Origin of the sequence: uncultured Exiguobacterium sp., assembly GCF_964277885.1 — a bacterium.
Lineage (GTDB): Bacteria > Bacillota > Bacilli > Exiguobacteriales > Exiguobacteriaceae > Exiguobacterium_A.
The window spans coordinates 170,708-228,378 of sequence record NZ_CAXYJR010000007.1 but is presented as its reverse complement, the minus strand read 5'-3'; the positions used below and the strand labels follow the sequence as shown (position 1 = coordinate 228,378).

The window sequence follows — 57,671 nt, the reverse complement described above, 5'->3', positions numbered from 1 at the left end:
GGTAAACGCTCAACATCTGCTGATTGAATTCCAGCAATTTTCATCGAACTGACTGTTTTCCCTGGCTTTAACTTAACGATGAATCGCGTAGTTTCTTTTGACTGAATGTTCATCCCTAATGTTCCGAACGTATCGTCTAACGTACTGCCGCTCATCTCAGATATCTTCATTTTTTTTGCATATCCATCGATTTCTTCTGCAATCACAGCAGGCGATGCATCGCGTGATAATGTATAAAGACGGTCAACGGCTTGTTGATCTGTCTTTGTCAGCGTGTACGATGTTCCACGTACGAGTGCCTCCATTGCAGGTTTCAATGTTTTTAAATCTTCGTACGCTTGTTGACGCTTATCTTTATTGAAAAGAAGCGTTTTGACAACGTAAGGCGATGTTTTGTAATAAAGCGACGTCAAGGCACGACCTGCGTCCGATTGACTCAATACCTGTTTTTGGATCGAGTGCATAAGAGCAAGCATTGGTTTTTCTTCTTTTGTTTGTTTTAATGCTTCTTCTGCCATACAGCTAATATCACTGATTGGCTCATATTCGACAGCTAATTTGACGTTATTATATGTCAGCTTAACGTTTGCTGCTTTTGTCGTTTTCCCCTCTTCAATGTTCGGGTAATATTCGACTTTGACATAATACGGTCCATCCCATGCATATGGAACGGCTAATTTTGTCGTTGCTTTTTCATTCGGTTCTGCTTCTGTCCGGTAACGATCAAATGTATCATCTTCAGCTGCCATCGCTTCGCTCGGGTAAGCTGTCACTTGAACAGGTTGATCCGTATCGATTGATAACTCAAAGTGTGACGCTGTTTTTTCTACACCCGCTTCATGATTGACACGGTACCAATATGTATTTTTTTCTTCCATTCCGGTCTTAAGTGTCGTTTCTTGTCCTGCTTGTAAAAGTGTTGCGGTTGCAAGAGCGGTCTCCGCTTTTGCAGTAGTTGGTCCTACGCCGAGCGTTAAAACTAAACAGCTCAGCATGACCCAAATCATCAGTTTTTTCACACATGCTCCTCCTTCAAAATGGATATACTTTAATTTGATTATAAACAGTATATGGATAAAATGGATAATTAATTTATAGTGAAATCTTACAATTTTGAAAGAAAGACGCATCATGTTCTAAAGAACACGATGCGTCTGACTCCATTCATTTAAAATCTGCTACATATTCGCCGTATCCTTCTTGTTTCAATTCCTCTTTCGGAATAAAACGTAAGGCAGCTGAGTTCATACAATAGCGCAACCCGGTCGGTTTTGGTCCATCTGAGAAGACATGCCCGAGGTGCGCATTACCATGTCGACTTCGGACTTCCATCCGTTTCATGCCGATTGAAAAGTCACTTTTCTCAATGATATTACCTGGCTCAAGTGGTTTCGTGAAACTCGGCCATCCTGTCTTCGAATCATATTTATCGTTTGATGAAAACAATGGTTCTCCAGAAATCAGATCGACATAGATACCGTCTGCTTTCAAATCGTGATACGGATTATCAAACGCTGGCTCCGTTCCATCCTCTTGTGTCACTTTATACTGGATGGCGGTTAATTTCTTTTTGATTTCTGCGTCTGATAATTTTGGATAGGTTGGAAGATCGAGTTTGGGTTGATCATTCCAGTAGCGATTGATAAAGTCGTCGCGTCCAGAAGCTGCCCGGTAAAACTTATATTTTTTCTCGTTCGTTAAATAATAATCCTGATGATATGCTTCCGCTTCGTAAAAAGGACCTGCTGCAATCAACGGTGTGACGATTTTATCGTCGAAGACTTGTTGTTTCTCTAAATCCTGTTTCGATTGTGCTGCGATTTCTTTTTGTTTATCATTCGTGTAGAAAATCGCTGTCGTGTACGATTCCCCTTGGTCGACAAATTGACCGTTCGCATCCGTCGGATCGATCTGACGCCAGTAGACATCGAGTAATTGTTTATATGAGATGACACTCGGATCAAAAGTGATCAACACTGCTTCCCGATGCCCTGTCGTCTCCGCTGATACTTGATTATACGTTGGATTTTCAATATCACCGCCCGTGTAACCGGAAATGACCGATTTGACTCCTTTTAACTCTTCGAACGGTGGCTCCATACACCAAAAGCATCCTCCAGCTAAAATCGCTGTTTCTTCCGGTTGATAACTTAATTTCTTACTTCCACTTGATTTTGCCTGCTGTTGCTGGAACACGAAGTATCCCCCGACCATGATGACGATGAGACCGATGACTGATACAATCGTCCACATTCGTTTCTTCATCTCCCTTCGCCTCCTCTATTTAGCTTACGTCGCGTGACGTCGATTGGATGTTCTCTTACTTAAACTTTACAACGCTAATGCTAGCTTGTCGTAGCATGTGCTCAAACGGAGCACATTGGACCTTACGGATTAAAGAAGTTCAATCAGGGAATAGACTATATATTAAAAACACCAGGAGGGGTATTTATGTTTGATTACACTGTAACGTCACATCACGATTTGGATCACGTCATGTCTCAACTGAAGCAAGCTCTTTCAGAGGCATCGTTCGGTGTCTTATGGGAGTTTGATTTAGCAAACAAATTCGAAGAAAAAGAGCTCTCTTTTAATGAAAGTTATTATATTTTAGAGGTATGCCAACCCAAAGAGGCGCACCGCGTCGTTTCCCATGATTTACGGGCCGGTTACTTTCTTCCATGTAAAATCGTCGTCTATACCGAAAAAGGACAAACGAAAGTCGGAATGCCAAAACCAACTGCCTTGATGGACTTAGCAGACGAGGCAGCACTTCAAACTGTCGCCAAAGAAGTCGAACATACGTTACGACACGTAATCGATCAAGCTGCACAATAACAAAGCGCTCTACCTGTACATTGTTTCGTAAAGGAAACATCATACAAGTAGAGCGTTCTTTTGTTCACAGGATGTCGATCCAAATCTTCACGGCTGTTGCTAAAATCAGGACAGCAAGAATAACTTGGAGAATCTTCGTGTTCATCTTCTTCCCGGCGATTGCACCAAGTGGTGCTGCAATTAAACTAGCAACGACCATGATTGCCGCAGGACCCCAGTCGACTTGCCCGGTCGTGATTTTACCAACCGTTGCGCCGATCGATGAAATGAACGTGATCGCTAATGACGAAGCAATCGTCATCCGTGTCGGGATTTTCAAGAGGACGAGCATGATCGGGACGAGTAAAAAGGCACCAGCTGCCCCGACGATTCCGGCTCCGACACCCACGATGAATGCCGATACCGCCGCAATGGTTTTGTTGAACTGGACCTGATCAAGTGGAATGTCGTCGATTCCCTTTTTCGGAACGAACATCATGACCGCTGCCGTTAACGCAAGAACACCATAGACGATGTTGATCGTGTCTTCAGCCAAGATATTTGAAGCATACGCACCGATGAAGCTACCGATTAAAATCGATCCCCCCATGTAGACGATCAATGATTTATTCAAATAACCGCCTTTTCGGTAAGCCCAGACGCCACCAATCGTCGCAAAAAAGACTTGAATCGCACTGATTCCCGCAACCTCATGGGCAGAAAATGCTGCAAAGCCTAGTAGCGGCGGGATATACAATAACATTGGGTATTTAATAATTGAACCGCCAATTCCTAACATTCCTGAAATGTAGGATCCGACAAATCCGATTAAGAAAATCGTCACGATAAAACCGAATTCCATCGTTTATCACTCCTTAAAAAAAGAGAGCCGTAAATCAGCTCTCTTTTCGAAATTAACCTTTTTGAATCCAGAATTTTAGGACGCTTGCTTCTTCTTCATGTTTGACGAGTTCATGACCACCTGATGTCGCCCACGCCTGAAGATCGTTTTTTGCCCCTTTATCCGTTGCATGGACTTCAAGGATTTGACCTGATTCGAGTCCGGCGATGGCTTTTTTTGTTTTTACGATTGGCATCGGACAAGCAAGTCCTTTTGCGTCGAGTACGAGTTCTGATTTCATGTTGTATTCCTCCTGAATGATTTAATGTTCGTTATGAATCGTTTTAGCGTACCGCACAGCGGTTCGGTCCGACTTCCATTTCCTGTTGTGTTTCAAGATCGGGTGTCTGTTTCCCCATGTTTGTTTCACGGATATCTTGATATGCGTTCGGTTGTGGCGGCAGGTTCTCTGTGACCATCTTCCGGAATGTTGCTTCATCGTCGATGTTGAGACCATGATTGTTCGCAAGCAAGATGCTTAATTTTTCTGCTACACTACCATCCGTGTTCAATTCTTCAATGATCATGAAATGTGCCGGTAAGACGATGAGTTCTGGTGAAAGATCACGATACGTGTTGTAGAGCGAATCGCGTAAGTCACCGACCCAGTCTTCCGCGAGACCGGCTAAATCCGGACGACCAATCGAGTCGATGAACAAGATATCACCCGTCAATAAATAACGCTGATCGACGATGAATGAAGTCGATCCAATCGTATGTCCTGGGGAATAAAGAGCGCGTACTTCAATCGCTGTATCCCCCACTTGAACCGTACTACCGTCTTCAAGTGGTGCATAATCGAATGTGACATCCGTCGCATCTTTTGGCGGCAACCAGTATGTCGCGCCTGTTTTTTCGGCGATGTCGCGTCCTCCAGAAATATGATCCGCGTGAAGATGTGTATCAAACACATGCTTAATCGTGACGTTGCGTGATGCGGCATAATCCAAATACACATCCGTCATTCGTGTCGCGTCGATGAGTACAGCCTCTCCTTCTGAGATGACCATATACGAGAGACACCCTTTACCGATTCGAACGAACTGAACGACTTCGCCTTGATCAGTTCCTGTTTCGTTCAGCGTTCCGAGTGAAATCGGTTCTAAATGTTCACTCCATGCTTTCATACCGCCTGACAGATACGATACGTCTCGTCCTGCTTCTTCTAGCATATCGGCGACGAAAATCGATGAACCTTCTTTTGCGCAAACGACGAGAACATCCTGATCCGTCGGAAGCTGATCGAGAATCTCCTCGACACCATCCAACAATTCAAAATACGGAATGTTGAGGTACTTAAAGTTCTCTCCTTCGATTTTCCAATCTTGAAACGCATCCTCATTCCGTACATCTAAGATGAACAGAGACTCACGTCCAATTATTTTTTTCGTAACTTGTGCGGCTGTCATTGCTTGTGCCATATCTATTCGTTCCTCCTCTGCTTTACGTCGTTGAATTATTTCGCTGAAACAAGTGTCGTCGTCTCAGACGCCCATTCCTGCATACCCGGTACGACATTGTGAACCGTATACCCCTTGTCACTGAGCTGTCGGCATGCCATGTCACTTCGGCTACCTGTTCGGCAGATGACGTAAATCGTCTGATTTGAATCCAGTTCTGCATGGCGTGTCTCCAGTTCGCCTAACGGAATATTGATGGCTCCCGGTACATGGGCGAAGGCATATTCTGCTTGTTCACGAACATCAAGCACCGTGATCGAGTCGTCTTGGCGTGCTGCTTCGACTGTTGCGTTATCGACGGTTTGAGCGATTGCTGCTGGTTCCGTGACATCACCTGTTGATTTCCGAACGTAATGACGGAGTACTTCGCCTTCTTCAATAGTGCCTAAATAATGATTGCCGGTGCTGTTTGCCCAGGCACGGAGATCTGCAGTTGATCCTTTATCCGTCGCCTGGACTTCGATGACTTGTCCTGGTTCTAACGTCTTAATCGTTTTTTTCGTCCGAACGATCGGCATCGGACAAGCGAGACCTTTGGCGTCCAATACAATATCTGATTTAATCATAGTCATACAATTCGCTCCTTTACGGTATGGGGTATTATTTCGTTTCGCCTTCGTACGACATCATGCCGCCATCCATGTTCGTCACGTCATATCCTTGTCCTTCGAGATATGTCGTTGCGCGACCACTGCGCGCACCAGAACGGCATACCATGACATACTCTTTTTTCTTGTCGAGTTCGTTCATCTTGAATTCAATCAATCCGAGTGGAATATGGATCGCTCCCGGAATCATTCCTTCTTTGACTTCATCGACTTCCCGGACATCAATGACGTTCAGTTGTTCACCACGTTCAATTTTTTCCTGTACTTCTGTTGCTGTCATGCGTTTCATGTTCAATTCCTCCTCTTGATTCGATTCAGCGCCAGGCATTCACTCCGCCACGGACTTCCGTGACATTTGAATAACCGGCTTTTTTTAGTACTTTAACGGCTTGTTTGCTTCGCATCCCGCTTTGACAGATGACGAGCACTTCTTTGTCTTTCGGGATTTGATTCAGTTGACTGTTTAGCGTTTGTAACGGAATGTTCTTAAATCCTTTGATGTGATTGCCTTTGAATTCTGCCGGTGTCCGAACATCGAGATAAAATCGTTTGCGGTCGTTTAGTAACGGCTTCAGTTCCGTGGTCGACACTTGTTTGACGCCTTTTGTTGGAGCGAACATCTTATAAGCGAGATAGCCGACGATGAGCAACAAGATGATCGATAGTACATCCATGCGTCATTCCTCCTTCAGATCATTAGATGAATAGATTGACGTTTCCGTTCTCCGCATCGGCGAGGTAGGCGGCAACACCTGCATACTCAATCCCGTCGTGTAATTCTTCCTGTTTCAAACCGAGTAAATCCATCGTCATCGTACAGGCGACGAGTTTGACATCCTGTTCTTTCGCTAATTCGATTAAGTCTGGAAGTGGCATCGCATTGTGCTTCTTCATGACGTTTTTAATCATTTTTTGACCTGCACCACCGAAGTTCATTTTCGAGAGTGGCATCTTATCAGCACCGCGTGGCATGAACTTACCGAACATCTTCTCAAGGAATGTTTTATCCGGCTGGATCGGTTCATCCTTACGCATCGCATTCAAACCCCAGAAGGTATGGAAAATCGTAACTTCGTGATCGTATGCGGCTGCACCGTTGGCAATGATATAAGCTGCCATGACTTTGTCGTACTCTCCACTAAATAAAACGATGGTTGTTTTTTTCGTATCTGACATGAACGTAATTCCTCCAAGTTTTTACCCTAAGGGGTATATTAATTCGTAAAAAATTTTATCTGCTTTTCATTAAGAGTTGAACAGCCTCTGCAACGGCTTGTTCATGATTTTCCGTCGCATCATCCTGACGGACACAGTCGATCAAGTTCTCACTGACGACGAGACCGATGACGCGATCGATTGCACTACGTGTCGCGCTCAGTTGTGTAACGACATCCTTACAAGACGCCTCTTCTTTCATCATTCGAACGATTCCGTGGATTTGTCCTTCAATCCGATTCATCCGATGAATGATGCGATCTTCATAACCGTTTTCCATATGAAGTCCATCTCCTTTTTTAAATGTGACATACGTCATACCTCGTTGGTACATTTCATACAATAATACCTACAGGGGTATAAGTCAACGAAAAAGATTTCCGATTTTTTCGCCATTGTAGAACGCCCGGAAATCTTTTTGCATTTAACCTTTCCAATTCGCCTGTAAGAAAGTGATCCAATGTTCTGCAAGGCGAGTCGGCATCTTCTCTGGTAACAGATAACGAAACGTTCGTTTAGAGATCCCTTTCGCATGAAGCGTAAAGGACTCGGACGGGAAAGACGTGACGAGTCGTTCCGACAATGCTGCAATGCCACTCCCATTAAAAACAAGTTGACGCACTAAATAGTTGGCATCGACTGTAATCGTTCGTGCGGGAACGATCGACGAAGTATCTAGCCAACGATCGAGCGCATAGCGGGATGCAGATCCTTCTTCGCGAACGATCCACGTTGCATCGTTTAACGAAAGGTGGGACGCACCCATGATGTGCAGTTGATCTTTCGCAAAGACGATTTGTTTGACCCCATCAAGTGTCAGTTCTCCTTCGATCATCCCGAGATCAATCTCACGATGTCGTAAGGCTGCTGCTACTTGATCGTGATTCATTAATTGGATATCTAGTGATACCTCGGGATGAGCGCTTGAAAACAGATGAATCATGTCATCGAGCAACATTTCGTGAATCGTATGCGTTACTCCTATCCGTAATGTTCCGCGGAAGACACCTTCCGATTCATCCAGCTGGGACTGCATCTGTTCGAGCTGGAAAAGAATTTCTTTTGCGTGACGATAGACAATCCAGCCCATTTCCGATACCTCGACCCCTATTGTGAATGAATCACGTATTAATAATGAATGTCCGATCTCTTCTTCTAGTCGTTTAATGTGAACACTGATCGTCGGTTGCGATAGAAATAACTGTTCCGCTGTTTTCGTAAAATGACGTGTCTCGACGAGTGTGACGAACGTTCTCAGTTCAGTTAATTTCAACAATACCCCTCCCCATTACATTTCATAATCATTTATATATAATTAATTCATTTTTATAATCTTGTATTCCTCTTTCATACTCAAGGTATCACATATTAGAAAGAAGGACTGTTTCATGATGTATATCTCATTTATTTTGTTAGGAGCAACCATCGGCATACTCTCCGGCTTTTTCGGAATCGGCGGCGGCATCATCCTGACCCCACTGTTATTGATTCTCGGCTATGAAGCCAGCACCGCGATCGTCCTCAGTCTGTTACTGACACTCGGATCGACTGTGACCGGCACGCTTTCACATCTTCGATTAAAAACATTCCGTTTTCGTGATGCCGGGATTATTGGTCTGTCCGGCATCATCGGTTCTGCGTTGATTACACCAGTCGTCTTTTGGCTCGAGCGTCATGCTGGTGCTGATGTCGTCTTATCGAGTCTCTACATCGTTTTACTGATTGGTTTTTCGATTCAGTTCCTTCGTCCCCGTTCAAAGGAACGTCCGTCTTTTCCGGTCCATCATGCTTCGATTGTAAAGCTCGCCGTCATCGGACTTGCTGCCGGAATCCTCTCGTCATTGATGGGTGTCAGCGGTGGATTCTTGTTGACGCCTCTCTTGCTCGGATGGGTTCGTTTTCCGCTCAAACAAGCAATCGGAACGAGTATCGCCTCTGCGACATTGATCGTTCTCGGAGGAGTGACGAGTTATGTTGCTTCCGGAACCAGCGCTCCGTTATCAGTCGGGATTGCTTTAATCATCGGTGTGTTCATCGGCTCACCACTCGGCGCGTCACTCTTGCATCGCTTCAATGAACCGTTCGTTCAAAAGACGTTAGGAATCTTTTATGGTGTCGTCGCCTTAAGCGTCATCGTCAAAGTGTTCGGACTTCCCTATCTGTCACTCGTCTTACTCGCTTTGTTCACACTCAGCCTGTTGAGCGTCTTCGGTTACCGGATTCTTAAAACGACCTAAATGAAAAAGCAGCTGACAATATGTGTCAGCTGCTTTTATACGTGCTCAATGATTAACGCACGCTTTCTTCTTTGATTTTTTGCGGTTTCATGATTTTTGCTTCTTTTTTCTGACGCATGCGTTCTGCGTTCATCAAGCCCCCTAACATCAGGACGACAGCGGACAAATAGAACCACGTCATCAAAACGATGATTCCGGCAAGCTGACCGTAAAGACGATCGTAACTCCCGAACTCAGCATAGTAAGAGAAGAATTCCGAAACGACTTGCCAAGCGATCGTCGCAAAAATGGCTCCAGGGAGTACTTGACGAACCGTTAATCGGACACTCGGTAAAATCCGATACAATAAGATGAAAAAGACAAGTAAGAACAACGTCCCGAGTCCCCAGCGGAATAAGAACCAGATCCACGAATAGTTCGTCACGAAATCAGCGACGATTGCAAAGTGATTAATGAAACGCCGCGTTAACTTTTCTGAAATCGGAACAATCAATGAAATCGGTAAGATGATCATCATCCCGATCGTAAAGGCGAAGTCTTGCAACAGTCCGCGCCAGAATGGCGCTTTTCGTGTCACTTCGAGCGCATCGTTTAGCGAGCGGACAAGTGACTGGACTGACATCGAAGCGAGCCAAAAGGCGGCAAGGAAACTGATCGAGGCAAGTTTAAAGCCGCCTTGATCAAAGATTCCAACGACGTTCCGCTGAATCAAATCGTACGTTTCTGCCGGAGCAAACGGTCGAATTAAATCCAGCACGTTATCGGACGTAAATGGTAAGAACGAGACAATCCCAACTACGAATAATAAGAACGGGAATAAGGACAACATCAGATAATAGGCGAGCTGAGCCGATTTATCAAAAAAGGCTTCACCAAAAAAACGAGCAAATACAGGTTTGATTAAAGACATACAAATTTCCTCACTTTCAACTAATTCTCTACACTATCCCCCATTTCATACCTCCTTTAAACTTTTGGAAGTCTTTTGAACTTATAACAACCTTATACATCATTCAAGTTTGGCGCTTCGGTTCTGCGCGGGGTACACTAGGAACAGAGATTGTATCGTGCTTGTTTTTCAGAAAGGATTTCGATTCGTGTACTCACTCATTCAAACCGAAGCAGAACGCTTCTTTACTTCTTATATAGAGCAATACCCCGAAATGGCCGGACGTCAGCAAGAAGTCATCCGTTCGATTGAAACGACAGGAACGTACGAACAGACGGCTTCCGAGCTAGCGTTTGGCGCTAAGCTCGCTTGGCGAAACAGTAACCGATGTGTCGGACGTCTCTTTTGGGAACAACTTCATGTCTTTGACGCGCGGGATGCGTTGACCGTTGAAGCGGTCCGCGACGCGTTATTTGAGCATATCCGGTTCGCGACGAACGAGGGACGAATTCGCTCGACGATCACGATTTTCCATCCGACACGTGTCCGGCTGCATAATCACCAACTGATCCGTTACGCTGGTTATGAAACCGCAACAGGAATCATCGGTGATCCGGCTTCGATCCAACTGACGCGACAATGTGAAGCACTTGGCTGGACCGGAGCGCGTACACCCTTTGATATCCTGCCTCTGCTGATCGAACTCGATGGACAAGTCAGCCTGCATTCGATTCCAGATGAGCTCGTGCTTGAAGTCAGCATCACACATCCTGACTATGATCTGTTCGGTGGTCGCGAAGTCCGCTGGTATGCTGTACCGATGATTGCCGACATGCAGCTTGAAATCGGTGGCATCGTCTATCCGTGTGCCCCGTTCAACGGGTGGTACATGGGAACAGAAATCGGTGCCCGTAACCTCGCTGATACGGATCGTTACGATCTGTTACCGCTCGTCGCGACACAACTCGGTCTGAATACTTCGCGTGAACGTTCGCTTTGGAAAGACCGAGCGCTCGTCGAACTAAACGTTGCCGTACTCGAATCGTTCGAACGTGCCGGTGTTACGATTGTCGATCACCATACGGCTGCCAAACAGTTCGCTCGTTTTGAAAAAAACGAAGCGGCATGCGGTCGTGATGTCACCGGGGAATGGTCCTGGCTCGTGCCACCGATGAGTGGGGCAACGACGCATATGTTCCATAAGGATTACGATCCGGAAATCAAACGACCGAACTTCTTTCCGAAATCAACACAGACAGCACCTGTGATCGGCTGTCCATTTCACCAAGGAGCATTGAAATGAATTATGTCGAACAGTTACGTCAAAAAATTGGTCATGACCCAATCATTCTCGTCGGTTCCGTCGTCCTTGTCGTACAAAATGAACACATTCTGCTCGAACAACGCAATGAAGCACAAGCCCGCTTCGGTTTACCAGGAGGATTGATGGAATGGGCGGAATCACCGGAAGAGACCGCGTGTCGAGAGCTTAAAGAAGAGACCGGCTTAGAGGTGGAACGATTAACGTTACTCGATGTCTACTCCGGTCCGCAATACGTGACGACGTTAGCGAATGGAGACGTCTTTCAAAGCGTCACCCTCGCCTATATCGGTGAACATCCGATTGGAATGTTAAAACAAAGTGATGAGAGTATCAAGCTCCAGTTCGTCCCGCTCGACGACTTACCGGATCACTTAGTCGGCTCTCACGCTCGAATGATTGAAGACTACAAAAAACGCCGCTGAAGTATAGCGGCGTTTTTTCATTTGTTATAAAATGGAATTAATTCATTATTAATAAAGGAGCTTTCTAATGAAACCACTTGTAATCGCAGGCATGTCTACTCTCCTTAGTCTTTCATTGATTTCTTCGACAGAAGCTGCTGCTAAATCTGTCAAACAGACGTATACGATTGTCGATGCAAAAAACAAAAAGTACACCGTGTCTGTTCAATCTAAAGCAGCAACTTGCCGCAAAGCGACGGCAGACGACTTTTGGTGGGTGAAGGGAAAAGATACGTTGTGTACTGGGAAGTTCTCTCTATACTTAAACAATAAATCAACATCGTATCACTATACATTCTCTAAGGATAATCCGTATGTGATAGCTACTCACGATTTTCGTACAAGCGGGAAATTAAAAAATGTATCAGGTAATCCGACTGTCTTTTCCCTCTCTTCCCGCGAAACATCATCTTACATGAGTTTAACTACATTCTCGATTCAGAACGGAAAATTAATTCGTCATCCAGGAACATTCATGTCTTACGGTATGCGACCGAAGATGAAAAGTGACTTGTTACAAGTTCCAATCTACTCTAACGCTGGAGACGAAGTCGGCTTTTTGTTCCAAGATAAAAAATTATCTAAAGGAAAATGGATAAAAGGCAAAGAACATTCATTCTTATCCTCCAGTTTTAATAGCAAAACGTATAAAAAAGGAGTCCAAGAGTGGAACGCCTACAGTTCTAAGACGAGCTATTTCGTAAAGTAACGCTAGCCTATGTAAAAGGAAGCCCTTATATTTTTATGCATCCTATTGGCGCACATAAAATATAAGGGCTTTTGTAGTCAAAATCAGTCACTTTCTATTTAGCGATTGACGCATGATGTATTGTTTCAAATCCCGCTGAGTCCACCCTTCAGAACGTAACGCCTCCCAAATCTGCACATCTGTTGATTGATAATGGTAGGTCGTGCCCGGTAAACGACGGACGACTTCTGTCGCATGTTTTGCTTTTTGTTCTGCTGGACCGACGACTGACAAGAGCGATGATTCGGCTACTGCCACTACACTTTCTTCTAATTGATAATAATCCGTTTGTAATTGCTGCATGACATGAGGATCTTGCTGCCATATGTATTCCCCTTGTCCATGGTACTGTTTGAAAAATTCCGTTTCTTCGATCGTCGGCAGAGCGGCTTCTTGGCGTTCATCTGTTAAATGAAAATATCCGATTTCTCCAACGATCGTGTAATGAAGCGATTCATACAATCGAATCGCTGGGTCGTTCCCTTGAATGACTTCAAGCATCAGACCATCCATTCCGATTTCTTTGGCATGGCTCAGTTGTGCTTGATATAAGGCTTTCGCAATCCCAAGACGACGATACTGTGGTGAGATCCCCAGTCCCCCACACCTCATGATGCGTTGACCCTCGATCTCCTTCCAACCGTTCAGCCAGAGACCGACCGGCTTTTCTCCATGATAGGCAACGAATGAATGCTCCAGTTGATTTCCGTCTCGTTCGAGAATCCGCTTCTGAAACTCTTCTTCTGATAAGTGCAGTGGAATCAGATAATCTTGAAATCCATCCTGCATCGCTTGATACGCCGTTTTTACGTCAGGTTCGCGTTGAATGTGAATCATCGAAAGACCTCCTTTTCCACTGAGCTGTTTCGCTTTTGTTTACCTAATATCCTGCATATAAAAACACCCTTGTCGCCAAGGGTGTCCCTACTTATTGAATTTTAGAGCGGCTACGTCCATAACCAAAGTAAACAAGTAGTCCGATTGCTGTCCAAACGAAGAAGGCAATCCATGTGAATTTCTGTAAGTTGACCATCAACATGATACAAGCGAGGACTGACAGAATCGGTAATACTGGAACAAACGGTACTTTAAAGGCACGCTTCAAATCAGGACGCGTCCGGCGTAGGATGATGACTGCGATTGAGATAAGCGCGAATGCTGCCAGTGTTCCGATGTTGATCAATTCAGCGAGTGTACCGAGTGGAACGAATCCAGCGATCAAACCAGCTGTTGTTCCGAGAATCCATGTCGCTTTGACCGGTGTGTGTGATTTTTCATTAACATCCGAGAAGACTTTCGGTAAAAGTCCATCACGGCTCATTGCGAACAAGAGACGGACAAGACCAAATGTCATGACGAGGATGACCGTCGTCATACCGACGATGGCACCTAAGTCGACGAATCCAGCGACCCAGTCTTGACCTGCCACTTTCAACGCAAGTGATACAGGACTATCCACACCTTCGAACTGTTTGAATGGAACGATTCCGACCATGATAGCAGAAACGACGACGTACAGGACAGTAACAATCGCAAGCGATCCTAAGATTCCGATTGGTAAGTTACGTCCCGGATTTTTGACTTCTTCTGCCGCCGATGTAACGGCATCGAATCCAAGGTACGCAAAGAAGGCAATCGCCGACGCTTGTAAAATACCACTCATACCAAACGGAGCGAATGGTTTATAGTTGCCTGGTTCGACATACCAAATCCCGACGACGATGAAAAGAACAACGACGGCAACTTTAACGAGTACCATGACATTGTTGACGCGTTTTGTTTCTTTGATACCAAGCGAAAGTAAGAACGTGATGATCATTAAAATCAAGAACGCTGGTAAGTTAAAGAACGTCTCACTTCCCGGTACAGCACCAGGAGCAGCTGTTAAAGCCGTCGGCAAATGAACACCGAAGCCTGCTAACAGCGACTGGAAGTATCCTGACCATCCGGTAGCAACGGCACTTGAAGCGAGGCCATATTCTAAAATCAAACACCAGCCGATGATCCAGGCGACGAGTTCCCCGATCGTTGCGTACGTATACGTATATACACTTCCTGAGACGGGAATCATCGACGAGAATTCAGCATAACAAAGGGCTGCGAGCGCACAGACGATAGCGGAAATAATAAATGAGATCGGTAAAGCTGGTCCTGCGTAAAGAGCCCCTGTTCCTGTCAGAACAAAAATTCCGGTCCCGATAATAGCACCGATTCCAAGTAAAATAAGGTCAAACCCTGATAAATGACGTGCCAGCTTGGAATGTTGTTTCATGTCCATCATGACGCTGACATCTTTCTTACGAAGCAAACTCATGTTTCTTCCTCCGAACTTTTCTTTTTTTTCTGAATATTCAAATCATTGAGGTGATTGACTTTCTAATCATAACAAACGATGTCAGGTTCGATAAGTCTTTTTTTCTGTGTTTTTTCACAAAGTGGTCAAACCACTTTTGTTTAAATACGACAACGCTTTGATGCGTCAACGCAAAACACCCTTTCCTCTATATTGAGAGAAAAGGGTGTGCTCGTATTACGGACGATCGTTTGGATGATCAAGGTTAGGACCTTTATGATCATTCGGGTCGATCGGGTAATCATCTTGTTGTGCTAAATCATTTTCTGGCAATGCACCTTTTGGTGTACCATGTGTTGTCTCATCCGTTGAAGAAGAACGCGATGAACGTGGTGCACGATCTGGTGTGACATCATCCGCTGCTTGTGAAGCTGCACCTTTTGCTGCATCTTTTAAGCTCGGTGCTGATGAAGTCGATGCTGACTTACTTGGAAGGTTCGATGTGTCAACTTCCGTATTCTCCGCTTTCTTTTGGAGACGATCGAGGTAACGCGATGCATTATCACGTCCACCAAGACCAAACGCAAGACCGAATGCAAGTGCAAGTGCCCCAAGGATCAAGATGAAGGCTGAGTTGACGATCGTATCCGCAACACCTAGCTGATCAAGTGCCATGAAGACAGCAAGTGCAAGAATCGCATACTTCGCAACGCTTGAAAGGACTTTTAGTTCAGAGTTGCCGAACAAGCTGTCCATCGTACGTTTGACGAGGTTGCTGACGATGATCCCGATTGCGAGAATGATGATCGCTGTCAAGACGCTCGGTAAGAACGCAAGGACGGCACGACCGAGGTCGACCATAAAGTCAAGACCAATCAAGTTGAAGGCTTCGACGACGAAGAGAACGACGATGACGATCTCAACGAGTGCACCCACGATCGAGGCTGGTGATGTAGAAGCTTGGTTTGCATCCCACGTACCGATTTTCAAGTGACGTGTCAGGTTATTGAAACCAAGACGTGATAAGAGATCCGTCACGAATTTCTTAACGAAACGTCCGACATAAAGACCGACAAGGATCAGTACGACACCAACGATGATGTTCGGAATCATACCGAGGACATCGTTCAACATGTTGATCGCTGGTCCTGTGATTCCTTTAATGTTCAATTGATCAAGTGCTGAAATCGTGATTGGAATCAGAATCAAGATGAAGACGACTGTTCCGAGAATCGACGAAAGTGATTTCGCATCTTTTTGATCCGTTGATCCAAGGTTGAAGCGAGCTGCAAATTTATCCGTTCCAACAGCATGAAGGAAATTCGTCACGATATCGCGGACGATTTTCGCTACGAGGAAACCAACGAAGAAGATGGCTGCCGCAGCAATCAAGCGTGGAATGAATCCAAGGAATGACGATAACAATTGGCTGAACGGTTGTGAGACACTCTCAATGTTCAAGGCACCGAGTACACCCGGTAGGAACAGAAGCAAGACGAGGTAGAAGACGATCTCCCCTGCTACTTTTGGATAAGCTGAAAGATCCGTCTGACCTTGAAGCATTTTATTTGAACGTACTTTGTCGTTCGCCATCAGCTTCGTTCCTGCTTTGACGATGATCATGCGAAGAACGACCGCAATGACGTATGCCAAGAGAAGGATAAGGGCTGCTTTCAAGATGTTCGGGATTGCCGCGAGTAATGTACTCATCGTATCCGCAAGTGGTCCAGCAATGATGTTCAGATCAAGGATGTTGAAGACCAAGATCAGAACGAACACCATGAGAACCCAAAAGACGACGGTTCCAATGATTTTTTCAGGTGTCCACTTTTTCTTCTTTGGTGGCGTACCTTCTTTTTGAGGTGACAACTTGTTGACAACCCCAGACTTCTCTAACGCTTTTTGAATCCCGTTCGCGATCAGCTTAGCAATGAGCCATCCAATCAAGAAAATGATGATCGCTCCAAGCAAGTTGCCGAGTGATCCGAGAATGCCGTTCAAATTCAACGACGTTCCATTCCAAATGTTATTCATCCTGCCACACTCCTTCACCTAAATAAAATTATATATTTCTGACACTTCTTTAATTTCCCCAGCTAAAGGATTTATTAAACCCTTGTCCGTACCAGAATGTGGCGTTTCTTGTTTTCAATACAAGAAATGGGATGATTACTATATGTGAGGATACACCGTTGCAGTCAACACAAAAAGGCAGCATCGTCAAAATGACGACACTACCTTATATCAAACGACTTCTTTTTCAGAGAATTGACTGTTGTACAGATCCGCATAAAAACCATTTGCTTCGAGCAACTCTTCATGTGTGCCCTGTTCGATGACACTTCCTTGATTCATGACGAGAATCAAATCGGCATCCTTGATCGTCGAGAGACGATGGGCAATGACGAAGCTTGTCCGTCCCTCCATCAAGCGACGCATCGCTTGCTGGATGAAGACCTCTGTTCGTGTATCCACACTAGAGGTCGCTTCATCGAGAATCATGATCGGAGGATCGGCAAGAACGGCCCGAGCAATCGTCAACAACTGTTTCTGACCTTGCGAGATGTTCGAAGCTTCCTCGTTCAAGACGGTATCATACCCGTCCGGCAACGTTCGAATGAAGTGATCAGCGTGCGCCGTTTTGGCTGCCGCTATGATTTCCTCCTCGGTCGCCCCACTTTTACCGTAAGCAAGATTATCTCGGATCGTACCGTTGAAAAGCCACGTATCTTGTAAGACCATCCCGAACGTCGTCCGTAAGTCTTCGCGTGACATCTCGCGGGTATCGATGCCGTCAATTCGGATCGTCCCCCCGTTCAACTCATAAAAGCGCATCAATAGATTGATCATTGTCGTCTTACCGGCACCCGTCGGTCCAACGATTGCGACCGTTTGTCCCGGTGCGACATCGATGTTCATGTCCTCGATCAAGAGATCGGTTCCATAGCCAAAATCAACGTGTTCGAACACGACCGCTCCTTCAGCCTGCGTGAGACGATGTGTCGTCACTTCCTTGATTTCTTCATCTTCGTCCAGTAATTCGAAGACACGTTCTGCTGCTGCGACCGTCGATTGAACGATGTTCGCGATGTTCGCCGTCTGTGTGATCGGTTGCGTGAACTGGCGTGTATAGGTGATGAACGCTTGGATATCCCCGATCGAGATCGCCCGTTGCGTGACGAGAATCCCGCCGACGATACTGATCAGGACGTAACTGATATTTCCGATGAACATCATCATCGGCATGATGATCCCGGAGATGAACTGTGCTTTACGTCCTGCTTCATACAACTCTTCGTTGACAGAATCAAACTGCTCGACCGCTTTGCGTTCATGTCCGAACGCCTTGACGACTGAGTGTCCGGTATACATCTCTTCGACGTGTCCGTTCAATTGGCCAAGTGTCCGTTGTTGGTCAGCAAAATACTTTTGAGAACGTTTCAAAATCGGTCGGATCGCAAAGATCGAAACCGGCAACGAAACGAGCGAAATCAGTGTTAACAGCGGGCTGATCGTCAACATCATGATCAGAATCCCAACGATTGTCACGATTGAGGTGATGAACGATGTCACACTTTGTTGTAACGTACTGCCGATCGTATCGATATCGTTCGTCACGCGGCTGAGTGTCTCCCCGTTCGGACGACCATCGTAGTATTTCAACGGCAGGCGTTCGAGTTTATGATTGACGTCTTCGCGTAAATCGTAGACTGTTTTTTGAGCGATACCTGACATCAAATACTGTTGCAAGTAATTAAACAGACTACTGATGATATACAGTCCAGCGAGCCAGAGCAGGATCTGTCCGATTTTCGTGAAATCGATTGCCGCTCCCGGTACACCTTGGAACTTCGCATATGCCCCTTCAAACAATTCCGTGATTGCCGTCCCCATGATTTTCGGACCGGCAATCATGAAGACCGTACTGAGGATGGCTGCGAGGAAAACACCAACGAGTGCCGTTCGACGCGGACGCAGATACCGAAGCAGACGACGGAACGTTGCTTTGAAATCCTTTGGTTTTTCTCCGAGCATCATCATATTTCCGCCACCGGGACCACCAGGCGGAGGACCGCCGGCAGGTCGTTTTTTCTCACTCATGCGATTTCCTCCTCTGATAGTTGTGACTTAACGATTTCCTGATAGACGGCATTGTCAGCAAACAATTCATCATGCGTTCCGATTCCAGCGACTTTCCCTTCATCCAGGACGATGATTTGATCGGCATCGATGACCGTGCTGACACGCTGAGCGACGATCAAGACGGTTGCTTCTCGTGTTTCTTCCCGTAAGGCTTTCCGAAGTGCGGCATCAGTTTTAAAGTCGAGCGCTGAAAAACTGTCATCAAAGACATATAAATCTGGTCGACGAACGAGTGCTCGCGCAATCGACAACCGTTGTTTTTGCCCACCAGAGACGTTCGATCCACCTTGTTCGATCCGTGCTTCGTAACCGTCCGGCATCCGTTCGATGAAATCGGTCGCTTGTGCGATGTGCGCCGCATGCGCGACTTCTTCGTCTGTCGCGTCCTCTTTCCCGAAGCGAATATTTTCAGCGATTGTACCCGTGAACAGTAACGCCTTTTGGGGAACGAAGCCGATTTTCGACCGCAGTTCCTCTTGTGGTACCTCTTGACAATTGACGCCGTTGACGCGGATGCTGCCTTCCGTCACGTCATAAAAACGAGGAATCAAATTGACGAGCGTTGATTTACCGGAACCCGTTCCACCGATTACAGCCGTCACTTCACCTGGTCGTGCCGCAAAGCTGATGTCGGATAAGACGGGTGTTTCTGCTCCCGGATAACGGAACGTGACACGATCAAAGACGAGCGTTCCTTTTTCACGATCAGCGGTTTGTGTTCCCTCATCAATCATCGTCGGAGTCATCTCGAGGACTTCATTGATCCGTTTCGCTGAGACGGCTGCCCGCGGAATCATGACGAACATGACCGACGCCATGACGAGCGCGAACATGATTTGCATGACGTACTGGATGAATGCCATCAAGTCACCGATTTGCATACCACCATTATCGATCCGGATACCTCCGAACCAAATGACACCGACGACCGTCAAGTTCATGACGAGCATCATCACTGGCATTAAGAACGCCATGATTTTATTGACCTTGATCGAGACTTCTGTCAAATCCGCGTTCGCTTTTGTCAATCGTACTTGTTCATCACGTTCCCGGTTAAAGGCACGGATGACACGGATCCCGGTCAAGTTCTCTCGCAAAACGAGGTTCAGACGGTCGAGTCGCTTTTGAACTTTCCCGAACAACGGAACCCCTTTCCACAAAATCAACAGGATTGAAATCACAAGGACCGGCATCGCCGCGACGATGACGAGTGAGAGTTTGGCATCTTTTGAGACGGCCATGATCAATCCACCGATGAACATGATCGGTGCACTGACGACCATCCGTAACATCATGATGACGACTTGTTGGACTTGTGTGATATCGTTCGTCGTCCGCGTGATCAATGACGCCGTTCCGACTTGGTCGAACTCTTGCAGGGAGAACCGTTCAACATGGTTGAAGACTTGGCGACGGATATCCCGTCCGAGTCCCATCGACGCCTTCGATGAATAATAACTGGCGGCAACGGCAGCTAACGCCCCGACACCGGTTATCCCGAGCATGACGGCACCAATTTTCCAGATATACGCGGTATCGCCGGTGACGACCCCTTTATCGATGATGTCCGCCATTAGTGTCGGTAAATACAAATCGGACATCGACTGCGCGAAAACCAAGATGAGCACAGCAAGGACTGCCCATTTATAGACCGTCAACCGTTTGAGTAACTTAATCATCCGAACATCCTCCTTTCAGATCTGGACGTAAAATCTGACCGATTCCTTCAGCAATCACTGCATGTGTTTCAAGCATTTGTTCGAATGCGTCCGGGTCAATCGTCGCAAGCACTTGCTCCAGTTGACGTTGCATGCCTTTCTCTTGTTCCTTGATGTCGGTGACGAATTGCTGACCTTGATCACTGAGCTTTAAGACGACTTCCCGTCGATTGTCTGGGTTTGTCTCGCGAATGACCCAGCCCGATTGGACGAGCCCTTCAATCGACTGACTGAGCGTGCTTTTCGGTAAATGCGTATGCGCAGCGAGCTCTTTTTGCGAGATCGGTCCACGCGGCGCAATCGTCATCAGACTATGAAATTGCGGTAAACTGAGTCCGTTTTCCTGTGCCGTCTGGTGTGCTGCCCGGACGAGGTGCCGTTGCACGTTCCAAAAGGACTGCATCATCGCTGTCGAACGGGTCGTTTCCGTTTGATCCATTTTGTTTCGCCTCCTTGTTCCATTTCAAATCGTTCCAAAAAGAACAATTACTTATATGAATTAAATTACGCCGATTATTTTCAATTGTCAACGAAAAGACAATGTGAAAACTCACATAGTTTTGCTATGCTCAAGGAAGATAAGGAGTGAGCATAGATGAGACATGAAATGGGGTTATTCGAAGAACCGTTTCGTTCGATTGAACAAGGACGAAAGACTGTCGAGATTCGACTCAATGATCCAAAACGACAACAGGTACAAGTCGGTGATCAGATTCAGTTCACACATACGGAAACGAGCGAAATACTACTCGTCCACGTGACAAAACGGCAAGTCTTTCCTGATTTCCGAGCGCTTTATGAACAGATCCCAAACGAAGATATCGACTGTATCGGTTGGTCACTCGACGACCTCGTGACATCCACTTATACGATCTATTCACCGGAAGCCGAGCAACAGTACGGGGTACTCGCTCTGACGATCGCATTAGAACCATAAAAAAAACGTCTTTTCTACAGTCAGCGTAGAAAAGACGTTTTTGAATTCATTCGGGTTCGACGTGAACATGGATATCATAGACACCGTATTCTTCCGTCAGCGTATCCTCAACACGTGTCGCAATATCGTGCGCCTGATGGATATTCAAGGTGGAGTTGACGAGGATGACGACATCGACGACTTCATTGTTGCCGTAGTTGCGCCCTTTAATTGATTTGATGCCTTTGACACCTTCGAGATCGAAGATGACATCTTCATACATCTTCAGCTTCTTTTCATCAAAGCCATCCGTCAGTTCGTGTGACGCTTCCGTAAAAATGTCCCACGCTGTCTTACAGATCAAGAAGCCGACGATGATCGCTGTCACAATATCAAGCCATGGCATGCCGAACTGTGATCCGACGATCCCGATCGTCGTCCCGACACTGACCCACGCATCGGAGAGATTATCTTTCGCTGCTGCCATGACGGACTTGCTTTCAATCTCTTCGGATAACTTCTTATTGTAGCGGTAAACGAAGTACATCACGAGAGCTGAACCAATTCCGACGTATGCGGCGAGGATATCCGGTGATTCCTGTTTGCCTTCGAACAACGTCGAAATTGTATCGATTAAAACTTGAAGACCAACTGCCATCATGATGAAGGAAGCTACGAGCGAAGCAATCGTCTCACTTTTCCAGTGTCCGTACTTGTGATCGTCATCTGCCGGACGTTGCGAAATCCGTAAGCCGATCAAGACAGCGATCGACGCGATGATGTCAGTCGCGTTGTTCAAACCGTCCGCCCGGAGTGCGGCAGAATCTGCTGTATAACCAATGATTAATTTTAAAGCTGATAACAAGATATAGGCTGCGATACTGATCATCGCACCGCGTTCGCCGCGTTTTAGATTATCGTATTTTTGTTGTTCCATTCTCGTCGCCCCCACTTTCTCTGCGATTAGCAAACCTCATCGTACCAGTCGGAAATCGAGTGGGTCTAGAGAAATCATTTTGTTTCGAACTAGGTAATTAACAAATACACAACAATGTTTCCCTATACCAAACTGAATTTGATTGGTTCATGTGGCTCTTTTCAAGAAAATCAGTAGCATTTTCTTAAAGAGCAACCAACTTTTTTGACTTGTCAGACTCTTTGACGAACATAATTCGTGCAAGTTCTGAAGGGAATCGGTAGACTAAAGGTACAACACCAAGAGGAGGAGTTCTCACAATGGCAGAATTCATTAAAAGTGAAGAAACATTCAAGGAATTGATTTCAAGTGATGCACCGGTCATCATCAAGTTCGAAGCAGACTGGTGCCCGGACTGCAAACGGATGGATTACTTCATGCCGGACGTCGAGTCACAATTCGACCACTTACCAATCCACACAATCGACAAGGATGAGTTCCCTGAAATCGCATCGAACCACGATGTCATGGGGATTCCAAGCTTGCTCGTCTTCAAAAACAATGAAAAATTGGCGCACTTGCACAGTGCAAATGCCAAAACACCAGAAGAAGTGACAGCATTCTTAAAGCAAAACTTCAACTAAGCAAAATAACCTGACGCTGCGGCGTCAGGTTATTTTTTATGTATCGATTTGATTTGGGTGCTACTTCAATCCGTCTCAGCTTTTCTTAAAAAAGATACGGGTGAATAGATTCGTAATCGTTCCCGCTATAGCTGCTTCGATCAGAGCAACGACTACAATCGCTAAAATATCCTGCATACCGAGTGTCCCTAAGAAATTAATAAGGTTCAAAATGAAAAATAGAATGAAGAAAATGAGATAATCTCGCTTTCGCATCGTAGCCCTCCTACTCAATACGTATTTGTCGTCTTTCATCGCTACAACACTACCATACATCAGGACTTTCCAAGGATTACATAATTGAAAGGAACAACGAACCTCTAAAAAAAGTAGTCTTTCTCCCATTTGAGAAAGACTACTTTTACTTCTTTAACGTTCACACGCAATCCCGTCATTATCCCGGTCGCTCTTCGTGTTTACGTTATACGTTGCAAGACTTACGTATGCCTTGTACTTGGTTGCTTTGTAGATCGGTTTTCCGTTCTTGTCATACCCTGTCCGATTTTTCAGTCCTGCTTTTTTCGCAACGCCGCCTTTATACGTCTTCTGCATTTCTGTACAGTTCTTAAAGGCTTTGGCTTTCGTCGCCGCTTCGCTGGCTGCTGGAACATGGATTAAGGCGAGACTGACGACACCCGCGAGCACAAGCCGACTCCATTTTTTCATAGGGAATCCTCCTTTTCTCAAAAAACAACGATTCGTCTTTTGATTATAAGAGGTTATTTTTAAAAAATGGCTGTTTTTTTAGAATATCCATCAATGATTACAATTTTTTGAAATTTAACGAATATAATGCGAACTGACGAGTTCATTTTTTAAGATCGACGTCGGAATCTTAAATTCGACGATGCCCATATATCCTGGAGCGATACTGTATTCATCAAACGACAGGACTAATTTGTGATCTGCCGTAATATAGAAGTTTTGCTTCGCTGAAATCTGTTTGAACTGTTCATCCTTTGGGACATCCGGTGTCCCTTCGACGAAGTAGACCTTTCCTTCATCTGCCTTCATTTGGCGACGCATCTCTTCTTTGAGATACGTACTGATTGTCGTGATATATCCGTCATCCTTGAACAAGGATGGTAACGTCAGGATAAGTTGTTCCTTCTTATCAATCGTATCGTACTGGACGCTTTCCGATGCACTTGCTCGTGTCTCCGTGACCGTTCGCCCGATCGACAACAAGTCATCCGTATCCGTCTTGACGTCATAGCGGCTATCGACGGCAAATACCCCTTCCTGTCCGTTCGTCTCCTGTTTGAACTTTTCGTAGAGCGCTTCTCCTTCTGCGATATACTTTTCGTTTAGTTGTTGCTCGAGTGCCTTGTCCGGTAACGTCACTTGAGGTGCTTTGATATCAGCCGACTGGTGTGTCTTCGTCTCTTTCCAGTCGATCGTCACGATTTCAGTCAGTTGACCGAGGACTGGTACCTTTGCCATCGCGTCCGCAAACGACGCATTACTATTTAATCCGCCGACGAATAACGTGATCGCGGCGGCTGTAATCCATACGGATTGTTTCGTCCGCGAAGTACGCGTCCGGCGCTCGACTTGTGCAATCATCTCATCGAGTTCTTTTGGAACCGATGGTTGTTGGTAAGCTTGTTTCAAGTCATCAAGTTTGTTAGACATCTAACTCATCTCCATTCAATTTCATTTTTAGTAAGGTCAATCCTTTATACAGCCGGGATTTAGTCGTGCTTAAATTCAGCTCCAAAATCGTTGCGACGTCTTTTAAGATCAAGTCCTCGAAATAGTGTAAGATAACGACTTCTCGGTACATGACCGGTAGCTCCTCGAGCGCCTGGCGTAAATCAGAATCCGGGTACGTATCTTCTTTTGTTGCAACGAGTTCGACGAGGCGCTCTGTATCATAACTGATACTATGCTGTCGCTTTCGAATTGCATCAATCGCCGTTCGTGTCAAAATCTGATAGAACCAGGCTTTCATCCGCTCGTCGTCCTCGAGTCGATCAAGCGATTGTAACGCTTTTTGAATGCTGTCCTGAATCACATCGAGACTATCCTGTTCATTTTTCATATAACTGTAGGCTAACCAGTAGAGATTCGGTTTGTACTGCTTTAAAAAACGGACAAATGCTTTTTCCCGTTTTCTCGTTTGGCGAGAGGTCATAGGCCGCGGCTCCTTTTTTCGATATCGTTCTGTGTATACATCATTAAGACGGGCGAGTCGAGAAAAAAGTTGACGACACAACAAAAAAAGGTGACACAAGGTCACCTTTTCATGGGGCAGACTTCATTAAGATCAGTAGAATCAATAGAAGCGGGACGATAAACAGCAACGGAATGCCAATAATCGTGACACATCCAATATCAACTTTTCGCTGTTTTCGTCGTTCCCGTCTTCCTGTCTGTTCTTCACGTTCATTCACGGGACTTAACATACGATTCACCTTTCTACTTAATAACGCAAGTGTCGCGATGTATCACTCCATACTTTCACCTGAAGCAAAATGAGCGCAATACCGTAGAGGACACTCATGTATAACGAAAATTCACCAAATAAGACATTCGTCCAAGCGTTTAACCCAAACAATGGAACGACAAAAACGACATACAGTAAAAATTCAAAGCTTGCTAACAGATCAAACCAAAGTGTTTCTGAGAACATTCCTTCAAGTAACCAGACACCGTAAATATACAGTGTCGAAATCAAACCAAACCAAAGATACTTAGCGATTAATCGATACATCTTCTCTTCCTTTATGTAAAACAGCGAGCCGACTAAATAGCCGAACCAGATGACTGAAGCAATGCTTTGCCATCCATTTATCGTTCCGTCGGGATGAAGTATCGCGGACCAGCCATTGATGCCAATCATACTCATTAAAATTAACAGAAAGAGCAGTCGATATGGTATGTTCCTTTGACGCATGATATGTTTCCTCCCCAAAGCATGAGTACCTATCTTTTCTCTTACTTAATATTCCATATGATGGGTTTCGTTCCTCTTCCATTTCAATAAATTATTCGTCTCTGTCGTTTAAACCACAACAAGGCAATGGATGCGTCCATTGCCTTTCCTTAGTCATTCCTTCACTTGTAGATTCACATCATCAATCGTCACGTCATGGGCAGCGAATGGCGAACCTTCCACGCGTCCCATCAAGAACTTCAACGCCCCCGTATCCGCTTGTCCCATCGTAAAGGTATAGCTGTACGTCTTCGGTGTCGTCGTGATTGGCTCGACTTGACTGAAGTAACGCGTGTACGAAGCATTTTCGACTGTTACTTCGATCGGACGCGGTACAGTCGACGATGCCGTAAAGCTCAACTCATATGTTTTGCCTTTCGCGAGCGACAAGTTTCCTTGCTCAAGCAAGACACTCCATGGTTCTTGTCCTTCCGCTCCGATCTGGATACGTGCTGCTTCATTGACTGCTTCGATAGCGGCTTGTGCATCATAGTGGACGTACGACGACCACGACGTCAATCCGTTTGTAAACGAACCGTTCTTCAGTGGTGACGGGTCGACCGGAACCGGTGTGACATCAATCAACTCCACATCATCGAGCGCAATCGTTCCGGCTTGTCCACTAAAGTCAAAGACAAGCTGATTGTTATCTGCCGTTTGTGTAGCCGTGAACGGAATGTCAACAGTCGTTGCTTGTTTCGTCAACGGTACAGTCGTCAGTTTCAATTGCTCTTGTGCCCCAGTGATTTTCACCTGAAGTGACTTCGCTTTTTTCGCTCCTGCCGTGAATCGAAGCTGATACGCATGCCCAGCTTCCAGTTGAAGTCCCTTTTGCGTTAAGCGCGCCGTCGTTTTTTGTCCAAGCCCTTCATAACGGAAATCACGTGACTCGGGATCAACGAGTCACGTCGTCCGCTTGCTACCGTCGAAATGCCAGTACGTCAAACGATCCATCGCCCCTTGATCGAACGTCCCGTTATAGACGAGGTTTCCGTCCGCGAGTGCCGGTTTCGTTGCATCTTCATCGATGACGCCGCGTGGAATCTGCTCGACACGGACATTCCCGATCTGAACGTTAACTTTTTCAAGTCCGAGGTTGAACTCAAGACGTGCCGCGAGATCCGTCTCTGCTGCCATATCGAACGTGAACGTATGCCGTTTGACGCTCGGTGTCAGTGCAATCGACTGTTCATTTGAATATTTCGTGTAGCCACGCTCTGCTCCACCGCCGACTTTGACCATTATCTTCCGATCTGCTGAGCTGCTCGCATCAAAACTGACTTGGTAACGCCCACCTTGCGCAAGGGATACGTTTTGAATCAGTTGATGAGAATACGTTTGTGAACCTGGCTGATCAATCGTGACGTCCGCCATCCGTTGTCCCTCTTTTTCGATGATTGCAAGACTTCCTTTGCCACCGAAGTCTGGGAGCGTGACGTAGTTCCAGTACAGCGGATCAAACGACTGATTCCCGGTGATCATCGTGACCGGTTGTTCAAATGCTGTGTCGTAGACGAGATTCCCCTCGATCGGTTTCTTGGCTCCGTCCGGTAACGTCACGTTTTCGTAGGTCGGTTCGACCGGTTCGCGGTACGCTCGGTTTTTTAAATCATAGACCCGGACGTAGTCGACTTCCATCTCGGCTGGGAACTTCGTCGTCGCATCGACTTCTCCGTCAAACCAACCGCCGACCGCGAGGTTCATGACGAGATAGAAGTTTTGGTCGAACGGTGCTGGATAACTATAATTCGTTGCTGTGTTCAAGCCTTTACTGTACCAATCGTTTTGTGTTTGATAAAGATTGCCGTCGACATACCAGCGGAGTTCACCCGGCTCCCACTCGACTGCGTACGTATGCCATTGATCGATCCGCTGTCCGTCTGGGAAGTGATAGTCTTTCCCCGTATATTTATTGTTTGGCCACTTTTCCCCGTAGTGAATCGTTCCGGCAACCTTGTCCGGCTGACTACCCCAAGACTCCATCACGTCAATCTCACCGGACGCTGCCCACGCCCCGTACTTATCTTGCTCCGGTAACATCCAGAACGCAGGCCAAAGCCCTTTTCCGGTCGGCAGCTTCGCTTTGATCTCATAACGACCGTACGTCTTACTGAATAGTCCTTTCGTCTTTAGCTTCGCTGACGTGTAATCGTATGTACCGAGATCATCCGTCGTCTTTTCCTGCTTCGCCTTGATGACGAGTTTCCCGTTGCGAATAAACGAGTTATCTTGTTTCGTCGTATAGTATTGTTTTTCGTTGTTCCCCCAGCCCGGTGAGACCGGTTGTCCGTTCGCATCCTTGATCCAGTTCCCCGTATCATAGGTCCATTTCGTCCGGTCGAGTTGTTTTGCCTGAAACTCATCCGACCAGACGAGCTTCCACTTCGTCTCTTTTTTGTCTGCCTTTGCGTCGACCGCTTGACCGCTCAGCAATAAACCGGTCCCGACCGCCAGTGCTACCCATGTCTTCATGTCTGTTTCCTCCTCTTAGTCAAAAAGAGGCAAGGACGAATGTTCGACCTTGCCTCTTTTATCACGCTTCTTGCGGAATCGTTGCCTTATGTTGCTCGATGACGCCCGCATACCAGTAGGCGCTGTCTTTCCAAATCCGTTCCTGTGTCTCGAAATCGACGTAGAGGATCCCGAAGCGCTTATCGTAGCCGAAGCTCCACTCGAAGTTGTCGAGCAGTGACCAAAGATAATAGCCTTGGATGTTCATCCCTTCTTCGTTTAAATCAGACACAGCTTGGAGGTGTTGTGCGACGTAATCAATCCGGTTCTGGTCAGCGACGCGACCATCGACCAATTCATCGTCGAATGCCGCACCATTTTCTGTGATGTAGATCGGTAAATCCGTGTACTCGGCGCGCAAGCGACGAATCAAGTCCTTGAATTCGCTCGGGGCGATATCCCATCCCATGCCTGTCTTGTCATAATCCGAGTATGCATCCTTCTGCAGGAAATCGTTCGCAGCACTGAACTCGACGAGGTTGCGGCTGTAGAAGTTAATCCCAAAGAAGTCACACGGGACAGAGATCGTCTCCATGTCGCCTTCCTCGATGAACGCGTAGGAATGGACGTATTTTGAGAACAAGTTCATCATATCGACCGGATACTGACCTTTAAAGACTGGGTCGAGGAACCATCGATTCGCATATCCGTCTGCGTTGTTCATGGCCAACTGATCGTTGGCGGAATCCGTCTTCGCATACTTCGGTGCCAAGTTCAACGTGATACCAATCGGTGTGACCGATTTGAACTCACCCTTCAACAATTCGACTGCTTTTCCGTGCGATAACAATAAGTGGTGCACGGCACGAACGGCTTCGTTCATATCCGTATGACCTGGTGCATGTTGTCCGAGATGATAGCTGAGGAAGCCGGCACACCACGGTTCATTATGTGTGATCCATGAATCGACGATCCCGTCGAGTTCCGCAAAACACGCGCGGGCGAAGTCGAGGAACCAGTCGACCGATGCCCGGTTGACCCAGCCACCTTCTTCATGTGCCCAGAGTGGTAAGTCCCAGTGGTACAGCGTCACGGCTGGCTTGATGCCTTCTGCCCGCAGACGTGTCGCGAGTTTCTTATAGAACGCCATTCCTTCCGGATTGTAGACCCCTTTTTGCGGGAAGATCCGTGGCCAGGCAATCGAGAAGCGGTACGTGTCGACGCCAAGACGTTTAATGTGCTGGATGTCCTCTTCATAACGGTGGTAATGATCACAAGCGACATCACCGTTATGTTGTTCGAAGACTTTTCCATCCTCCTCACAGAAGGCATCCCAGATCGAAGGTGTACGTCCGCCTTCGTTGTGGGCGCCTTCGATCTGATACGACGACGTCGCCGTTCCGAATACGAAGTTCGGTGCAAATTTCATATGTGTAATCTCCTTTAAGCTACTTATTCTTTCACGGCACCTGCCGAGATACTGCTGACGATATATTTCGAGAGGAACAAGAAGGCGATCATGATCGGTACGACAGAAATCGCGATCCCGAGATAGAGTGAGCCTAAGTTCTCTGCGACTTGTGATCCTTTCAAGAAGCCCATCAAGACCGGTAACGTGTACTTCTCTGGGGAGAAGAGTAAGACGAGCGGCATGATGTAGTTGTTCCATGAACCGATGAACGTAAAGATCGACATCGTCGCGATCGCCGGCATCATCATCGGTAAAGCAATCGTATGGAAAATCCTGAACTCACTCGCCCCGTCCATCCGTGCTGCCTCGATCAGACTTGGATGCAAGACGGTCTGGACATACTGCCGAACGAAGAAGACCGTGAACGGACTCGCGATCGCTGGAACAATCAATGGGATATAGCTATCAAGCAACCCGAGATTTTTACTTAATTCGTAGAAGCCGATCAAACCGAGTTGACCCGGCACCATCATCATGACGAGCATGAAGACGAACATCGCGTTCTTGCCTTTGAACTGATAGAAGGCAAATCCGAATGCTGTCAACGCCGAGAAATACCCTGATAGGACGGTAACGAGAACGGCAATGATCAAGCTGTTCTTGAACCCAGACCAGATGTTGACGTATGAACTGAGGGCGGCGTAGTTCTCAGCAAGTGAGTTCCCGGGAATCAACGAGAACCCGGACAAGACTTCTTCGTTCGAGCGCGTTGCGTTGATGATCATCATCAAAAACGGGATGATACAGGCGATCGTTAAGACGACGAGACCAATATAGATGACACTTTTGCCGAACCAGGCTTTCTTTTGTTTCGGTGGTGGTGTCAACTTGAGCGGGCGTTCGGAACGCTCCGGTTGTTCCTCCGTTTGTGGCACGATCCGACGTGCTTCTGCATTTCGTTCCATCGGTCAGGCTCCTTTCGGTGAACGTTCTTTTCGGAACATCCCTTTGAAGACGATGATTGAAAAGACGAGCGTGATGGCAAACAGTCCGTATGCGACAGCAGCGGCGTAGCCATAGTTGTTGTATTTGAAAGCTTGGTTATAGAGATAGAGCACCATCGTGTTCAAAGCACCATCTGGCGCACCGACACCATCCGTAATCAACATCGGCAGGTCGAACAATTGCAGACCACCGATCAACGACGTGATCATGATGTAGAGCAAAATCGGTTTTAAGAGTGGCAATGTGATGCGTGAGAAGATCTGCCAACGTGTTGCCCCGTCAATCAAGGCTGCTTCGAAGTAATCCTTTGAGATCCCGGATACGCCCGCCATGACGACGATGAACGAGTGACCGAGCCACATCCATGTCAGGATGAGCGAGACGGAAATTTGTGCCGTCACCGGTTGCGTCAACCAGTTGATCGGCTCCGAGATGATTCCGATTTTCATCAACATCATGTTCAGTGAACCATGCTGCCAGTCGAGCAAGATGCCGAACAATAAGGCGACCGAGCTGATCGTGATCAAGTTCGGTAAGTAGAACGTCGCCCGGAAGAAGGCCAGTCCTTTTAATTTCAACTGGAGATCTGAGAATAACAAGGCGAGCAATAAGGCGCCGCCAATCTGAAGAATGAAGTTAAGCCCCCAAATCTTCAGAGTGTTAAAGAACGCTTCGATGAAGTACGTATCCCCGAGTAACCGCGTATAGTTCGCGAGTCCGACGAGTTGTTCGCCTTCAGCGCCCGTGTAGTTCGTGAAGCTGTAATAGAAAGTCAAGGCAACCGGATAGATACTGAAGATCAAGAAGACGATCCAAAACGGTGCGATGAACAGATACCCATGGCGATCGAGTTTTTTCACAGGTCAAACCCCTTTCTTAAACAAGAAGAGGTGAGGCGAGGATCGCCCCACCTACTCTCCTTATTCCGGTACTTTTACGTCCGGATACGCGTTTTTGACTTTTTTGTAGAATTCAGCAAGTGCTTCGTCTTTTGATTTTTTACCTTGAACGTATTCCATGACCGATGCACCGTACAATGTATCGAGCTGTTGGTCATACTTCGTGACGATCCCTGGTGTGATCTTGTCTGCTTGATCAAGGAAGAACTCATAGTTGTTCTGTCCGCCAAGGAACTCATCTTTGAAGTCAGTCTTGATTTTGTCTGTGACTGGTTTGTACGCTAACACGTCACCTGTTTCTTTTGCCCAATCCGTTAAGAACGCTTCGTCTTGTGTCATCATCTTGACGAAATCATAGGCAAGCTTTTGTTTCTTCGAATCTTTGTAGACACCTAACCACGTACCGCCCCAGAAGTATGGGCTTGGTCCGCTTGTGACTGCCCAGTCACCCGCTGATTTTTTCGCGTTTTCTTTGAGGACACTGTGAAGACCCCATGTCGGGAGGACGTAAGAGAAGACTTCTGTTTTTGTCTCTTTACCGTTTTCTTTGACTTTGACCGGTTTATCCATCCCTGCGAACCATGATGGTGACCATTCTGGTGCGAGTGCCGTATATTGTTTCGTCCGGAGTTCTTTTGCGTAATCCATGTAATCCTTCTTGTCTTGTGTCAAGACGAGCTCTTGCTTATCGTTGACCCAAGGCTGTGGGTCGTTCCCTTGTGCGAACCAACGGATCGATCCTTCATCCGGGAACATCTTGTAGCCTTTGCTCTTCATTTTTTCAGCGACTTCGAAGACGCCGTCCATCGAGTCCATCATGCCACCGATTTCTTTTGGATCATCTGTACCGAGAACTTTTTTCGCGATGCTACGTTTGTAGTAGACGCCACCTGGTGTCGTTTGCCATGAGAGCGCACGCACGTTGCCATCCTTATCTTTCCCCATGTCATAGACGTACGGAATATAGTCATCTTTGACTTCGCCTGCGTTGAATGGTTTTTCAGAAAGATTCGCCCAGTAGCCGGCATCAACCCACTGTTTCAAGAACGCGATCTCACCTGTGAAGATATCCGGTGCTCCAACGCCACTTTCAAGAGCTGGTTTCAACTTCGTCGGGTAGTCGGCGATTGGCACGATCGTCAATTCGACTTTGACTCCGTTTTTCTCTTCGAACTTTTTGATAGGCTCTTTTAACTCATCCGTGAACGACCAGATTTTAAGGACTTCTTTCCCACCGCTCGTCTTTTCTTCGCTGCTACCTGAACATCCAGCAAGGACACTTGCTGTTAACGCACCGACTGTTAACACGCTAACTAACTGTTTCTTCATCTCATCTCATCCTTTTGTTAAGTATTCCGCTCATAGGTAAGCGGTTTCAATTTGTTATTCAAAAATATCGAAAGCGCTTTCGGAAAGGCTTTAAAGAAAATTCCCGAAAGCCCTTTCGGAAAAAGTGATAAAAAATGATTTCGAAATCGCTCTCGCTTTTCCTCACTGACAACGAGCGAGAGCGATTCCGAAACAACCATTGTGTTATTCAGGTACTGGACCTGTCGATTGACGAACCATCAAGTTAACCGGAATGACATCACGTGTCGTAACCCGTTTTTTGTTGACGATCTGTTCAATCAAGACGGATGCTGCGTGCTGACCGATCGTTTCCGTATCTTGTCGGACCGTCGTCAACTTCGGTGTGATGTACTGCGCCATGTAAATATCATCGTACCCAACGACTGAGATGTCTTCTGGAATCCTTAAACCGGCTTCATGAATCGCCTCAATCGCACCGATTGCCATTTCATCCCCAGCAACAAAGACGGCTGTCGGTCGATCAGGTAGTGCTAGCAACTCGTTCATTGCCCGCTTGCCTTCTTCTCCGGAAAAGAATCCGCCATTGACGAGATAACCGCCCGGAATCGGTAAAGCGAGTCGCTCCATCGCTTGCTGATAGCCTTCAATTCGCGCTCTTCCGGCATCTGTCGACGTATCCCCCGCAATGTGGGCAATCAACCGATGACCGAGTTCGTGCAAATGATTGACGGCGAGTGTGCCACCGGTGATGTTATCCGAATAGACGACACTACAATCGGCACTATCCATGTCGACGACGACGATTGGAATCGTACTTTGAATCAACTCCTGGACGTGCTGGTCCATCTGATCGGAGCAGATGACGACGATGCCGTCGACTGCCCGGTGTCGGAAATGCTCGAGGTAACTCATATCGCGATTGCGTAAGTTCCGCGATGCGAAGATGAGGTCATACCCTTGTTGTTCTGTTGCTTTTCGGAAACTCTCAATGATCGCGTTGAAGAACGGATGCATCATTCCGACGCCATGTGCTTCCGAGAACATGACACCGATCGTCCACGAACGTTTCGTCGAGAGCGACTGGGCGTGCGCGTTCGGTAAGTATCCCATCTCGGCTGCTGCTTGGACGATTTTTGCTTTCGTCTTTTCGCTGACATCCGAATAATTATTTAAGGCTTTTGAGACCGTTGTAATCGAAAAACCGGTTATCTTCGCTAAATCATAAATTGTTCCCATGCTACTCACTCCATTTCACCGAAAGCGCTTTCGATAAATTTAGTATACGAAGTCTCTCTGGAAGTTGCAACCTATTTTTTTATAAATATCAGAAAATACGAAAGCGTTATCATTAATACTCGATTCACTTCGAAAAGAGTTCGATTTTTCTTTTAATGCGAACAAATGTTTGGTATACTTAAAAAAACACACTTCGCTTTTTTAGAGAGGAGCTTTCCCATGCCCATCAATCCGTATCTCGTCTTTAACGGCAACACGCGTAAGGCACTGACGTTCTATGCACACGTTTTCGGTCAAGAGCTACCGGACATCATGGAGTTCGGACCAGGTCCCGGTCCTGACGGTCAGCCCTATCCAGAAGAGATGCAGTCGCTTGTTCTACATGCTGAACTGATCGTTCATGGTACCCGCTTAATGTTCTCAGACGCAATGCCACATGATCCGGTCACGATTGGTCAGAATGTTACCTTGGCACTTCACTTATCTGACGTGGATCTGTTACAGAAGACATTTGATCAACTCGCAAAAGACGGCAACATCATTATGCCGATCCAAAAGACATTCTGGAGTGAAGCCTACGGAATCGTCGAAGATGCGTTTGGTGTCCAGTGGCAAGTCAATCATGTAGAGAGTGAAGTGTCGGTGTAACCTTTAAACTCCTCGAGAACTCGAGGAGTTTATTTTTAGTCTATCCAAGCCATGGTATACTTTGAAAAAAGGGTTGGAAGGAGCGAATCATATGATATCGATGACGTTGCGACAACAACTCGTTCAAACAATTAACGTACACGTGCATGCTCATTTTATTATCTTATTCGGCTCCGGAGCTACGGGAAACATGACAGACGATAGTGATTTGGATATCGCTTATTTAAGTGACCACACCCTCTCCGCCTACGATCGATTTTTATTGGCTGGTCAATTAGCACGACTCGCTGGTCGTGAAGTTGATCTCGTCGATATAAAACAGATTGATCCGATTTTGACGATGCAGATCTTCACAGAAGGTTTAGTAATCGACTGCCAAAATCCGAACGAGCTGACACGACAACAAATGCGTGCTTATAGCATGTATGCCGCCTTTTCTGAGGAAAGGGCTCCAATCGTACAGTCAATCAAAGATCAGGGGAGTGTTTTTTAATTATGAACGATGTGTTGTTAAATAAGATAGCGACCATTGAACGTTGTTTATTAAGAATACAGGACGTCTACCAGAACGAACCTAGTCACTTAAAGGATTACACCAAACAAGATAGTATCATTTTGAACATCCAGCGTGCATGTGAGGCAAGTATCGATATCGCCATGCATCTAGTTCGAACACGGAAGCTTGGTCTACCTAAATCGAGTCGTGATGGATTTCACCTGCTCGAGGAAGCTCAGCTCATCGACGCTTCACTGGCTACTAGTCTCATGAACATGGTCGGATTTCGTAACATTGCAGTACATGACTATCAATCACTGAATCTAGACATTCTTCAAGCAATATTAGATCGTCATCTTAATGATTTTTTGACATTCACTCGAACTGTCATTGAACTAGAAGATTGATTCGCTACGAAGCTTTTTTATAGGTAAAGGCGATTCCGTAAATTGGAATCGCCTTTTGTTTAGCTATTGCTTAAAGAGCGGAATGCATATGGCTGAGTTAACTGCTCCAACTATTATTGTCTTATGTGTGCGGAAAATCCTCCATTTCCACACACATCTCCACTGTAATGTAGCTAAACAAAATAGAAATGATCTTTCAAACGTTTCTACAGGTTCAAAGCAATTTACAGGAACAGTTGATGATATAAAATATGTCATAAGCGTTGAAGAAGGACATATACATTAACGTATTTCATGAATGGAAGAAGGAGCGTACTTTATGGATATCCAAACCTTTATCTATTTAGAGAATGAACAGAATCATGTGAACATCACAGAACAAGATCGCATTCAAGTATACATTCAGCAAAAAGAGGATTGGTTAGAAGATGGTTTTTTAAATCTAGACGGTACGATTTCTTTTACCCAGAATGGAATCATACAAGGAGCCGATCACTCAGACGAACTTGCACCACTATGGCAGTACTATGCAGACGCTTTGAAAAACTTTCTAGAAGATGACTCTGCTACATTTTATTATCCGAACACACCTATTGAAGTGTGTTTGAAAAAAGTAAATAACAATCGATTATCATTAACCATTGATCAAGAAGAGGCTATCTATGATACGTCAGACTTCATTCAAGCTTTTAAACAAGCAGCTTTATCTTTTCATCAGCTCGTCGAGATCATTTCTGATAAAAAATACGAGGATGATTTACTCGAAAAAATAGAGAGCTTGCCGCAATGATAAAAGGCGATTCCATAACTTGGAGTCGCCTTTTAGTTAGCTCTCGTTTAAAGAAGTCGAATGTACAGTTGACTGAATCAACTGCTTTAACCAGACTTGTCTTGCCTCTACTGAAAAATTTTCATTTCCGAATATCTCTACTCTGAACGGAATTATTTCTAACAACTGATGCTCTAATGCTTTTCGCGCCTGTAGAATCGCAATCGTCCCTTTCACTCCTGATAACGAGTGATTCACACCATATGCTTGCTCTGTGTAGTAGGATACGAATCCGTCCGCCCATTCTGTCGGACGCTCGTTTAATGCTTTACGGAAGCTTCGTTCTACATCTGGTTGATCAACATAAACGAGAACGGGTTGTAGCGGCGTAATGATCGTTGCTATGCGTTCAATATACGCTCGCAACGTCGCTTCCGGTAGATCGTATTTGATGAGCCCCATCGTCAACGGATTTTGCAAGAAGCAACACTCAAAAACATATGTTGTATCCGTCGTTAACGCTTGATCGACGAACGCTTCCCACTTTTTAAAGATCAATGACTGATATAACTCAAATGGTAGTTCATAGATATCTCTTGCTTGTAGAAACGCAAGTACTGCTTCAGGAACATCCTGTTTTGACTGCCACTGACGATACGATATTAGCACGTAGTCATTGAACACCTCAGCAAATCGTAAGACATCGAGTGAAGCGTATTTACTTTGAAAGTCTATCCATTCATTCATCGTTAAGTAAGCGACACTCTCATAATCTGCAGGATGGTTGAGATCTCCTTCTATATGAAGACACGTGTTTATTTTTTTCTCTTGTAGTAAACGAGTTAATGCTTCAGCTGTTGTTGTTTTGCCCGAGCCTGGGAGCCCTTCTATTAGATAAATTTTAGTGCTCATACTGTACACTCCTCAGATTATTTTCGTGTCACTGTTTGATACTTCATTTCTATAGTACACAAAGTAGTCAAAGATAGATCATAAACAAAATAAGTATTGAAGAAATAAAAATCTAAATATCCTCTCAAAAGTTGTATTTAATATATATTCATATGAATATTTTAATTTTTTTGTTAATAAATTGATTGTTCTTAATGATGTAAGGGAATTTTATTAATATTACACTGTTCTAGTTTTTAAAGAAGGAGGTCTAATATGCAAACTATATTAATAATCATGAATTATTTTTCGTTAACGATTTTAATCTTAACAATTATTTATCGTTCCCAAGTTATAAAAAAGGGTCAGTCTTCAGAAAAAGTAAAAAACACTACCCTTCTACTTCAGTTAAGTAGCCTACTATTCACCTTAACTCTACTCAATGTGTACGTTTTGTATAACCAAGATGGTCAGTATGAAATCATAATGCTACCGATTTTATATGTCATCATATTTAGTTCACTTTGTTGGATGCTTTATTACAGCTACAAAAACCCAAAAAGTCGGCCCTCTCCGCAAATTTTCATTCCAACTATTTTGCTATTCACATTATTTATACTCACTATATTTGCCACTGCACTTCATTTTGAAAATATTTTTTACATCATACTTTGCATTGGTATAGTAGGTATTTTTATGAGTGTGCTTTTTTTGTTAAAGCATCAGTCTTTTAAAGAGCTTCCTCGAATATGGAAGTTTGTCTTATCTTTTGGCATCCTATTCTTAGTAACCTCGTACGAAGTGATTACTTCAGCCCCCACTGAGATTAATTCAGAATCTACTGCTAGTACTTCTACCAATACTGATAGCACGACTACAGATGACTCCGTTGATGAAGAAACGACTGCTGAAGAACCTATAACTAGTGACTCTGAGACAGAACAAGATACTTCTGTCGATACAGCAGATGTGCCTGATAAAAAAATTTATGATCAAACAGAAAAGTACTATGGGTCATACAGTTCTTTGAAACTACAAAAAATTAATAAAAAAATTGAACTAGCCCCTAATTTCTTTTACGAAATCGATCAAATCGAAATTGGAGAGGTCACTGACTATAAGCCATTCGTCAAAAAATTCATGTTTGATGTAGAGCCTACTTCCGTATTAAAAGTAGATGCAACCGTTCAAAACAATACATCAATAGACTGTTACTACTCGTTTGCTGGCACCTTTATCAATAACGGTATAAATGAGTATAGTCCTGTTGGAAAGTTCACACTGGACAAAAGCTATAATCCAGACGCAGATTTGCCTCTCCTAAAAGCCGGTATGACTGATAAGGGGAGCTTCTATGTTTTTATGGAAGAATCAGCTGACACGCTGACTTCTCTTGATTTCTTGATTGGATTACCAACAGATCCTGCTACAGGAGATCCGATTGATTCTTCTTCTGATAACAGCATAACGATTGAACTTCCATAATCGTAAAAGACCTTCCGATAAATAATTCGGAAGGTCTTTTTTGCTTTGCACTATTCTCTCTATCCCCTTTCCTTGTATACTAATACTGTCCTAAAAAATAGGAATTAATCGATTTATTTTTCAATAAACCACCTCTAATTTCCTAACTTTTAAATTTACATACAAGGAGCATCTAGTAATGAGTACTACTCGAACAAAAGCGATCAATCTGTTTCAATTCATGGCTTCCGTCAAAAAACTAGGATTAAAAACGCAACGCGATACGAAGACCTATACCGCGATTTTAGACGAGACGACACTTACTTTCCCAAACGTCAACTTGACGTCTGATGAAGGCCAACAAACCGTAGTCGAAGTAAAGTTCCAACCTGCTTTCACAACGGATCGTCCTGTACTTCCAAATAAACTTACTGAATGGACGGTCATTAATGGTGATGAGGTCACACCAAAGGCTTCTCTCCCTACTGAATTGACTTCCGTTTGGACGACTTATGAATTAGCCGTTCGAGACTGGAAAGAGAAAAAAAGACAACATGAAAAAGCCCAAGCCCTCTATGATTTGATGTACCGCATGTATCAATTCCAAACGACAGATAATGATACACACGAAATCGTCTGGTCGTTTGGTCACCTTCATTGGCCAACCCAATCCATCAAACGTCCTTTGTTCGTTCGACCGGCTGTCATTGATTTTGATACGGAAAAGAGCGTCTTCCGTATCGAAACGACACCGACCTTGCCAAAGCTCGAGTTGGACATGTTGAACTGGGATAGTGTTTGGATGAAAGCCGAGCTTTCTGAGTATGAGCTTGCCTTTAAAGAAGATCATGCTTTTGACTTTAATCCATGGGACAATGAACAACTCCAAGAGCGGAGTGAACAAGTCTTACGTTTATTGCATGCGGATCACGCCTATGGTGAGGAAGCAGATGTCTACGTCTTACCAAACATCTGTCTCTATCGTCGTCCTAAGTCGAACCATAGCTGGGTCGAAGAACATGAACATCTCGCAGAAGCCATTGAACAAGACTTACCGCTCTCACCAGCACTCGAACAATTCTTTACTTCTGATGATGCTGCCATCGCCGCACTCGATCAACAAGATCGAACAGAGTGGCAAGCAGTCGGAGAAGAGATTCTATTTCCCCTTCCGTATAACGAAGAACAAAAACGCATCCTACAGCAACTCAGTAACAATGCCGGTGTCGTCGTTCAAGGTCCTCCCGGTACCGGAAAAAGCCATACGATTTCGAATTTGATTTCGCATCTGTTGGCACATGGTAAGCGGGTCCTTGTCACAAGTGAAAAAGAGCACGCGCTGACTGTTCTTCGTGACAAGTTACCTGCTGAAATTCGTGAACTTGCCGTTTCCGTTCTTGGGGCAGATTCAAAGACGATCAAACAGACAGAAACATCCTTACATGGGATCTCAAGCTATTTGAACAAGACGTCTGCTGAAGAACTAGAAGTCAGTGCTACGACGATTCGCCAGCGGTTAGAGTCGATTCGTCAAGAGATTGCATCGACTCGTCGGACGATGCTCGATCAAGCCATTGTCGAACATGATGGTTTAACGATTGGACAAGAAACAAAAACACCACTCGAATGGGCCAAGTGGATCAGTCAATCAACACTTTCAACACACATCCCGACGCCACTCTTAACAGAAGAGGCACCTATGAGTGCGATCGATATTCAAGAATTATATGAATTGATGCAAGACCAAGAGGCATTGGCTGAACTTAAAATCTTAGGGCGTCGTCCTATGCGAACGTCTTTTGCCAAACCATTACTTTTTAAAGAAATCGTCAATGAAGTACAAACACTACGCGAACTTGAACCAATCGCTTCATCAGTCGCCTGGATGAAATCTGCCTCTGATGATACGAAAAATCAACTCTTAGACTGGTTGCGTCAGTCGTCTCGAAAATATCCACTTCTTGAGCAATGGGCAGTGAATCTGTATTGTCATTGGTTGGCACACTCATCTGATTTCGATGAACTCGAACAAGATCGCTTATCGTTCGAGCAGGCGTTGCATGAGATCGAGCAACTTGAACGAATCGTCTCTCTTCACGACTTCGCGATTCCAACAACCGATCAAGATGTATCTGCACTCGCAGCAGAACTCTTACCGCTATTTGAAGGTAATAAGGTCGATGGTGTGTTCTTCAAGTGGACAAAACGAAAAAAATACGCATTCCTACTAGATGAAGTGATGATTGATCAGAAACGATTAATGAGTGCTGCTGACGTCACACTACTTTTACAGCACTTAACATATATTGACTCACTTCGAAAATTGGAACGTACCTTTAAACATCGCTTCGAGCACCACTCGATTGAGTTGACGATACCTGAAATCACGACGTACAGAAAAGCACTTGATGTCTTCCGCTCTCTAGACGACATCATGCAGCATTTCACACAAGTCGTTCGTCCATTGCAGGCAAGTTATGAACAACATGATTTCATGTATGAAGCGGACTGGCTAACAACGCAAACACATGCACTCGAAACGTTATTCGAGTTGAATCGTTTAGATGAATTAACAGCCCAGCAACAGACCTGGTTATCACTACTCGACGTAGCAGAGTTGACGCATCCCATCACCTTACCTTTACAACAGGCAATTCGTGACTGGAATCCGGATCAGTATGCAGTTATTTATGAAGAGTTACGCGTTCTAGAAACAAACGAACACCGAGCGAGCCGCTTACAAACACTTAGTGACACACTCGAGCAAGCAGCACCAAACTGGATCACGGCGTTACGAACGAATAGTGCACCGACGTTCCAAGCGCTCGAACTTCGAGATGCTTGGCACCTTGCCTATGTTAAAACTCGACTGGAAGCATTAAGTGATGCGGACGAGCGTGAGTATTTGTACCGTCTCGAGCAAGAAGAAGGTCAAACTGTCGCACGACTATGCGCCACACTGGCATGGAAAGAACAACTCAAGCGGATGACGCCTTCGAAACAAGAGCAACTGAACAGTTGGGCAACCTTGATCCGTAAAGTCGGAAAAGGGACAGGAAAACATGCCCCACGTTACCGAAAAGAAGCGGCTAAACAAATGATGCAAGCACAAGACGCGATTCCGGTCTGGATCATGCCTGTCAATCGTGTGCTTGAATCCTTCAAGGCAGCAAATGATCTCTTTGACGTCATCATCTTTGATGAGAGCTCTCAAAGCACGATGGACGCGATTTCTCTCTTGTCACGGGCACGTAAAGCCATCATCGTTGGAGATGATCGCCAAATTAGTCCGACGAGCTTTGATAATCGGGATAACGTCGAAGAAAAGCGAAAAACCTATTTTGGGGATGATTCCACGATGGCGTTGTTCGATGGAACGAGTAGTCTCTATTCACTCGCTTCCGTTAAGTTCAGTACAAAAGTTGGATTGCGGGAACACTTCCGCTGCGTTCCGGAAATCATCGGCTTCAGTAACGCTCATGTTTACGAAGGTACGATTGTTCCACTCCGCTTACCACAGCGAGCTGAACGACTGAATCCTGCGGTAAAAAATCATTTCGTCAGTGATGGATATGTCGACGAGACGACGACGGATAAGGTCAACATTCCGGAAGCTCGTGCCATTGTTGCTGAATTAAAACGAATGATTCAGGATCCGCTCTATCACAATCGGACGTTTGGTGTCGTCTCCTTACTTGGAAATGCGCAAGCGACGCAAATCGAGCGGATCGCAACATCGGAAATCGGAATCGATGTCTTGATGCAGCATCAAGTCCGTTTCGGAGATGCGTATACGTTCCAAGGAGACGAACGAGATGTCATGCTTCTCTCAATGGTCGTCGCACCCAATAAACGCTTCATGTCGATGACAAAAGAGACGGATAGTCAACGCTTCAACGTCGCGGCTAGTCGAGCCCGTGATCAAATGATTTTGTTCCATTCCGTGACGTTAAACGATATCGGAAACAACAACTGTATGCGCTACAAATTACTTGGGTATTGTCAAAATCCCCTCGGTGACCAAGCATCCTTCGATAGTGTGAAACATCGCTTTGATTCTCCATTCGAAGAAGCCGTCTATCGTCGCCTTGTTGCACGTGGTTACCTCGTCACACCACAAGTACAAGTCAATGGCTACCGCATCGATCTCGTCGTTGAAGGTGAACACAATCGCCTTGCTGTCGAATGTGATGGAGAACGCTGGCACGGTCCAGACGCTTATGAAGCAGATATGTTCCGACAAAAAGTGTTGGAACGCGCAGGTTGGCAATTCTGGCGTGTCCGTGGTCGTCATTTTTATCAAGATGCTGATCGAGCGATGGAATCGTTATGGACGACGCTTGAAGAGATGGAGATAAAACCAGCCTTAATTGAATACGTATAAGAATCTATTAAGTACACAATGTATAAACATATTATTGTATTTAATTAGAAATGAACCTTATACTTATAATTAGAAAATAAATGGATATTTTGTTTTCGAGAGAGAGGTGGTTTTAAGATGGATATGAATAAAGTAAAGACCCAAAAAACCTCTGATCGATCAGCACTAGGTGTATTAAAAGCAGGTACTACTCCTTCATTATCTGGTAGAAAACCAGTGCATGTAGCAATGTTTAGTGGCGGTGCATCTTCTGCCTATGTTGCTTATCATATCGTTCAGAAATACGGCAAAGAAAATTGCGTTCTTTTCTTCACTGACACGCTTTGGGAAGATATCGATAACTATCGATTCATGGATGAAGTAGCAGAGTATATCGGTATGGAGATTACTACTCGAATAGATGGAAGAACGCCTGACGAAGTTTTCCACGATGTTAAATTCTTGGGTAATTCACGTATGGCTAAATGTTCTGAGGAATTAAAGGTTCGTCAAACAATGATTTATCTAGAAGAACTTCGTGATGAGCATAATCTTGAACCAATCCTTTATTTCGGTATTGGTCCTCATGAGCAGCATCGAGCTATCAACCTTCAAAATTTCTACGAACACAATCCAATCGAACCGATAGAAACACGCTTTCCTATGATTGAAACTTTTAAAGGCGATCTTGATACGAAAGAAATTATTCGTGACGAATGGAAAATTGCGTTGCCGAGAATGTATGGTTTAGGCTTTTCTCATGCAAATTGCGCTGGTCGATGTGTTCGAGGAGGCTTAGGTCATTACGCTCTTTTATATAATGTCTGGCCCGAACAATATGCCGAGCAAGAAGCTATGGAAGAACGCTTCCGTAGTAAGTTTGAGAAAGATGTTTCTATTCTAAAGAGAAACGGTGGACCATTTACATTGCGTGAATATCGAGAATTAATGGATAGAGACGGAATCGAAAAATATTTAAGTGAAAAAGACGATACAATTCCTTGTGTATGCTCTTTCTCATAAATAAAATCTATACAAAAAGGTAGTGGATAAGATTCCGCTACCTTTTTGTATAGATGGATTCGACAAACAATCATTAAGCATTAAATAACTGTAATTTTTATTTAGATTCTAGTTCACTTAAAATCTTATACACAACAAAACGGATTTCATCATCTGACATTGTTCTACTGCCAGCATTTACTATCCTACTTACATTGTTATAGATAGTCTTCCCTTTAACAGAAAGCTCAACTTCTTTGATTTCCATAACTGTTTGATTATCAGTCACTATTTTGATTAATCCATTTTGATTTTGATTCGTCAATAATAACTGCTTGAAATTCATCCAAAACGAATCATATGTGACATCTGACCAGTCTTTTAATGACACTCCAACAATTTTTTCAATTAAATATGCTAGCCAATCTTTATTTTGAGCGTACTCTGAAACAAACCCAGCTAATATTGGACTGCTTAACACAAGTTCTTTATTTCTATCAGCCCACCCATGAATATCTTTGTTTGATTCAACTTCCATTTTAAGAAGAACTTCTTCTTTAATTCGCTTTATCATAAGACTCAAATGGTTTTCGAGTCCAGATTTTAATTTTTTTAAATCAGAATCACTTTTAACGATTTTTGCAAGGTTATTGACTGAAGCAAGTGGGTCTGTTTCACTGTGGCGAATAATCTCTTTGAAATGATTTTCAGTAACAGTCAGTTGGTCGGTTACTTGAGTATATCTTGGCAAGCTCCGTAACCATCGCATCAGCTCTGTAAAAATTATAACGGGTTGTTCTGATAAAGTTCCATTAAAGAATGTAGTATTTACATCTTTGAGTAATATTAAGTTTTCTGAAGATAATTCATATAGTTCGTATTCATAAAAATCTGCTCTTAATTCTAAAATATCATATAGCATATCTGCATTTAATTCATGAATATAAAAATCATTTGAGTAAAACGCCATCTGATGCCAAACGTCTTTTAAAAGACCTATTAATAATAGTGGTATTAGTGGTTCTCTAATGCCATAGGGTTCATGTCTTAATAAATCATATAAATCGACAATTTTCCCTCTCTTATTTTGTTTGAGATGCGAAAGCAGATCGTACCTTAACTCCAACAGATTATCATCAGCTATTTGACTTAAATTATTTGTATCGATTCCTGTATTTTTAAACATAGTTGCATAAATTAAATAATCCGGACCAAACCCTTGGATGTCAAAATCACCTGAAAATGTAGGCGCAAGTAGCTGAGACAAGATACTTTTAGCAGCTTTCTTTTGGATAGAAGTAACGTTTCTTTTGTTAAATCCTTCATTTCTAATTTCCGGTGTGGCAGGAAATCTGTCGAACATCCATTTCGAAAGTTTCTTTTCAAGTGAATTCTTTGAATCGATTTTAACGACGTCATTTTTGATATACCAAGTTAAATTATCTGTCTCAAAATGTCTAATTGGTCGTAAGAGCTTTTCAATTTCGAATCTTATATTTTCTAAATGAATTACAATTTCCGCTTCCAAATTCTCATCTTGTTGAAGTAGTTCTGAAGTATTGAGTAGAAGATCTAAAATCATAAATTCATCTAATTTAATAATTAAATCTTTAGTATTTAACTTCGTAACGCAAACTATAATATCTTTTCTTTTAGAATTTATTACGAACTCCCGGATATTTTTTAATTCTTGATCATTTCTATAGATCATATACAGTAGCGTTCCATCACCAACCGAAAGATCTAAGTTCAAAATGTTTCCCCAGGTAAATTGAGATTCAACAAAGCGTGTCATACTTTTAACATTATTATACTCATGAGGCAGAAAATATTTATTGGGTAAAAAATTATTTAAAAATTTTATTCTAGATTCATCATTAATAACTGTTTTAGAGCAATAATCTTCTATTAAGGATTCTAAAGAAAGTATAGATCCACTATATAATTCATATGATGAAGCTAATGGATTATATCTTATTATCTTTATTTTTTTTAGTTCTTCTATACTTTCTCGTATTTTTATCTCATTGATACCTAGTGCAAAGGATAAAAAATCTATAGAAAGTTTAAAAGGTCTATTAGATATATTCAATAAAGTCATTAATTTTACAAGTCTTTTTGCTTCGTTCGATATTTGGTAACTCATTGATAGTCGATAATACTTTAAATCATCAATTAGATAAAATGAAGATTCATCTGGATAGAAATAATTAAACAACTGATCTGCATAATACCAATCAGTCTCTAAACCATTCTCATCAAATTGAGATAAAAACGTATATAACGTTCGATCATTTTGTCCTAACATATTTGAAAGAATAGGCAATAATCTAATTGTTAATGGGTGTATAGGTTGGCATTTTTCTAAAATGAAATTCTCAACTTCAGACACTTCCATATCGGGAAAAAGACTATACTTTTTTAAATCGTTTTTTATTTTTTCAATATCGTTTAACAAAAATAAGTTTGGAGCATTATCTTCTTTAACGATCTCAAGTATTTTAAATGCTGTTCTATAAAATAAAGAGGGATCACTATCTAAGCGATGCGATTCAAATCTTTTTTCAACTCTTTCTAATTCTTCTTTAGATAAATTATTACTCTCTGTTGAATACTGTCGAAGACCTGTATGAGTAATGAAGAGTAAGCCTAAGTTAGAAGACCTGTTTGCAAATTCAGCGATATCTTGTAAATCTTGCATAGTTTGAAAAATCAACGATTGGTTTACACCTTGAAGAAATCTTCCAAACTCATCATAAATAATAAAAAGTCCCATTTTTTTTATAGATAATTGATTCGTCAAGTGTTGAATTTTTTCAACAAATGATGCTTTTGATTCTGAAATATATGTAGCTCCAGAAGTCAAAGTTCCATACATTTTTTTAAATTCCACTATGAATCTTTCATCGTTTATAGTAATTCCTTCAATCAATTCTTCTATAGTACACCCAAAAGATGTACACAAATTTATCAATTTTAAATACGTATCTTTATAGTCGTTCTTCCACAATTCAATGGTGTGAAGAATTTGCTCACTATCTCCTTTAAGAGATAAAACAATTCCTTCTGACTTTAATTTTAACTGAATAGCTTCTAAAATAATTTCGTCAATCCGTCCGTTTTTACCTGTGATAGTAATAGGAATCCACTTAATATTATTCTCATATAAATTGTCTTTAATTTTATCTGATAAACTATTATTTAAACCACTCACGTTATATAAAAACGACTTTACATCTTTACTATTTTTTCTTGCTGTTATTAAAGAAGCTGTAATTGCCCCGACCATTGATTTTCCTGCTCCATATGGACCAATCATAAGATGCGAATTGACTAAGCTTTTTTTAGATAGACTTGAAATTATATTTTCCATAATTTCCAACTGATCATTGTTAGGGACAAACATATCAAACAGTTCGGACTTTCCTGTGTCATAAACTACATTAATACTAGGTTGAAACTTTTTCATAGCACTACCTCATTTTCAAAAAATCGTTCCATATAATCTAAATAATTAGTTGTAGCAGTAATTCTAACTACATCGAGACGGTTTGTTCTAGTAAAGATTATTGGATATCTTTTTTGCATCTCTTCTAGACAGTTAACAATTTCAGATCTTGAAAGGTTAAAAATTCTTCCCCATAGATTTTCACCATCGATTAATTCATCAAGACTCACTTCAGTGAGTTCATTTCTTTCTATATAAATTAAAAAAGTGATGAAAAGTACTTCAAACTTAAATACTGTATCTAATGGTGTTTTTTTGTAAGTACCCTTAACTGTATTACTTACCAACCCTAATTCTTCAAACGGACTTTTAATAACATCTTCAGGAGTAGATGAAAGATTATTTGGGCTATACATTTGAATGAGACAATCAATATCTCTTTTTAGTGAATTAGAAGAGACTGATTTTTCTAATGTCTGACCAACCCAGATTTCTAATGTTTCTATCAGTATCGCTTTATCGAAAATTGATTCTTTAAATACATTAAAAAACCAATACCAACTTGTTGCAATTTTTGGATCAGAGGCTAGAGTATAATGTAAAATACTTTTCGTAACAGGATGTTGAATATATTTATCGTATTTATCAACTAATTCCCCTAAAGAAGTAAGGTGATGTTCTGTTTTTCCCGATTGCCGCTTCTCTTCCATGAGACCGGTTGAGAATAACCAATATTTCGCTGATTTCGCCATGTTTTTCCCTAAGCCTAGTTGTTCAAAATGAGTATCATTATAAAAAAAGCGAGCATCGCTTTTAATTTCAGTCAATCCTTTATATAACCATTGCGGACGTAAGTAAAAACTTTGATGTTGTCCAAAACCCATTTGTAACCCACCTTAATTTTAACAAAGCAAAGTAGCCAGATTACTCTTGGCTACTTTGTAAGTTTAGTTATTTTTAAAGAACCTCATCAATGCTCGTAAAGACTGTGGTTCTAAATAAGGACTCTTACCTCTAACTGGTTCTCTATCTTTCTTTAAGAGATAGTCACCTTTACCTGCTAAATTTTCGGCACCGCTTGTATCTAATACAACATTAGATGCAACAGCGTCTGTTACTTTTAATCCTAAACGTGCTAGCAAATTATTTTTGATAGTAGTATTAATAATCTCCGCTTTAGGTGATTGTGTACAAACTATCATATGAATCCCTGCTGCCCGTCCTTTTTGCCCGATTCTCTTAATAGCAGTTTCGATACGTTGTGCAAATTCTTTATCTTGCATCATGAAGTCAGCAAATTCATCAAAAACAATAACAATACGAGGTAAAACTTCTGATGATTTATTTTCTTCAATCAAAGCTTCATTGTATTCTTTCAGATTTTTTGCATAAGCATCTTTAAATTTACTATAACGATTTTCCATTTCCATAATCATAACATCTAAATAATCAGCAGAATCCATTAAATCTAATAATACTTTATCAGTATGTTGAACATCTTCAAACATAGAGAATTCAACTTGTTTTGGATCTATAAATACGAACTTTAATTCTTCGGGTGTGTATAGACACATCATAGACATGACAATCGAATTCAAACTAACACTTTTTCCACTTCCAGTTGATCCAGCGACTAACATATGAGGTTCTGTTCCATTAAAATCAACTGACATTACTTCATTTAAAGGGTTAAGTCCAATAGGCACAAGAAAACCATTCTTCAAGTCTGTTTGTGTGATATCTCTTCGAACGTACTTCATAAATTGTGAAAAGAAAATTGTATCAGGATCATTACGATTAATATCTATATTGATACCATTTCGATCACTAAAAATAGTTGGCGGCGAATCAATATGCAGCCATAATGGCATATCTTTAGCTTTCTTTTCAACTGCTGTAATACTTTGATCCGATGGAATTCTACCAATAATTCGAATAACGCTAGCACCTACGATAGTTCGCTCCACCGTAAACTGAACATTATTTATTCGGAGTTTAGTTTGCAGTGTGTCCGCATAACTATCACCTAATTTTTTCAATACCTCATCAAATGATTCTGTTTGTGGAGCTTGAACGTTCTTTAATGCATGATCTTCTGGGTATTGAGATTCATCGATAGCTTTAATTGATTCGATATCTTTTACTTCATTTTTTATACGCAGGTTATCTTGATTCGACGCGTCACCTTTATCAATAACTTTATTACTTGGAATTGTACCCGAAATAAGTTCGCTATTATCTATATGGATATAGTGATCAAAGTACTCACCATCATTAGTTATAGCGGCCTGTTTTAATATAGATTCTTCTTCAGCCTGTATTTCATTATTTACTTCATGATCAGGAACATTCATTTCCGATAAAATGTATGATCTAGTAAAAGTATTTACTGCTATTTCATTTTCGTCTTGTCTTTCATAATAATGTCCAGGTGAAAGTTCTAAACGACCTTCAAATTCAATATTTTTATTATGAATGTATGCATAAATTGACTTTGTAAATTCAAAATTAATTTGAATATTTTCGTTATTTCTTAGTTCATGAAGTATCGCTAATTCAAATTCTTCATAAGCACGTTTATCTTCTAAATGAAGCAAAAATGAATTTAAATACAGATTTCTTTCAAGTGTTGAATCAAACCTTCTAAAGTACTTTTTCAATGTCTTTTCACCTGATATTAACTGAACTTTTGCATCAGTTACTTCGCTAACATAGCTTTCTTCTTGTATAAGCTTTAATTCAATTAAATCAAATTTAACATTATACACTGCTGATTCAGGAGAATATTGAATAGTTGTTTTTAATAAATCCGGACGTTTTTGCCGAGTTCTAAACCACTCTAATTCATCACACATGTCCCATAAAACTACAGTATCATCAGACTTTTGGTCTTGTAGAACAGTTAAATATACTGACAAAAACTCGTTAACAAACTTTCCAGGTCCTAATGCTCTTAGCACTAAACCACCGGATAATTCTTTTACAACTTTAAGAGCGTTATCGACCTGCTGTACGTCTATACTACTTACTTTCAACTGATCCTTTAATCTACTGTAGAGACGATCACGATAATAATTGACTTCCATATCCGCTTTTGACGATCTTCTAATCGAGTCTGAAGAGGAAACCAGAACTTTAATTTCTTCTTTTCCTAATCGATTTACATGATAACGAATAATATTCGAACCTTCGGCTACTTGTTTCATTAATAAAGGATCCATAAATCTATCATAAGTGACAACCCAATTAAACTTTTCATGTGCAAGTTTATATAACGTATTTGTTTCTGTACGAGTTACAGATAGTCTACCTTTTAATAATCCAATTTTGTTAGATTCGATCACTAATCCATCTTTTAATATTGCTTGCATATTATAAAATTGTTGCATCAATTTCGGCTGGTTAGGTGAAACATAGTTTATTAATCGAGTACCTTCTTTAACCGCTTTAAATTCACGATTTTCGTAAAAGACCCAACTTTTATCCGTAAGCTCACATTCTTTATAGCTTTCCGAGTAAAATTGATGTGGAATTTTTAAGTTTTCGCTTTGACCAAAGTAATCAATAAACACGGCTAAATCAAAGTCCAACATAGACGTATCTAACTTTTCCTCAAGTGTTTTAGGATCGCTAAATGGTAATACGTTGATTTCTAGTCTAGGAAATTCACTAAACGAATCTACAGCATTAATATATTCTTCTTGCGATTGAATCCATTGATTGATCTCATCATAAAGCATTGCAGCTCTCGCAGGACTATGAATAGTTATATTTAGCTTTTTTAAACTATCATTTTTCAAGATTTGTTCTACACTCTTTTTTACAAACTCCAAGTTTGTAACATATAAGAATAAGACATCTAAACAGTCCGCAGCATACGGATAAACTCGAACATAATCGTTTGCCACTTTTTCAATTTCTTTCGCAAAAGAAGTTGCTTGGGAAGATACACTCTCAATTTCTCCACCTTCGATATATGTTCCCTGACCATATAGTTCATCTTGTGCAAATAGGTGATTCCCTTCTCTAGATACGTAATAAGATGGTGCTAAGTTCGTAAATGATCCTCGTAAATACTCTTTGTACTGCTTTAAATCTTCTACATCTTGGATTTTATTACGTTGTTCAGACGTATCAGAAATATTAGAGAGTAATTTTCCAAAATGAATGAGTTTAAAGCCGTAAGCAATAAATCTAATAGGATTAAATACAGATACTATCTTACGTTCAACTTCTACTTGCTTAACGTTTTTAGTTTCAAAAACCTTTATCGTTCCAATTTCATTTAATAGTGAGTATATTTTTCTGACACTATCTACATCATGATCCGAACATTTTAAAAATGCTTCGCTAAGGGCAGCTACTCTGTTTAAATCTTCAATAGTAATTCCTCTATTTTCTTCGATAATAGATTTAAGAATACTAGTGTATTCAGCATTATAGTTTTTAAATTGTTCGATGGGTTCTAACAATCTTTTATCAGACATCAGAGTGTAATTTTGTTGTTCGTTCAAATACTCCTTAAGATCTTCTTCAATTGGCGTACCCTTTTTCGTAATAATAGATTGTAAAAATCCATCTTGAATTTGATTGATAAATTTTGAAAAACTCGTTTCAATTAATGATCTACTAGCATCGATTTTGACAATAGATTTCGCTATAGAATTTTCATTTTTTAAAAGTCGTAATCTAACAGGGATTATTTCAATTTCTTTAGATGATTCATTGGTGTTCCTCAATTCTGAAAGAACAATTATGTTCGAAGACAACATTGATAAAGATTTTAGATGAAAATTAAAGAATCTGGCTTGTTCTTCAGAAACTTCTATATTTTGATCTATTGAAATTTCGAAGCTAAGATTACCATTAAATTCTTCGTGATCTATTTCCTCTAACATCACTAAACTTTCAGATAAAATCGCTTCGAAAATATCAATATATTCAGATGGGTTTTCAAGCTTATTTTCGATATTAATAATTTTTTTCAATATATTTTCTTTTTCAAGTTCTTGTTCATATTCTTCTCGAAATTCTCGAATCGCCTCAATATCATTTTTAGCATTTACAGCTTCAACACCACGGTCAAAATGACTTTCAGCTTCCATTTTTTCTTGCTTTAACTTGCTCTCTTCTTCAATACTTTTTGCTTCTCTAATCTTCTCTGCAAAATTATCTAGAATTATATCTCTTGTATTATTCAATTTATCCTTTAAAGAATTAGAAACTTTAAATCCGAAAAGGCGCTCTGCATCATTGTATGAAATTAGATTTAAAAGATCGTTGTTTCGTCTTTCAATAAACTCCATTGTTTTTTCTAAAAACAATACTTTATCGTTATTAAAGCTTTTCCAAACTTCACTTGAAAAATTATTTTTTTCTTCATTGACAATAAAATTATCTACATTTTTCATCAACTTCTCTGGATCTAAATAATTTACTAAAGTTTTTCTTAAGTGACTTAATAAAAAGTTTTTTCTAAGCTGACTACGAAGACCATCTAGCGACTCAAACTTTAAATGCTCGTCTTTAAATAGCCGAAAATGAGGTAGAGATTTTCCTAAAATCACTTTAAACGTATCATTAGATATTTCTTTCTCCTGTAACACACTCTCAATATAGGCAATAAGCATCGAAAGTTGTAAATCAAGTTCTCCTCTATGCTGATATGCTCCAATTAGTTTGAGTAAATCTTTTATCTGATGTGGTTCTAAATACCCTTTTTCTCGTAGAGATTGATCTAAACTGAAAAATCCATCAGATGATAGCAACTGAGTTTCATCAATAGAAACAATATCTTTTAAGCTTTGAGCTTCTGGTGTTCGTTCATTCATTAATAAAATTAATGCTTCGTTCGTTTTTACATTGTTTCGTAACCATACTCCATTTTCGTTTTCATTTAGAACAAAGGAATCGTAACCTTCAATTTTTTTTATAGTCCGTATTAATGGTTCATAAAAACTTTTGAGTTGAGTTTGATTTTCCAATAGAGCGTTTAAAATAGCTGGAAAATATTCTTCGTTTATTCCCTCTATCTTTACTAGTACTTTTTCGGCATTTTTATTTTTATGATCTTTAAGATAATTAAGTAGGTGTTGTGCAATCCAACTACCTATTATCTTTTCTTTATGAGTAATTTTTGCAATCATTGCTTAATGCTCCTTCCCAGTACTTTGCATCAATTATAATAAGGATTTGTAACTAATGCTGTTGCATCTGAGTATTCTTGAAGTAGTCCATTTTGTTTTAACTTTTGTCTCATTTTTTTCTCATTACTTCTAAAATGAGTTAGATTAATTCCCTCTTTTGAATATAAACCAGAAATTTTGGCAGCATCTTCTCCAATAATAATGCGATATTTTTGGAATAATTCATTTAAGAAATCATCATAGGGTAAATTATTCTGACCATTAAGAGTTGCGTATACTAAAGCACTTAAAACATTATCATGTAGTACGTATCGAGCTTTAGATCCTTTTCCTGAGACAATGAACTGACCATCACGAGCTAAAGTTTTCATAATGGGGACTTGTGTTTTAGATAAATCCTCCATGTAAAGTTCTACAATACGTAGTCTAAGTAACTTTTTAGCATTATTAATATCTTTGGTCTCTAATGCCTCTATAAGTTTTTTCTTTTTTGTTGCTTGAAGACTACTGAAATTTAATTCAGAAAAAAATTCAGAGTAGCCTTTCACTTTATCTTTTTCAGAGGTGTCAAATTTATTTCTCCAAAAATAAATTTTTTCTTCTGCTTTAGCTTCAGAAAATACTTCCTCTACTCGATCTTCTACAAAAGTTTTATACGCTTCTCTTACTATAGTTTCGTGAATTCGGTAAGAATCTTGTGCTAAAAATTTAATTGATTTATTTTGACCTTCTAAGCAATCGATAAAGTAACTACTCGTTTCACCAATTATTTGTTCTGATTGAAAGATCATATAACGATGAAGTTGGAATGTTATGAGCGAGGTTAAAATATCAAACATTTCATAAATATCAATATTTAGCATAAGTAGTGCATTAAGTTCCTCGGCAAATTCTTTATATAGATCTAAATCTGTATTTGGTAAAGTTGGGTATTCACTGCTTTCCCAGCTAGTAATGACGTTTGATAACTCTTCGTCTTTGATTAGTGGTGCTGGTTGATCCCCTGTACTATACTCACTAAATGCTTCGTTTATTTGATTAATGACAGCAATTACTCCACTAGAACTAGACAGTAGAGTTTTCATGTTTTTTTCAATATTAATCCTTAGTTCAGAGTTATTTAGTGTTCCATAATGCAACATTAAAAAGTACAGTTCTCCACCACGTGCAAAAAAATTACGTTCATAATTAATGGTTAGATTTTTCGTATTATTTTTATCTCTATTTACACGAACTTCAGAAAAAAGCAACGATTCATGGAGCGGATACATCATTTGAGCGTACCAAGAGCGATCAACCGGTTTTCCCATCGGTGTCATTAGAGGTATAGTTAAATTTTTGAAGAACACTTGTAAATCTTCTAATTGTTTTTCACTTACTCTAAGTTTCTCCCGAATTATATTTTTTTTCTTTTCTTCGAAAATTGCGGTATGACCTTTTGCACCCTCCTTTTCTCCTTCATAGACAAACTGGCGAAATTCAATCATTTTTCTTCGGTCATAATACTTCTTCTCTAAATTGAAACCTGTTCCAGCAAATACATTTAAAAATTCTAAAGTATACTCTGGTCCACGCTGTCCATCTTTAAAACGATGCCCCCATATTTCAGCACTAATCTTGCTAGAAAATTTTGTACTTTCTTCTTGCATCTTTAACACCCTCTCAATCACTTTTTCTTAGATTCAAATGTCATCATCTTCAGGTTCAGTGTCTCCACCAGTACCTTCACTTTCATTAATTTCAATGGTCTCTAATACAAATGCTCCTTGAGTACGATCGAACTTTAAAATTTGTAAAATATTTTCATCCTGTTTTTTTAACGAAATCAATCTATTTCGAAAACTATTAAGTAATATCTCTACATGCTCTCTTAAAACGTTTAACATGCCACCGTTACTCAAGCGCATTAAATATTCAAAAGTTACTAAATTAATGGCTAGTTCTATGCCTTGTATGCTTAACGTTAATGTTGTACTTATTTGATCTATTGTTTCGTTTTTACCTTGAATATGAAATTCAACTTGAGCTAATCCAATGATTTGATGGACTAATAAACTATCTGAAGATACATAAAGCTGATGAGCGGGAGAATATACCATTCTTTTTGCAAAGAATGTATTTAATCCATCGATAAGCTTAACCTTTACATTATGCTCAATCTTTCCTTTTTGAAGAATGCTTATAAAATCATATCGGTGTCTATAAGAAATTAATTTTTCAACCTTTTTATTATCTTGAGATTCAAAGTAATATTTTCTTCTTAATCTTGGGAACCATTTATTCATTAATTCAATACCGTTCACATTATCACCGTGTATATTTGAACGATACATTTTTATATCTTCGTAATAAGCACCATTCTCAACATCGATATCTGTACCAAACAAAGTATGATGAGAATCTTTAATTTGTTCGTTACTACTTAAGTCACCATTAAGCAAAAAGTCATCAATTAAAGAATCTGAAATGTATCCAGGATCTAATGATTTAAATTCTTGAATACCACCAATTTCCTCGAAGACTTCTGGTCTAAGATTATTTCCAAAGAAGTTCTCATAATATGATTTTTTGGCTAGTCCTTGAATTGATTCACTATCAGAAGCTTCATGTATATCTTTACAAGCCATTCCCCCTGTTTGCGTGTAGGCTAAATGAATAAGTAACTCTCGCATTGTCATATGCTTTCCATTCATATCTAAAGATTTATACATACGCATTATTCGATTTTTTGTTGTTTTATCACTTAAAGCTAAATGATTTCTATTTATGATGCATTTACTTTTACTAGCACAGTCACTACAAATACTCCAATTTTGTTCTTCATTCCATCCTTCTACGATTTTTTTTGCATAAATCGACGATGATGCGTATAACAAATTATAAACTTTGACTTCTTTCGTCATTTCTAGTTCTTTATTGTTTGATATAAATTGAGGAGTGACAGCATTTTTTAATTTATTTAATTCAGGATATTTCACAAGGGTGTGCGTTAATTTCCCTTCATTAGCTGCAATGAGGAAATATACTTTTGACTCATCATTTTCTAGTGAATCTTGCAATTTTTTTAATTCTTCAACGATAACTTCATTTTTTAATTCCGATAAGTCTTTTATTATTCGAATTTTATAATTTTTATATGAAATTTCTGCTATACCAGATTCTGGCCACCCTTTAAATTCTTCTTCAACTAATTGATCATATACGTTTCTACAAATTCTGGTTTTTCCATCTCCAGCATTACCTGTTATGATGATAGAGCGAGGAGATGTTGAAAGCTCCTCAATAATTTTCTTATTAACATTTGTATCAATGCTGTATTCAATTTTCTTAGTATGTTCATCAAAGATTTTAGAGTAGTCTGCTGTGGTTAAATCATATTGATGCATAAATGAAACAAAAGGATTGACCTGATTTTGCATTATAATTTCTCCTTAATCACATAATTATTTGTAACAAC

At 42.0% G+C, this 57,671-nt stretch carries 52 protein-coding genes (1 of these 52 cut by a window edge); 14 read left to right on the top strand and 38 right to left on the bottom strand.

Going from position 1 to position 57,671, the window contains the following annotated elements; all coding sequences use genetic code 11:
• Both ACHWTJ_RS15160 and msrB read right to left on the bottom strand, forming a co-directional pair.
• Positions 1 to 1,019, bottom strand: partial view of a S8 family serine peptidase gene (locus ACHWTJ_RS15160; protein WP_294739251.1) — the 5' portion only. It extends 1,828 nt beyond the left edge of the window; only the first 1,019 of its 2,847 coding nucleotides appear in the window; the start codon lies at positions 1,017 to 1,019; its stop codon lies beyond the left edge, outside the window.
• A gap of 145 nt (positions 1,020 to 1,164) precedes the next feature.
• Positions 1,165 to 2,265, bottom strand: coding sequence for a peptide-methionine (R)-S-oxide reductase MsrB (gene msrB, locus ACHWTJ_RS15155; protein ID WP_294739253.1), 1,101 nt, complete (start codon positions 2,263 to 2,265; stop codon positions 1,165 to 1,167).
• A gap of 186 nt (positions 2,266 to 2,451) precedes the next feature.
• Here msrB and ACHWTJ_RS15150 point away from each other — a divergent pair, with 186 nt between their 5' ends.
• On the top strand, positions 2,452 to 2,838 hold the full coding sequence (locus ACHWTJ_RS15150) for a DUF302 domain-containing protein (RefSeq protein WP_294739255.1): 387 nt from the start codon (positions 2,452 to 2,454) through the stop codon (positions 2,836 to 2,838).
• A 64-nt stretch (positions 2,839 to 2,902) separates the two neighbouring features.
• On the opposite strand, the gene ACHWTJ_RS15145 is transcribed toward ACHWTJ_RS15150, so the two are convergent.
• The 9 genes from ACHWTJ_RS15145 to ACHWTJ_RS15105 form a co-directional block, all read right to left on the bottom strand.
• Entirely contained in the window at positions 2,903 to 3,679 is a 777-nt protein-coding gene (locus ACHWTJ_RS15145; RefSeq protein ID WP_294739257.1) for a sulfite exporter TauE/SafE family protein, read from the bottom strand.
• A gap of 52 nt (positions 3,680 to 3,731) precedes the next feature.
• The gene (locus tag ACHWTJ_RS15140; protein WP_029343316.1) at positions 3,732 to 3,959 is read right to left on the bottom strand and encodes a sulfurtransferase TusA family protein; all 228 of its coding nucleotides are present in this window, start codon (positions 3,957 to 3,959) and stop codon (positions 3,732 to 3,734) included.
• Between the two features lie 43 nt (positions 3,960 to 4,002).
• Entirely contained in the window at positions 4,003 to 5,139 is a 1,137-nt protein-coding gene (locus ACHWTJ_RS15135) for an MBL fold metallo-hydrolase (protein ID WP_294739259.1), read from the bottom strand.
• A gap of 35 nt (positions 5,140 to 5,174) precedes the next feature.
• Entirely contained in the window at positions 5,175 to 5,750 is a 576-nt protein-coding gene (locus ACHWTJ_RS15130; RefSeq protein WP_394679971.1) for a sulfurtransferase TusA family protein, read from the bottom strand.
• A 28-nt stretch (positions 5,751 to 5,778) separates the two neighbouring features.
• Positions 5,779 to 6,075 carry a rhodanese-like domain-containing protein gene (locus ACHWTJ_RS15125; protein ID WP_023466941.1) on the bottom strand — a complete coding sequence of 99 codons (297 nt, stop codon included), beginning with the start codon at positions 6,073 to 6,075 and terminating at the stop codon, positions 5,779 to 5,781.
• Positions 6,076 to 6,100: 25 nt separating this feature from the next.
• Entirely contained in the window at positions 6,101 to 6,460 is a 360-nt protein-coding gene (locus ACHWTJ_RS15120) for a rhodanese-like domain-containing protein (RefSeq protein ID WP_394679970.1), read from the bottom strand.
• A 22-nt stretch (positions 6,461 to 6,482) separates the two neighbouring features.
• Positions 6,483 to 6,962, bottom strand: a complete 480-nt coding sequence (locus ACHWTJ_RS15115) for a DsrE/DsrF/DrsH-like family protein (protein ID WP_023466937.1) — start codon at positions 6,960 to 6,962, stop codon at positions 6,483 to 6,485.
• A gap of 55 nt (positions 6,963 to 7,017) precedes the next feature.
• Positions 7,018 to 7,281 (bottom strand): metal-sensitive transcriptional regulator, encoded by a 264-nt coding sequence (locus ACHWTJ_RS15110; protein ID WP_023466936.1) that lies wholly within the window; start codon positions 7,279 to 7,281, stop codon positions 7,018 to 7,020.
• A 144-nt stretch (positions 7,282 to 7,425) separates the two neighbouring features.
• Positions 7,426 to 8,274 (bottom strand): LysR family transcriptional regulator, encoded by an 849-nt coding sequence (locus ACHWTJ_RS15105; protein WP_294739266.1) that lies wholly within the window; start codon positions 8,272 to 8,274, stop codon positions 7,426 to 7,428.
• Between the two features lie 115 nt (positions 8,275 to 8,389).
• Between ACHWTJ_RS15105 and ACHWTJ_RS15100 the strand changes: the two genes are divergently transcribed.
• Complete coding sequence (locus tag ACHWTJ_RS15100; protein ID WP_294750724.1) at positions 8,390 to 9,238, top strand: sulfite exporter TauE/SafE family protein; 849 nt, start codon at positions 8,390 to 8,392, stop codon at positions 9,236 to 9,238.
• 52 nt (positions 9,239 to 9,290) lie between these two features.
• On the opposite strand, the gene ACHWTJ_RS15095 is transcribed toward ACHWTJ_RS15100, so the two are convergent.
• Positions 9,291 to 10,148, bottom strand: coding sequence for a YihY/virulence factor BrkB family protein (locus ACHWTJ_RS15095; RefSeq protein ID WP_023466934.1), 858 nt, complete (start codon positions 10,146 to 10,148; stop codon positions 9,291 to 9,293).
• 187 nt (positions 10,149 to 10,335) lie between these two features.
• On the opposite strand from ACHWTJ_RS15095, the gene ACHWTJ_RS15090 reads away from it, so the two are divergent.
• The 3 genes from ACHWTJ_RS15090 (at position 10,336) to ACHWTJ_RS15080 (ending at position 12,621) form a co-directional block, all read left to right on the top strand.
• A complete protein-coding gene (locus ACHWTJ_RS15090) occupies positions 10,336 to 11,430 on the top strand; it encodes a nitric oxide synthase oxygenase (protein ID WP_394679969.1) in 1,095 nt (364 codons plus the stop codon).
• A complete protein-coding gene (locus tag ACHWTJ_RS15085; RefSeq protein ID WP_394679968.1) occupies positions 11,427 to 11,873 on the top strand; it encodes an NUDIX hydrolase in 447 nt (148 codons plus the stop codon). The genes ACHWTJ_RS15090 and ACHWTJ_RS15085 overlap by 4 nt, the downstream gene beginning before the upstream one ends.
• A 67-nt stretch (positions 11,874 to 11,940) precedes the next feature.
• Positions 11,941 to 12,621: a hypothetical protein gene (locus ACHWTJ_RS15080; RefSeq protein ID WP_294748639.1), complete on the top strand. Its 681-nt coding sequence runs from the start codon at positions 11,941 to 11,943 to the stop codon at positions 12,619 to 12,621.
• 87 nt (positions 12,622 to 12,708) lie between these two features.
• On the opposite strand, the gene ACHWTJ_RS15075 is transcribed toward ACHWTJ_RS15080, so the two are convergent.
• The 6 genes from ACHWTJ_RS15075 to ACHWTJ_RS15050 all read right to left on the bottom strand — a co-directional run bounded on the left by ACHWTJ_RS15075 (position 12,709) and on the right by ACHWTJ_RS15050 (position 21,253).
• Positions 12,709 to 13,497, bottom strand: a complete 789-nt coding sequence (locus tag ACHWTJ_RS15075) for a GNAT family N-acetyltransferase (protein ID WP_294739274.1) — start codon at positions 13,495 to 13,497, stop codon at positions 12,709 to 12,711.
• Positions 13,498 to 13,588: 91 nt separating this feature from the next.
• Positions 13,589 to 14,974, bottom strand: a complete 1,386-nt coding sequence (locus tag ACHWTJ_RS15070; protein WP_394679967.1) for an amino acid permease — start codon at positions 14,972 to 14,974, stop codon at positions 13,589 to 13,591.
• A gap of 216 nt (positions 14,975 to 15,190) precedes the next feature.
• The gene (locus tag ACHWTJ_RS15065; RefSeq protein WP_394679966.1) at positions 15,191 to 16,987 is read right to left on the bottom strand and encodes a mechanosensitive ion channel; all 1,797 of its coding nucleotides are present in this window, start codon (positions 16,985 to 16,987) and stop codon (positions 15,191 to 15,193) included.
• Positions 16,988 to 17,197: 210 nt separating this feature from the next.
• Positions 17,198 to 19,054 carry an ABC transporter ATP-binding protein gene (locus tag ACHWTJ_RS15060; protein ID WP_394679965.1) on the bottom strand — a complete coding sequence of 619 codons (1,857 nt, stop codon included), beginning with the start codon at positions 19,052 to 19,054 and terminating at the stop codon, positions 17,198 to 17,200.
• Positions 19,051 to 20,775, bottom strand: a complete 1,725-nt coding sequence (locus ACHWTJ_RS15055; RefSeq protein ID WP_394679964.1) for an ABC transporter ATP-binding protein — start codon at positions 20,773 to 20,775, stop codon at positions 19,051 to 19,053. Before ACHWTJ_RS15055 ends, ACHWTJ_RS15060 begins: the two co-directional genes overlap by 4 nt.
• Entirely contained in the window at positions 20,768 to 21,253 is a 486-nt protein-coding gene (locus tag ACHWTJ_RS15050) for a MarR family winged helix-turn-helix transcriptional regulator (RefSeq protein ID WP_394679963.1), read from the bottom strand. The genes ACHWTJ_RS15055 and ACHWTJ_RS15050 overlap by 8 nt, the downstream gene beginning before the upstream one ends.
• 156 nt (positions 21,254 to 21,409) lie before the next feature.
• Here ACHWTJ_RS15050 and ACHWTJ_RS15045 point away from each other — a divergent pair, with 156 nt between their 5' ends.
• A complete protein-coding gene (locus tag ACHWTJ_RS15045) occupies positions 21,410 to 21,751 on the top strand; it encodes an ASCH domain-containing protein (protein WP_394679962.1) in 342 nt (113 codons plus the stop codon).
• Between the two features lie 46 nt (positions 21,752 to 21,797).
• On the opposite strand, the gene ACHWTJ_RS15040 is transcribed toward ACHWTJ_RS15045, so the two are convergent.
• Positions 21,798 to 22,667 (bottom strand): cation diffusion facilitator family transporter, encoded by an 870-nt coding sequence (locus ACHWTJ_RS15040; RefSeq protein ID WP_294748621.1) that lies wholly within the window; start codon positions 22,665 to 22,667, stop codon positions 21,798 to 21,800.
• A gap of 299 nt (positions 22,668 to 22,966) precedes the next feature.
• Between ACHWTJ_RS15040 and ACHWTJ_RS15035 the strand changes: the two genes are divergently transcribed.
• Positions 22,967 to 23,290: a thioredoxin family protein gene (locus tag ACHWTJ_RS15035; protein ID WP_023466923.1), complete on the top strand. Its 324-nt coding sequence runs from the start codon at positions 22,967 to 22,969 to the stop codon at positions 23,288 to 23,290.
• 75 nt (positions 23,291 to 23,365) lie between these two features.
• Here ACHWTJ_RS15035 and ACHWTJ_RS15030 read toward each other — a convergent pair whose 3' ends face one another.
• The 13 genes from ACHWTJ_RS15030 to ACHWTJ_RS14970 all read right to left on the bottom strand — a co-directional run bounded on the left by ACHWTJ_RS15030 (position 23,366) and on the right by ACHWTJ_RS14970 (position 34,580).
• Positions 23,366 to 23,545: a hypothetical protein gene (locus ACHWTJ_RS15030; RefSeq protein ID WP_133208308.1), complete on the bottom strand. Its 180-nt coding sequence runs from the start codon at positions 23,543 to 23,545 to the stop codon at positions 23,366 to 23,368.
• Positions 23,546 to 23,698: 153 nt separating this feature from the next.
• Positions 23,699 to 23,995, bottom strand: a complete 297-nt coding sequence (locus ACHWTJ_RS15025) for an excalibur calcium-binding domain-containing protein (RefSeq protein ID WP_294739293.1) — start codon at positions 23,993 to 23,995, stop codon at positions 23,699 to 23,701.
• A gap of 114 nt (positions 23,996 to 24,109) precedes the next feature.
• Positions 24,110 to 24,964: an RsiV family protein gene (locus tag ACHWTJ_RS15020; RefSeq protein WP_294748615.1), complete on the bottom strand. Its 855-nt coding sequence runs from the start codon at positions 24,962 to 24,964 to the stop codon at positions 24,110 to 24,112.
• On the bottom strand, positions 24,957 to 25,466 hold the full coding sequence (locus ACHWTJ_RS15015; RefSeq protein ID WP_294739297.1) for an RNA polymerase sigma factor: 510 nt from the start codon (positions 25,464 to 25,466) through the stop codon (positions 24,957 to 24,959). Before ACHWTJ_RS15015 ends, ACHWTJ_RS15020 begins: the two co-directional genes overlap by 8 nt.
• 109 nt (positions 25,467 to 25,575) lie before the next feature.
• Positions 25,576 to 25,737, bottom strand: coding sequence for a hypothetical protein (locus tag ACHWTJ_RS15010; RefSeq protein WP_294750708.1), 162 nt, complete (start codon positions 25,735 to 25,737; stop codon positions 25,576 to 25,578).
• Between the two features lie 17 nt (positions 25,738 to 25,754).
• A complete protein-coding gene (locus tag ACHWTJ_RS15005) occupies positions 25,755 to 26,228 on the bottom strand; it encodes a hypothetical protein (protein ID WP_294748609.1) in 474 nt (157 codons plus the stop codon).
• A gap of 153 nt (positions 26,229 to 26,381) precedes the next feature.
• Complete coding sequence (locus ACHWTJ_RS15000; protein ID WP_394679961.1) at positions 26,382 to 27,020, bottom strand: carbohydrate binding domain-containing protein; 639 nt, start codon at positions 27,018 to 27,020, stop codon at positions 26,382 to 26,384.
• Between the two features lie 150 nt (positions 27,021 to 27,170).
• Entirely contained in the window at positions 27,171 to 28,739 is a 1,569-nt protein-coding gene (locus ACHWTJ_RS14995; protein WP_394679960.1) for a family 16 glycosylhydrolase, read from the bottom strand.
• 61 nt (positions 28,740 to 28,800) lie between these two features.
• Entirely contained in the window at positions 28,801 to 30,147 is a 1,347-nt protein-coding gene (locus ACHWTJ_RS14990) for a GH1 family beta-glucosidase (protein WP_294748602.1), read from the bottom strand.
• Between the two features lie 23 nt (positions 30,148 to 30,170).
• Entirely contained in the window at positions 30,171 to 31,094 is a 924-nt protein-coding gene (locus tag ACHWTJ_RS14985; protein WP_081637442.1) for a carbohydrate ABC transporter permease, read from the bottom strand.
• A 3-nt stretch (positions 31,095 to 31,097) separates the two neighbouring features.
• Positions 31,098 to 31,994, bottom strand: a complete 897-nt coding sequence (locus ACHWTJ_RS14980; RefSeq protein ID WP_023466912.1) for a carbohydrate ABC transporter permease — start codon at positions 31,992 to 31,994, stop codon at positions 31,098 to 31,100.
• Between the two features lie 60 nt (positions 31,995 to 32,054).
• Complete coding sequence (locus ACHWTJ_RS14975; RefSeq protein ID WP_294739311.1) at positions 32,055 to 33,362, bottom strand: ABC transporter substrate-binding protein; 1,308 nt, start codon at positions 33,360 to 33,362, stop codon at positions 32,055 to 32,057.
• 204 nt (positions 33,363 to 33,566) lie between these two features.
• Complete coding sequence (locus ACHWTJ_RS14970) at positions 33,567 to 34,580, bottom strand: LacI family DNA-binding transcriptional regulator (protein ID WP_394679959.1); 1,014 nt, start codon at positions 34,578 to 34,580, stop codon at positions 33,567 to 33,569.
• A 219-nt stretch (positions 34,581 to 34,799) separates the two neighbouring features.
• Here ACHWTJ_RS14970 and ACHWTJ_RS14965 point away from each other — a divergent pair, with 219 nt between their 5' ends.
• The 4 genes from ACHWTJ_RS14965 (at position 34,800) to ACHWTJ_RS14950 (ending at position 36,921) form a co-directional block, all read left to right on the top strand.
• Positions 34,800 to 35,228, top strand: a complete 429-nt coding sequence (locus ACHWTJ_RS14965; protein WP_394679958.1) for a VOC family protein — start codon at positions 34,800 to 34,802, stop codon at positions 35,226 to 35,228.
• Positions 35,229 to 35,319: 91 nt separating this feature from the next.
• Positions 35,320 to 35,721 (top strand): nucleotidyltransferase domain-containing protein, encoded by a 402-nt coding sequence (locus ACHWTJ_RS14960; RefSeq protein WP_394679957.1) that lies wholly within the window; start codon positions 35,320 to 35,322, stop codon positions 35,719 to 35,721.
• Positions 35,721 to 36,131: a DUF86 domain-containing protein gene (locus tag ACHWTJ_RS14955; RefSeq protein ID WP_394679997.1), complete on the top strand. Its 411-nt coding sequence runs from the start codon at positions 35,721 to 35,723 to the stop codon at positions 36,129 to 36,131. Before ACHWTJ_RS14960 ends, ACHWTJ_RS14955 begins: the two co-directional genes overlap by 1 nt.
• Positions 36,132 to 36,450: 319 nt before the next feature.
• On the top strand, positions 36,451 to 36,921 hold the full coding sequence (locus ACHWTJ_RS14950) for a hypothetical protein (RefSeq protein WP_394679956.1): 471 nt from the start codon (positions 36,451 to 36,453) through the stop codon (positions 36,919 to 36,921).
• Between the two features lie 36 nt (positions 36,922 to 36,957).
• On the opposite strand, the gene ACHWTJ_RS14945 is transcribed toward ACHWTJ_RS14950, so the two are convergent.
• Positions 36,958 to 37,812 carry a hypothetical protein gene (locus ACHWTJ_RS14945; protein ID WP_394679955.1) on the bottom strand — a complete coding sequence of 285 codons (855 nt, stop codon included), beginning with the start codon at positions 37,810 to 37,812 and terminating at the stop codon, positions 36,958 to 36,960.
• Between the two features lie 255 nt (positions 37,813 to 38,067).
• On the opposite strand from ACHWTJ_RS14945, the gene ACHWTJ_RS14940 reads away from it, so the two are divergent.
• The 3 genes from ACHWTJ_RS14940 (at position 38,068) to ACHWTJ_RS14930 (ending at position 44,641) form a co-directional block, all read left to right on the top strand.
• Positions 38,068 to 39,276: a hypothetical protein gene (locus tag ACHWTJ_RS14940; RefSeq protein WP_394679954.1), complete on the top strand. Its 1,209-nt coding sequence runs from the start codon at positions 38,068 to 38,070 to the stop codon at positions 39,274 to 39,276.
• Positions 39,277 to 39,454: 178 nt separating this feature from the next.
• A complete protein-coding gene (locus ACHWTJ_RS14935; RefSeq protein ID WP_394679953.1) occupies positions 39,455 to 43,639 on the top strand; it encodes an AAA domain-containing protein in 4,185 nt (1,394 codons plus the stop codon).
• Between the two features lie 117 nt (positions 43,640 to 43,756).
• On the top strand, positions 43,757 to 44,641 hold the full coding sequence (locus tag ACHWTJ_RS14930) for a phosphoadenosine phosphosulfate reductase family protein (RefSeq protein WP_023466896.1): 885 nt from the start codon (positions 43,757 to 43,759) through the stop codon (positions 44,639 to 44,641).
• Positions 44,642 to 44,738: 97 nt separating this feature from the next.
• Here the strand turns inward: ACHWTJ_RS14930 and ACHWTJ_RS14925 are convergent, their stop codons facing one another.
• From ACHWTJ_RS14925 to ACHWTJ_RS14905, 5 genes are all read right to left on the bottom strand, one after another.
• Positions 44,739 to 48,089, bottom strand: a complete 3,351-nt coding sequence (locus ACHWTJ_RS14925) for a hypothetical protein (protein WP_394679952.1) — start codon at positions 48,087 to 48,089, stop codon at positions 44,739 to 44,741.
• Positions 48,086 to 48,952 (bottom strand): DUF4007 family protein, encoded by an 867-nt coding sequence (locus ACHWTJ_RS14920; RefSeq protein WP_394679951.1) that lies wholly within the window; start codon positions 48,950 to 48,952, stop codon positions 48,086 to 48,088. Before ACHWTJ_RS14920 ends, ACHWTJ_RS14925 begins: the two co-directional genes overlap by 4 nt.
• 63 nt (positions 48,953 to 49,015) lie before the next feature.
• Positions 49,016 to 54,214: an FtsK/SpoIIIE domain-containing protein gene (locus ACHWTJ_RS14915; protein ID WP_394679950.1), complete on the bottom strand. Its 5,199-nt coding sequence runs from the start codon at positions 54,212 to 54,214 to the stop codon at positions 49,016 to 49,018.
• Between the two features lie 29 nt (positions 54,215 to 54,243).
• Positions 54,244 to 55,863 (bottom strand): hypothetical protein, encoded by a 1,620-nt coding sequence (locus ACHWTJ_RS14910; protein ID WP_394679949.1) that lies wholly within the window; start codon positions 55,861 to 55,863, stop codon positions 54,244 to 54,246.
• A 33-nt stretch (positions 55,864 to 55,896) separates the two neighbouring features.
• Positions 55,897 to 57,633, bottom strand: a complete 1,737-nt coding sequence (locus ACHWTJ_RS14905; protein ID WP_394679948.1) for a hypothetical protein — start codon at positions 57,631 to 57,633, stop codon at positions 55,897 to 55,899.
• Positions 57,634 to 57,671: the final 38 nt, after the last annotated feature.

Bases quoted from the DNA above. Each gene is read 5' to 3' on its own strand.
- ACHWTJ_RS15135 (WP_294739259.1), bottom strand. From the start codon at position 5,139: ATGGCACAAGCAATGACAGCCGCACAAGTTACGAAAAAAATAATTGGA.
- ACHWTJ_RS15120 (WP_394679970.1), bottom strand. From the start codon at position 6,460: ATGGATGTACTATCGATCATCTTGTTGCTCATCGTCGGCTATCTCGCT.
- ACHWTJ_RS14975 (WP_294739311.1), bottom strand. From the start codon at position 33,362: ATGAAGAAACAGTTAGTTAGCGTGTTAACAGTCGGTGCGTTAACAGCA.
- ACHWTJ_RS14930 (WP_023466896.1), top strand. From the start codon at position 43,757: ATGGATATGAATAAAGTAAAGACCCAAAAAACCTCTGATCGATCAGCA.
- ACHWTJ_RS14920 (WP_394679951.1), bottom strand. From the start codon at position 48,952: ATGGGTTTTGGACAACATCAAAGTTTTTACTTACGTCCGCAATGGTTA.
- ACHWTJ_RS15060 (WP_394679965.1), bottom strand. From the start codon at position 19,054: ATGAGTGAGAAAAAACGACCTGCCGGCGGTCCTCCGCCTGGTGGTCCC.
- msrB (WP_294739253.1), bottom strand. From the start codon at position 2,265: ATGAAGAAACGAATGTGGACGATTGTATCAGTCATCGGTCTCATCGTC.
- ACHWTJ_RS14965 (WP_394679958.1), top strand. From the start codon at position 34,800: ATGCCCATCAATCCGTATCTCGTCTTTAACGGCAACACGCGTAAGGCA.
- ACHWTJ_RS15130 (WP_394679971.1), bottom strand. From the start codon at position 5,750: ATGACTATGATTAAATCAGATATTGTATTGGACGCCAAAGGTCTCGCT.
- ACHWTJ_RS15020 (WP_294748615.1), bottom strand. From the start codon at position 24,964: ATGTCTAACAAACTTGATGACTTGAAACAAGCTTACCAACAACCATCG.
- ACHWTJ_RS15045 (WP_394679962.1), top strand. From the start codon at position 21,410: ATGAGACATGAAATGGGGTTATTCGAAGAACCGTTTCGTTCGATTGAA.
- ACHWTJ_RS15145 (WP_294739257.1), bottom strand. From the start codon at position 3,679: ATGGAATTCGGTTTTATCGTGACGATTTTCTTAATCGGATTTGTCGGA.
- ACHWTJ_RS15115 (WP_023466937.1), bottom strand. From the start codon at position 6,962: ATGTCAGATACGAAAAAAACAACCATCGTTTTATTTAGTGGAGAGTAC.
- ACHWTJ_RS14985 (WP_081637442.1), bottom strand. From the start codon at position 31,094: ATGGAACGAAATGCAGAAGCACGTCGGATCGTGCCACAAACGGAGGAA.
- ACHWTJ_RS15110 (WP_023466936.1), bottom strand. From the start codon at position 7,281: ATGGAAAACGGTTATGAAGATCGCATCATTCATCGGATGAATCGGATT.
- ACHWTJ_RS14990 (WP_294748602.1), bottom strand. From the start codon at position 30,147: ATGAAATTTGCACCGAACTTCGTATTCGGAACGGCGACGTCGTCGTAT.
- ACHWTJ_RS15080 (WP_294748639.1), top strand. From the start codon at position 11,941: ATGAAACCACTTGTAATCGCAGGCATGTCTACTCTCCTTAGTCTTTCA.
- ACHWTJ_RS15125 (WP_023466941.1), bottom strand. From the start codon at position 6,075: ATGAAACGCATGACAGCAACAGAAGTACAGGAAAAAATTGAACGTGGT.
- ACHWTJ_RS15140 (WP_029343316.1), bottom strand. From the start codon at position 3,959: ATGAAATCAGAACTCGTACTCGACGCAAAAGGACTTGCTTGTCCGATG.
- ACHWTJ_RS15070 (WP_394679967.1), bottom strand. From the start codon at position 14,974: ATGAGTTTGCTTCGTAAGAAAGATGTCAGCGTCATGATGGACATGAAA.
- ACHWTJ_RS15050 (WP_394679963.1), bottom strand. From the start codon at position 21,253: ATGGATCAAACGGAAACGACCCGTTCGACAGCGATGATGCAGTCCTTT.
- ACHWTJ_RS15100 (WP_294750724.1), top strand. From the start codon at position 8,390: ATGATGTATATCTCATTTATTTTGTTAGGAGCAACCATCGGCATACTC.
- ACHWTJ_RS14905 (WP_394679948.1), bottom strand. From the start codon at position 57,633: ATGCAAAATCAGGTCAATCCTTTTGTTTCATTTATGCATCAATATGAT.
- ACHWTJ_RS15010 (WP_294750708.1), bottom strand. From the start codon at position 25,737: ATGTTAAGTCCCGTGAATGAACGTGAAGAACAGACAGGAAGACGGGAA.
- ACHWTJ_RS14995 (WP_394679960.1), bottom strand. From the start codon at position 28,739: ATGAAGACATGGGTAGCACTGGCGGTCGGGACCGGTTTATTGCTGAGC.
- ACHWTJ_RS14915 (WP_394679950.1), bottom strand. From the start codon at position 54,214: ATGATTGCAAAAATTACTCATAAAGAAAAGATAATAGGTAGTTGGATT.
- ACHWTJ_RS14940 (WP_394679954.1), top strand. From the start codon at position 38,068: ATGCAAACTATATTAATAATCATGAATTATTTTTCGTTAACGATTTTA.
- ACHWTJ_RS15005 (WP_294748609.1), bottom strand. From the start codon at position 26,228: ATGCGTCAAAGGAACATACCATATCGACTGCTCTTTCTGTTAATTTTA.
- ACHWTJ_RS15040 (WP_294748621.1), bottom strand. From the start codon at position 22,667: ATGGAACAACAAAAATACGATAATCTAAAACGCGGCGAACGCGGTGCG.
- ACHWTJ_RS15150 (WP_294739255.1), top strand. From the start codon at position 2,452: ATGTTTGATTACACTGTAACGTCACATCACGATTTGGATCACGTCATG.
- ACHWTJ_RS15030 (WP_133208308.1), bottom strand. From the start codon at position 23,545: ATGCGAAAGCGAGATTATCTCATTTTCTTCATTCTATTTTTCATTTTG.
- ACHWTJ_RS14945 (WP_394679955.1), bottom strand. From the start codon at position 37,812: ATGAGCACTAAAATTTATCTAATAGAAGGGCTCCCAGGCTCGGGCAAA.
- ACHWTJ_RS15025 (WP_294739293.1), bottom strand. From the start codon at position 23,995: ATGAAAAAATGGAGTCGGCTTGTGCTCGCGGGTGTCGTCAGTCTCGCC.
- ACHWTJ_RS15065 (WP_394679966.1), bottom strand. From the start codon at position 16,987: ATGAATAACATTTGGAATGGAACGTCGTTGAATTTGAACGGCATTCTC.
- ACHWTJ_RS14970 (WP_394679959.1), bottom strand. From the start codon at position 34,580: ATGGGAACAATTTATGATTTAGCGAAGATAACCGGTTTTTCGATTACA.
- ACHWTJ_RS14950 (WP_394679956.1), top strand. From the start codon at position 36,451: ATGGATATCCAAACCTTTATCTATTTAGAGAATGAACAGAATCATGTG.
- ACHWTJ_RS14935 (WP_394679953.1), top strand. From the start codon at position 39,455: ATGAGTACTACTCGAACAAAAGCGATCAATCTGTTTCAATTCATGGCT.
- ACHWTJ_RS14925 (WP_394679952.1), bottom strand. From the start codon at position 48,089: ATGAAAAAGTTTCAACCTAGTATTAATGTAGTTTATGACACAGGAAAG.
- ACHWTJ_RS15055 (WP_394679964.1), bottom strand. From the start codon at position 20,775: ATGATTAAGTTACTCAAACGGTTGACGGTCTATAAATGGGCAGTCCTT.
- ACHWTJ_RS14910 (WP_394679949.1), bottom strand. From the start codon at position 55,863: ATGCAAGAAGAAAGTACAAAATTTTCTAGCAAGATTAGTGCTGAAATA.
- ACHWTJ_RS15085 (WP_394679968.1), top strand. From the start codon at position 11,427: ATGAATTATGTCGAACAGTTACGTCAAAAAATTGGTCATGACCCAATC.
- ACHWTJ_RS15015 (WP_294739297.1), bottom strand. From the start codon at position 25,466: ATGACCTCTCGCCAAACGAGAAAACGGGAAAAAGCATTTGTCCGTTTT.
- ACHWTJ_RS15035 (WP_023466923.1), top strand. From the start codon at position 22,967: ATGGCAGAATTCATTAAAAGTGAAGAAACATTCAAGGAATTGATTTCA.
- ACHWTJ_RS15075 (WP_294739274.1), bottom strand. From the start codon at position 13,497: ATGATTCACATTCAACGCGAACCTGACGTAAAAACGGCGTATCAAGCG.
- ACHWTJ_RS14960 (WP_394679957.1), top strand. From the start codon at position 35,320: ATGATATCGATGACGTTGCGACAACAACTCGTTCAAACAATTAACGTA.
- ACHWTJ_RS15095 (WP_023466934.1), bottom strand. From the start codon at position 10,148: ATGTCTTTAATCAAACCTGTATTTGCTCGTTTTTTTGGTGAAGCCTTT.